Annotated in this window: 50 protein-coding genes and 1 tRNA gene (2 of these 51 only partly in view); 22 read left to right on the forward strand and 29 right to left on the reverse strand. The window is 45.7% G+C overall.

Going from position 1 to position 57,671, the window contains the following annotated elements; all coding sequences use genetic code 11:
• From infB to HCJ96_RS14240, 7 genes are all read right to left on the reverse strand, one after another.
• On the reverse strand, positions 1 to 900 hold the 5' portion of the coding sequence (infB, locus tag HCJ96_RS14210; protein WP_169211732.1) for a translation initiation factor IF-2. Its footprint begins 1,707 nt before the window's first position; 900 of the gene's 2,607 nt are visible here — the first part of the coding sequence; its start codon is at positions 898 to 900; its stop codon lies off the left edge, out of view.
• A 23-nt stretch (positions 901 to 923) separates the two neighbouring features.
• Positions 924 to 2,417 carry a transcription termination factor NusA gene (nusA, locus tag HCJ96_RS14215; RefSeq protein WP_169211733.1) on the reverse strand — a complete coding sequence of 498 codons (1,494 nt, stop codon included), beginning with the start codon at positions 2,415 to 2,417 and terminating at the stop codon, positions 924 to 926.
• Positions 2,418 to 2,461: 44 nt separating this feature from the next.
• A complete protein-coding gene (gene rimP / locus HCJ96_RS14220; protein ID WP_169211734.1) occupies positions 2,462 to 2,920 on the reverse strand; it encodes a ribosome maturation factor RimP in 459 nt (152 codons plus the stop codon).
• A 333-nt stretch (positions 2,921 to 3,253) separates the two neighbouring features.
• The gene (locus tag HCJ96_RS14225) at positions 3,254 to 4,255 is read right to left on the reverse strand and encodes a response regulator (protein WP_169211735.1); all 1,002 of its coding nucleotides are present in this window, start codon (positions 4,253 to 4,255) and stop codon (positions 3,254 to 3,256) included.
• A gap of 5 nt (positions 4,256 to 4,260) precedes the next feature.
• Complete coding sequence (locus HCJ96_RS14230; RefSeq protein WP_169211736.1) at positions 4,261 to 7,581, reverse strand: MHYT domain-containing protein; 3,321 nt, start codon at positions 7,579 to 7,581, stop codon at positions 4,261 to 4,263.
• 244 nt (positions 7,582 to 7,825) lie between these two features.
• Positions 7,826 to 7,902: transfer RNA gene (locus tag HCJ96_RS14235), tRNA-Met, on the reverse strand.
• A 171-nt stretch (positions 7,903 to 8,073) separates the two neighbouring features.
• Complete coding sequence (locus HCJ96_RS14240) at positions 8,074 to 8,376, reverse strand: 4a-hydroxytetrahydrobiopterin dehydratase (protein ID WP_169211737.1); 303 nt, start codon at positions 8,374 to 8,376, stop codon at positions 8,074 to 8,076.
• Between the two features lie 451 nt (positions 8,377 to 8,827).
• Between HCJ96_RS14240 and HCJ96_RS14245 the strand changes: the two genes are divergently transcribed.
• The 4 genes from HCJ96_RS14245 (at position 8,828) to HCJ96_RS14260 (ending at position 11,259) form a co-directional block, all read left to right on the forward strand.
• Entirely contained in the window at positions 8,828 to 9,223 is a 396-nt protein-coding gene (locus tag HCJ96_RS14245) for a DUF3718 domain-containing protein (RefSeq protein ID WP_169211738.1), read from the forward strand.
• A gap of 491 nt (positions 9,224 to 9,714) precedes the next feature.
• Complete coding sequence (locus HCJ96_RS14250) at positions 9,715 to 10,110, forward strand: DUF3718 domain-containing protein (protein ID WP_169211739.1); 396 nt, start codon at positions 9,715 to 9,717, stop codon at positions 10,108 to 10,110.
• 213 nt (positions 10,111 to 10,323) lie between these two features.
• Complete coding sequence (locus HCJ96_RS14255) at positions 10,324 to 10,725, forward strand: DUF3718 domain-containing protein (protein WP_169211740.1); 402 nt, start codon at positions 10,324 to 10,326, stop codon at positions 10,723 to 10,725.
• A gap of 252 nt (positions 10,726 to 10,977) precedes the next feature.
• Complete coding sequence (locus HCJ96_RS14260; RefSeq protein ID WP_169211741.1) at positions 10,978 to 11,259, forward strand: hypothetical protein; 282 nt, start codon at positions 10,978 to 10,980, stop codon at positions 11,257 to 11,259.
• Positions 11,260 to 11,470: 211 nt separating this feature from the next.
• On the opposite strand, the gene HCJ96_RS14265 is transcribed toward HCJ96_RS14260, so the two are convergent.
• Positions 11,471 to 12,454, reverse strand: a complete 984-nt coding sequence (locus tag HCJ96_RS14265; RefSeq protein WP_169211742.1) for an NADPH:quinone oxidoreductase family protein — start codon at positions 12,452 to 12,454, stop codon at positions 11,471 to 11,473.
• A gap of 202 nt (positions 12,455 to 12,656) precedes the next feature.
• Here HCJ96_RS14265 and HCJ96_RS14270 point away from each other — a divergent pair, with 202 nt between their 5' ends.
• Complete coding sequence (locus HCJ96_RS14270; protein ID WP_169211743.1) at positions 12,657 to 15,200, forward strand: TonB-dependent receptor; 2,544 nt, start codon at positions 12,657 to 12,659, stop codon at positions 15,198 to 15,200.
• Positions 15,201 to 15,286: 86 nt separating this feature from the next.
• On the opposite strand, the gene HCJ96_RS14275 is transcribed toward HCJ96_RS14270, so the two are convergent.
• The 11 genes from HCJ96_RS14275 to recC are packed head-to-tail and all read right to left on the reverse strand — an operon-like array spanning position 15,287 to position 30,518.
• On the reverse strand, positions 15,287 to 16,213 hold the full coding sequence (locus HCJ96_RS14275) for an ATP-binding cassette domain-containing protein (protein ID WP_169211744.1): 927 nt from the start codon (positions 16,211 to 16,213) through the stop codon (positions 15,287 to 15,289).
• Entirely contained in the window at positions 16,210 to 16,890 is a 681-nt protein-coding gene (gene modB, locus HCJ96_RS14280; RefSeq protein ID WP_246261425.1) for a molybdate ABC transporter permease subunit, read from the reverse strand. Before modB ends, HCJ96_RS14275 begins: the two co-directional genes overlap by 4 nt.
• Positions 16,883 to 17,656 carry a molybdate ABC transporter substrate-binding protein gene (gene modA / locus HCJ96_RS14285; RefSeq protein ID WP_169211746.1) on the reverse strand — a complete coding sequence of 258 codons (774 nt, stop codon included), beginning with the start codon at positions 17,654 to 17,656 and terminating at the stop codon, positions 16,883 to 16,885. The genes modB and modA overlap by 8 nt, the downstream gene beginning before the upstream one ends.
• Positions 17,631 to 18,083: a molybdenum cofactor biosynthesis protein MoaE gene (locus tag HCJ96_RS14290; protein WP_169211747.1), complete on the reverse strand. Its 453-nt coding sequence runs from the start codon at positions 18,081 to 18,083 to the stop codon at positions 17,631 to 17,633. The genes modA and HCJ96_RS14290 overlap by 26 nt, the downstream gene beginning before the upstream one ends.
• Position 18,084: 1 nt before the next feature.
• Entirely contained in the window at positions 18,085 to 18,330 is a 246-nt protein-coding gene (locus tag HCJ96_RS14295; RefSeq protein ID WP_169211748.1) for a MoaD/ThiS family protein, read from the reverse strand.
• Positions 18,327 to 18,818, reverse strand: a complete 492-nt coding sequence (moaC, locus tag HCJ96_RS14300; RefSeq protein ID WP_169211749.1) for a cyclic pyranopterin monophosphate synthase MoaC — start codon at positions 18,816 to 18,818, stop codon at positions 18,327 to 18,329. Before moaC ends, HCJ96_RS14295 begins: the two co-directional genes overlap by 4 nt.
• A complete protein-coding gene (gene moaB / locus HCJ96_RS14305) occupies positions 18,815 to 19,315 on the reverse strand; it encodes a molybdenum cofactor biosynthesis protein B (protein ID WP_169211750.1) in 501 nt (166 codons plus the stop codon). Before moaB ends, moaC begins: the two co-directional genes overlap by 4 nt.
• A gap of 10 nt (positions 19,316 to 19,325) precedes the next feature.
• On the reverse strand, positions 19,326 to 21,710 hold the full coding sequence (locus HCJ96_RS14310; RefSeq protein WP_169211751.1) for a zinc-dependent metalloprotease: 2,385 nt from the start codon (positions 21,708 to 21,710) through the stop codon (positions 19,326 to 19,328).
• Complete coding sequence (gene recD / locus HCJ96_RS14315) at positions 21,707 to 23,629, reverse strand: exodeoxyribonuclease V subunit alpha (RefSeq protein ID WP_169211752.1); 1,923 nt, start codon at positions 23,627 to 23,629, stop codon at positions 21,707 to 21,709. Before recD ends, HCJ96_RS14310 begins: the two co-directional genes overlap by 4 nt.
• On the reverse strand, positions 23,626 to 27,234 hold the full coding sequence (gene recB / locus HCJ96_RS14320; RefSeq protein WP_169211753.1) for an exodeoxyribonuclease V subunit beta: 3,609 nt from the start codon (positions 27,232 to 27,234) through the stop codon (positions 23,626 to 23,628). The genes recD and recB overlap by 4 nt, the downstream gene beginning before the upstream one ends.
• A complete protein-coding gene (gene recC, locus HCJ96_RS14325) occupies positions 27,231 to 30,518 on the reverse strand; it encodes an exodeoxyribonuclease V subunit gamma (RefSeq protein WP_169211754.1) in 3,288 nt (1,095 codons plus the stop codon). The genes recB and recC overlap by 4 nt, the downstream gene beginning before the upstream one ends.
• Before the next feature lie 406 nt (positions 30,519 to 30,924).
• Here recC and HCJ96_RS14330 point away from each other — a divergent pair, with 406 nt between their 5' ends.
• Positions 30,925 to 31,578: a dUTP diphosphatase gene (locus HCJ96_RS14330; RefSeq protein ID WP_169211755.1), complete on the forward strand. Its 654-nt coding sequence runs from the start codon at positions 30,925 to 30,927 to the stop codon at positions 31,576 to 31,578.
• Positions 31,579 to 31,629: 51 nt separating this feature from the next.
• On the opposite strand, the gene HCJ96_RS14335 is transcribed toward HCJ96_RS14330, so the two are convergent.
• The 8 genes from HCJ96_RS14335 to HCJ96_RS14370 form a co-directional block, all read right to left on the reverse strand.
• The gene (locus HCJ96_RS14335; RefSeq protein ID WP_211162833.1) at positions 31,630 to 32,763 is read right to left on the reverse strand and encodes a porin; all 1,134 of its coding nucleotides are present in this window, start codon (positions 32,761 to 32,763) and stop codon (positions 31,630 to 31,632) included.
• 14 nt (positions 32,764 to 32,777) lie between these two features.
• Entirely contained in the window at positions 32,778 to 33,203 is a 426-nt protein-coding gene (locus HCJ96_RS14340; protein ID WP_169211756.1) for a type 2 periplasmic-binding domain-containing protein, read from the reverse strand.
• Between the two features lie 298 nt (positions 33,204 to 33,501).
• Positions 33,502 to 35,169, reverse strand: a complete 1,668-nt coding sequence (locus HCJ96_RS14345) for an AMP-binding protein (RefSeq protein ID WP_169211757.1) — start codon at positions 35,167 to 35,169, stop codon at positions 33,502 to 33,504.
• 152 nt (positions 35,170 to 35,321) lie between these two features.
• Positions 35,322 to 39,488, reverse strand: a complete 4,167-nt coding sequence (locus HCJ96_RS14350) for an EAL domain-containing protein (RefSeq protein WP_169211758.1) — start codon at positions 39,486 to 39,488, stop codon at positions 35,322 to 35,324.
• A gap of 232 nt (positions 39,489 to 39,720) precedes the next feature.
• Positions 39,721 to 39,954: a DUF2789 domain-containing protein gene (locus tag HCJ96_RS14355; protein ID WP_169211759.1), complete on the reverse strand. Its 234-nt coding sequence runs from the start codon at positions 39,952 to 39,954 to the stop codon at positions 39,721 to 39,723.
• A 140-nt stretch (positions 39,955 to 40,094) separates the two neighbouring features.
• Complete coding sequence (locus tag HCJ96_RS14360) at positions 40,095 to 40,457, reverse strand: DUF2750 domain-containing protein (RefSeq protein ID WP_169211760.1); 363 nt, start codon at positions 40,455 to 40,457, stop codon at positions 40,095 to 40,097.
• A gap of 59 nt (positions 40,458 to 40,516) precedes the next feature.
• Positions 40,517 to 41,362 (reverse strand): LysR family transcriptional regulator, encoded by an 846-nt coding sequence (locus tag HCJ96_RS14365; protein ID WP_169211761.1) that lies wholly within the window; start codon positions 41,360 to 41,362, stop codon positions 40,517 to 40,519.
• Between the two features lie 147 nt (positions 41,363 to 41,509).
• Complete coding sequence (locus HCJ96_RS14370) at positions 41,510 to 41,671, reverse strand: hypothetical protein (protein ID WP_169211762.1); 162 nt, start codon at positions 41,669 to 41,671, stop codon at positions 41,510 to 41,512.
• Positions 41,672 to 41,977: 306 nt separating this feature from the next.
• On the opposite strand from HCJ96_RS14370, the gene HCJ96_RS14375 reads away from it, so the two are divergent.
• The 3 genes from HCJ96_RS14375 to HCJ96_RS14385 all read left to right on the forward strand — a co-directional run bounded on the left by HCJ96_RS14375 (position 41,978) and on the right by HCJ96_RS14385 (position 44,574).
• Positions 41,978 to 42,334, forward strand: coding sequence for a MaoP family protein (locus HCJ96_RS14375; RefSeq protein WP_169211763.1), 357 nt, complete (start codon positions 41,978 to 41,980; stop codon positions 42,332 to 42,334).
• A gap of 168 nt (positions 42,335 to 42,502) precedes the next feature.
• Positions 42,503 to 43,237 (forward strand): PRC-barrel domain containing protein, encoded by a 735-nt coding sequence (locus HCJ96_RS14380; RefSeq protein WP_169211764.1) that lies wholly within the window; start codon positions 42,503 to 42,505, stop codon positions 43,235 to 43,237.
• A 5-nt stretch (positions 43,238 to 43,242) separates the two neighbouring features.
• Positions 43,243 to 44,574, forward strand: a complete 1,332-nt coding sequence (locus tag HCJ96_RS14385) for a class II fumarate hydratase (RefSeq protein ID WP_169211765.1) — start codon at positions 43,243 to 43,245, stop codon at positions 44,572 to 44,574.
• Between the two features lie 41 nt (positions 44,575 to 44,615).
• On the opposite strand, the gene HCJ96_RS14390 is transcribed toward HCJ96_RS14385, so the two are convergent.
• On the reverse strand, positions 44,616 to 44,942 hold the full coding sequence (locus HCJ96_RS14390; RefSeq protein WP_169211766.1) for an ArsR/SmtB family transcription factor: 327 nt from the start codon (positions 44,940 to 44,942) through the stop codon (positions 44,616 to 44,618).
• A gap of 175 nt (positions 44,943 to 45,117) precedes the next feature.
• Here HCJ96_RS14390 and HCJ96_RS14395 point away from each other — a divergent pair, with 175 nt between their 5' ends.
• The 13 genes from HCJ96_RS14395 to HCJ96_RS14455 all read left to right on the forward strand — a co-directional run bounded on the left by HCJ96_RS14395 (position 45,118) and on the right by HCJ96_RS14455 (position 57,084).
• On the forward strand, positions 45,118 to 45,471 hold the full coding sequence (locus HCJ96_RS14395) for a rhodanese-like domain-containing protein (RefSeq protein WP_169211767.1): 354 nt from the start codon (positions 45,118 to 45,120) through the stop codon (positions 45,469 to 45,471).
• 103 nt (positions 45,472 to 45,574) lie between these two features.
• On the forward strand, positions 45,575 to 46,489 hold the full coding sequence (locus tag HCJ96_RS14400; protein WP_169211768.1) for a LysR family transcriptional regulator: 915 nt from the start codon (positions 45,575 to 45,577) through the stop codon (positions 46,487 to 46,489).
• A gap of 215 nt (positions 46,490 to 46,704) precedes the next feature.
• The gene (locus HCJ96_RS14405) at positions 46,705 to 48,597 is read left to right on the forward strand and encodes a putative bifunctional diguanylate cyclase/phosphodiesterase (protein WP_169211769.1); all 1,893 of its coding nucleotides are present in this window, start codon (positions 46,705 to 46,707) and stop codon (positions 48,595 to 48,597) included.
• 322 nt (positions 48,598 to 48,919) lie between these two features.
• The gene (locus HCJ96_RS14410) at positions 48,920 to 50,251 is read left to right on the forward strand and encodes a sigma 54-interacting transcriptional regulator (protein WP_169211770.1); all 1,332 of its coding nucleotides are present in this window, start codon (positions 48,920 to 48,922) and stop codon (positions 50,249 to 50,251) included.
• A gap of 14 nt (positions 50,252 to 50,265) precedes the next feature.
• The gene (locus HCJ96_RS14415) at positions 50,266 to 50,490 is read left to right on the forward strand and encodes a hypothetical protein (RefSeq protein ID WP_169211771.1); all 225 of its coding nucleotides are present in this window, start codon (positions 50,266 to 50,268) and stop codon (positions 50,488 to 50,490) included.
• A 5-nt stretch (positions 50,491 to 50,495) separates the two neighbouring features.
• A complete protein-coding gene (locus tag HCJ96_RS14420; protein WP_169211772.1) occupies positions 50,496 to 52,007 on the forward strand; it encodes a sensor histidine kinase in 1,512 nt (503 codons plus the stop codon).
• Positions 51,997 to 52,449, forward strand: coding sequence for a response regulator (locus HCJ96_RS14425; RefSeq protein WP_169211773.1), 453 nt, complete (start codon positions 51,997 to 51,999; stop codon positions 52,447 to 52,449). Before HCJ96_RS14420 ends, HCJ96_RS14425 begins: the two co-directional genes overlap by 11 nt.
• A gap of 31 nt (positions 52,450 to 52,480) precedes the next feature.
• Positions 52,481 to 54,472: a response regulator gene (locus tag HCJ96_RS16480; RefSeq protein ID WP_169211774.1), complete on the forward strand. Its 1,992-nt coding sequence runs from the start codon at positions 52,481 to 52,483 to the stop codon at positions 54,470 to 54,472.
• 175 nt (positions 54,473 to 54,647) lie between these two features.
• Positions 54,648 to 54,986 carry a DUF883 domain-containing protein gene (locus HCJ96_RS14435; protein ID WP_169211775.1) on the forward strand — a complete coding sequence of 113 codons (339 nt, stop codon included), beginning with the start codon at positions 54,648 to 54,650 and terminating at the stop codon, positions 54,984 to 54,986.
• A 3-nt stretch (positions 54,987 to 54,989) separates the two neighbouring features.
• The gene (locus HCJ96_RS14440) at positions 54,990 to 55,475 is read left to right on the forward strand and encodes a hypothetical protein (RefSeq protein WP_169211776.1); all 486 of its coding nucleotides are present in this window, start codon (positions 54,990 to 54,992) and stop codon (positions 55,473 to 55,475) included.
• 9 nt (positions 55,476 to 55,484) lie between these two features.
• On the forward strand, positions 55,485 to 55,742 hold the full coding sequence (locus HCJ96_RS14445) for a hypothetical protein (protein ID WP_169211777.1): 258 nt from the start codon (positions 55,485 to 55,487) through the stop codon (positions 55,740 to 55,742).
• A gap of 10 nt (positions 55,743 to 55,752) precedes the next feature.
• On the forward strand, positions 55,753 to 56,322 hold the full coding sequence (locus tag HCJ96_RS14450; RefSeq protein WP_169211778.1) for a CC0125/CC1285 family lipoprotein: 570 nt from the start codon (positions 55,753 to 55,755) through the stop codon (positions 56,320 to 56,322).
• Between the two features lie 300 nt (positions 56,323 to 56,622).
• A complete protein-coding gene (locus HCJ96_RS14455) occupies positions 56,623 to 57,084 on the forward strand; it encodes a PA2169 family four-helix-bundle protein (protein WP_343034729.1) in 462 nt (153 codons plus the stop codon).
• 143 nt (positions 57,085 to 57,227) lie between these two features.
• Here the strand turns inward: HCJ96_RS14455 and yfbR are convergent, their stop codons facing one another.
• Positions 57,228 to 57,671, reverse strand: the 3' portion of a protein-coding gene (gene yfbR / locus HCJ96_RS14460) for a 5'-deoxynucleotidase (protein WP_169211780.1). Its footprint extends 195 nt past the window's final position; 444 of the gene's 639 nt are visible here — the last part of the coding sequence; its start codon lies beyond the right edge, outside the window; it ends in the stop codon at positions 57,228 to 57,230.

Consider the following 57,671-nt stretch of genomic DNA (forward strand, 5'->3'; position numbering starts at 1 on the left):
CAACTCACCTACCGTGATGGTCTCACCCAGTTTAACGACACGTTCAACCGGTTGTGCTGGCTTGTTAAAGCCCTGCTTAAGATGCTCACCGGCATTCTTTTTAGATTTTTTACGACGACGAGAGGAGCGTTCTATTTGCATGTCCTCTTCATCTTCTGCTTCCTGAGCATAACGATTAGAATGCAAGTGGACCTCTTCTGCTTCCGCTTTCTTACGACGCTCTTCTTCTTCTTTCCAGCGACGCTCGTTTTCCTCAGCTAACTTACGTGCTTCATCAGCCGCTTTTTTCGCGTCTTCTTCCAACTTGCGCTTGGCTTCGTCTTCTTGCTGTTTGCGTAAACGCTCTTCTTCCTGACGCGCTTTTTCCTGCGCTTCACGTTCTTCACTTGTCAGTGATTCGTCTTGCTGTTTACGCGCTTCAGCTTCCTGCTTGGCTTTTTCGGCACGCTTAGCACGCTCAGCTTCAGCCGCCTTTTTGGCCTCTTCCGCTTTTTTCGCTTTTTCGTCTGCTAGACGCTTCGCTTCAGCCGCTGCCTTTTCCTCTGCTTCACGACGGGCTTCTTCTTCCTTGCGGCGAGCTTCTTCTTCAGCTTGGCGCTGTTCGTCCATTTCGCTGCGTTTAACGTAGGTACGCTTCTTGCGCACCTCGACTTTTACCGCTTTAGATTTGCCTACGCTCAAAGTACTGGTGGTTTTACGCTTAAGCGTCATACGCGTAGGCTCTTCAGAACCCGCGCCACCATGCTGTTTACTCAAATGATCAAGCAATTTACGCTTTTCATCTTCTGTTACCTGAGAGTCAACAGCTTTTTTGATCCCAGCATCTTCAAACTGGCTAACCAGCCGGTCAACGGTTGTACCAATGTCACTGGCGAGCTTTTCTATAGATACTTCTGCCATTACGTGTTTATCCCCCTGCTGACCTATTCTTCATTAAACCAGACGATATTACGCGCAGCCATAATTAAGGCCCCCGCTTTTTCTTCGCCAAGTTCTTCAATATCACTGATATCGTCTGTGCCTTGCTCAGCTAACTCTTCCAAGTCAGTGATTCCGCGACTAGCTAACACAAACGCAACATGACGACTCATACCTTCCAAATTCAGCATTGCTTCGGTAGGTTCAGAACCATCAAGCGATTCTTCATTTGCCAATGCGCGTGTGGTTAACGCGGCACGAGCACGATTGCGCAGTTCTTCAACGGTATTTTCATCCAGACCTTCAATGGCCATTAATTCATTTACCGGAACATAAGCAACTTCTTCCAATGTACTGAAGCCTTCATCAGCCAGTACACCAGCAAACTCTTCATCGATGTCTAATGCATCAACGAAAATCTGAATAACTTTTGAAGTTTCTTCTTCATGCTTGTTATTCAGGTCTTCAATGGTCATTACGTTAAGTTCCCAACCGGTAAGCTGGCTGGCTAAACGTACATTCTGACCACTGCGTCCAATTGCCTGAGCTAAATTGTCCGCTTCTACTGCGACATCCATAGTATGGCTGTCTTCATCAACAACAATTGACGCTACTTCTGCAGGTGCCATGGCGTTGATAACAAACTGGGCAGGATTTTCATCCCACAATACGATATCAACACGCTCACCGCCTAACTCGCCTGAAACCGCTTGTACCCGTGAGCCACGCATACCGACACACGCACCCACCGGGTCAAGACGTTTGTCGTTAGTTTTTACTGCAATTTTAGCGCGTGAACCCGGGTCCCGTGCCGCCGACTTGATTTCCAGCGTTTCTTCAGCAATTTCTGGCACTTCAAGACGGAACAATTCAACTAGCATGTCAGGGTGAGTACGGCTGACAAACAACTGCGCTCCACGCGCTTCAGGACGAATCACAAAAAGTAGTCCGCGCACGCGATCGCCTGGACGGAATGTCTCACGTGGTAACATGTCGTCACGGAAGATAACCCCTTCAGCGTTATTGCCCAGGTCGATGATGATGTTGTCACGGTTTACTTTCTTCACCGTTCCGGTCACTAACTCACCGACTTTATCCTGATATTCAGCAACCATCTGCGCACGCTCAGCTTCACGTACTTTTTGTACGATGACCTGCTTTGCCGTCTGCGTCGTGATTCGATCAAATGCAATTGACTCTATCTGCTCTTCTACATAATCACCGATCTGAATGTCAGGTTCGTCGATTTGTGCAGCAGACAATGTCAATTCTGCGTACGGATTTTCCTGCTCTTGATCATCTGCGATCACTTCCCAACGACGGAAAGTATCAAAATCACCTGTGGTACGATTAATACTTACCCGAACTTCAATGTCGCCTTCGTTTTTCTTTTTTGTCGCACTGGCAATTGCAAATTCCAATGCTTCAAAAATCTTTTCTCTAGGCACTTGTTTTTCATTTGAAACGGCTTCAGCCACTAACAAAATTTCTTTATTCATTTTCGCCTCACTCATGCTTCCTGTACGAAAGCGATGCTGTTCCATTAGTCAAATGTGGGAACAACGTTACCTTTTTCGATATTCGCCACAGCTAATTGAAACTGCTGGCCATCCACTTCAATACTGACATTGCCGTTTTCACACGCCAGTAGCTTACCTTTGAAATTACGTCTGTTATCAATTGGCATGCGGGTACGGATTTGCACCACTTCACCTACCGAAGCAATGTAATGCTTCTCTTTGAACAATGGGCGGTCCATTCCCGGTGACGAAACTTCAAGGTTGTATTCGGTGCTGATAGGATCTTCGACGTCAAGAATTGCGCTTGCCTGATGACTGACATCGGCACAGTCGTCAACTGTGATCCCGTTTTCATGATCAATAAACACACGCAAAATCGAATGCTTGCCGGCGCGCACAAACTCTACGCCCACCAGTTCAAAACCTAACGCTTCGACACCAGGTTCAAGCATTTCAGTTAACTTGTCTTCAAGTCTTGACAATCGTAACCTCCAAAAACAAAAAATGGGCATATAGCCCAACTGAAACTATGTAAGTTGGGTTCTGCATACGTACAGGCCAATTACACAGATTAAGATACAACAAAAAGCCCCGTACTAGCGGGGCTTTGTGAAAATAGGGACCCAAAGCTGCTCACTAGCAGCTGCAGACTAATGGGTAATTCGCCAACTGGCAAAGCCTGCACTAGCAATGCGTTTCTGTTTTACTACCTAACAGATTGCCCGCTATTGCTAAAAAGTGCGGGCATTATACTGATATTCGAATGGTTACGCAACATGCAGTTTCACACTTAAATCCGTAAGTTTACGTTTTAATTATTCGCTGTCGTCGTCTTTCCAGCGATGTTTTATTTTGAGAAATTCGTCAAGGTTAGCTTCCAGCAATTCTACCAGTCGGGATTCGAAATGCAGTTCTTTCTGAGCGTTAATATAACGCATGGTTTCTTCAACAGACCACGCATCCTTATATGGGCGCTTGCTGGTTAGGGCATCAAAAACGTCGGCTAACGCAACGATTCTGCCTTCGATTGGAATTTCTTCGCCCTTAAGTCCATTGGGGTAGCCCGTACCATCCCACTTTTCATGATGGGTCAGCGCGACTGATTTTGCTATAGCCAGTAACTCTGAATTGGCTTCTCCCAGTATTTCCGCCCCAATTAAAGGGTGAGTGCGCATAATGGCAAATTCTTCTTCGGTAAGTCTGGCGGGCTTCAACATGATGCTGTCCGGAATGCCTATTTTGCCGATATCGTGCATAGGTGCAGCGTGTAACAGCAAGTCTGCCTGTTCTTTTGAAAAGCCATAAGCTAACGCGAGCACCCGAGCATAGTGGCTCATGCGCATCACATGCATACCGGTTTCGTTATCTTTATATTCTGCCGCCCGGCCAAGACGCTGTACCACTTCAAGGCGCGTCCGTCTGAGCTCTTCTGCCTGAACCAGGGAAAGGTGTGTTTTTACCCGCGCCAACACAACACTTGGAGAAATCGGTTTAGTGATATAATCAACGCAGCCCACGTTAAAGCCTTCAGTTTCATCATGCTCCTGATTCAGAGCGGTAACAAAGATGATCGGAATGGCGTGCGTTTCCGCATTGGTCTTCAGCACTTTACAGGTTTCGAACCCTGTCATGCCGGGCATCATCACATCGAGTAAAATCAGTGAAGGCTGTTGTTCACTCGCCAGCCGGATCGCCTCTTCGCCACTTTTAGCGAAAATTAAATTATAGTGCGGCGACAACAGTTGACGCAGCACACGTAAATTAACTGGCTCATCATCTACCAGCAATATCGTTGGGGCTGACACTGTTTTAAGCATAATAATTATCTACCACCTTCAATTTCGTTCAGCAATTTTGTCAAACTTTCCTGTGCTCGCTCAAACTCAAAGTCTTCAATATCCGATAAAATTTCTTCAATCGCCTGTGCAAATTTTCCTTTTGGCAACTTAGCTAACAGCTCTATTTCGTCTTCATTGAGCTGATGGCGTGAAACACTTACCTGCAGAGTTTGCAGGTGTTCTGTTAATTTTGCGCTATCTACGTGCTCTCTGTCATCGACATTCAGTGCCGATGATATAATCGCAGCATCGATTTCAGCTTCAACATGCAGCAGCGCTTGCTCTACGTCGTTTAAAGCTTCCACCACGTTTTTCTGCTCTCTTGCACTGACTTCAAGCTGACCTAAACTGGCAGCGAACTCATTCAGCGCAAGATTTCCGGCACTCCCTCTTAGACCATGACTTTGGGACAACACAGCAGGCCAGTCTTGCTCTTTAACCGCATGTCGCAAAAGCGCTATTCTTTCGTGGTTTTCGATAATAAAACGGCTTAACTCCTCTTCATGTTTAGCACGAGAGCCCCACAGGCGCTCGCCCATCTTTTTGTCGACGACCTTGCCATTGTCGATCACCGCAGAGCTTTTTGAAGGCTTAATTTCCAGGTTTAAAACACGCGCAATTTCTTCACACAGCGAGGGGAAGTCTACTGGCTTGTTGGCAAAGCCTTCCATACCAGCTGCATCCGCTTCTTGTTTATCCTGCACCAATACACTGGCTGTCAGGGCAATAATTGGCGTAGCTGGGAGATTGTGCTGTTTTTCATATTGGCGTCTCTGCCTGGCCGCCGAAAGACCATCAAGTACTGGCATCTGCAAATCCATCAAAACCACATCAAACGATTTTTCACGCATGTATTCCAACGCTTCTTCACCGTTAGTCGCAGACACAATGGTGTGGCCTTCCCGACCCAGCATCGCATTCAGTAAGTCCACATTCTGTGCAATGTCATCAACCACTAAAATTGTCAGCGCTGGAAGTTGGGTTTGTTCAAAGTGCGAGATCTCCTCAGCTTTTGCTACCGGTTCGAGGGGTAGGCTAAAACTAAATGTAGAACCTTTGCCTAACTCACTTTTAACCGTTATCTGCCCCCCCATCAGTTCAACAAGCTGTTTGCTGATCGTTGTGCCAAGCCCAGTACCGCCATATTTACGGCTCATCGAAGCATCAGCCTGCGAGAACGCATCAAATACCTGCTCCAGTTGGGTTGGCGTCATTCCAATACCCGTATCAATAATATCAAAGCGCACATCATTTGCTTTAACCGGGTATACATGCAGAGCAACGTGTCCCTGACTGGTAAATTTAACGGCGTTGCCGATAATGTTATTCAGCACCTGCCGCAGACGCTCTGGCACGCCCCGGTAATGACTGGAAACATCGGATGAAATATCAACGTTAAGCTCCAGACCTTTGCGTTTTGCCTCAAGCCAAAATGTAGAAAACACCGTGTCGATTTCGTTGCTTAAATTGAAGATACGATACTCTAATTCCAATTTTCCCTTATCCAACTTTGCGCTGTCTAAAATGTCATTTAACAGATGAAGCAGAGAGCGTGCAGAACGATTAATGGTATTTAAATGCTTAAGTTGATTTGTCTCCATGGGCTCATCTAACAACAAATCGCTAAAACCTATAATGGAGTTCATGGGGGTGCGAATTTCATGACTCATGTTAGCCAAAAAGGCGGTTCGCACTGCGGCAGCCTGCTCAGCAGCTTGTTTCGCCTCGCGTAAGTCTTCTTCCATTTTACGCCGCGCTGAAACATCCATTATAAAACCATCCAGCCACTGGGTTTCACCGTCTTCATCTTTGACGAATTTACCGTGTTCACTTACCCAACGGACATTCCCTTGTCGATCATAGATGCGGTATTCAAGGTCAAACTGCCCCGTTTTTCCGTAGGATTCCTGGATTAGCGCAACGTCATCCGGGTGATACAAATCCTGAAAACTTATTGACGGATCCGGTAATTCAAATTCAGACGCAGGGTAGCCGGTTATCTCTTCTACCGCTTCACTGATGAACACCATAGGCCAGGAAGGCTCATCCAGACAGCGATACGCTATGCCTGGAATATTCTGAATGAAAGAACGAAATTTAGCCTCATTTTCTTTTAAAGCGCGTTCCATCTTAATTCGCTGCCGAATATCTTCGATGAAGGCTACAAAGAAATGTTCACCATGCAACTTGGTCAGTCCAACTCCCAGTCTTATTGGGATGAGTGAGCCATCCTTGTGGAGAGCTTGCACGTCACGACTTTCACCGACCAGGTGCCGTACCCCCTCACCTTTCGCTGCCCCGAAAAACTGTTCATCGTATATATGTCTTCGCTCGGGTGGTACTACGCTGAGTACTGAATTTCCCAACAGCTCCTGCTCTGACCAGCCGAGAATTTTAGTTACCGCGGGGTTAACACGTATGATGACGCCTTTAGAATTCACCGTTAAAATGCCGTCAATAGCCGTTTGCGTAATCGCATTTTGCAGGCGTTCACTTTCCAACGCGCGGGCGGTGGCGTCTTTATATTTGTAAAGAATTGAAATACCAGACACAAAGGCAATCAGCGTCAAGGTGGTTAGGCTGACAGCAATGGCAAGGTAATAAGAAATATTAGCGGTTTGCTGCGAGAGTTCCAGCCCTGGGGGTTTTACGAATCTGGCTGCGCTCATTCCCGTATAATGCATGCCGGAAATGGCCAGACCCATTACCACCCCCGCCAGCACCATCGTACTTGTCGACGCACGTTTGTCCTTGCGCATACGCGTCAGACCAAAACGAATATACAGCGCCAGCATGGCAAGAATAACGGCCACAACAATAGAAAGTAAAAATAATGGCAAGCTGTATCGAAGCAGCGGCGCCATTTCCATCGCAGCCATTCCCGTATAATGCATTGTCCCAATGCCTGCGCCAACCAGCACACCACCAATAATAATTTGCGGGGGAGTAATGGTGGATTCGACGAGTTGTCTTAATGCTACCCAGGCCGCAGCAACCCCAGGAAATGCGGACAATGCAGTTAAGCCCGCATTGTATTGAACAGGTGTGCACAGATTAAATGCTAACATCCCCAGAAAGTGCATTGCCCAAATTCCTCCACCAAGCGCCAGACTTCCTGTCGCTAAAAGTAAATTTCGGCGCCCGGCCGCTCTCGATTCGCGCGCTTGCTCTGCCACTTGAAATCCCATAAAGGAAGCAAGGATAGCAATCATTACTGATAGCAAAACCAACCATGGACTGTAATCGCCGTAAACTAACAGCGAAGAGTCGGGAATAGAAAACGCGGTAATTAATGAGTCAAGCATACGGCCTTACTACTAGTGTTGGAGAAGAAAGAAGTTTCCGTCTTAGATGAGCAGAGAGTACGGTTCTATATCCAGTTTGGGACAAAATGATAACCCGAAAGATTATAAAGGCCTTTTACGTTTGACACGTTATACCTGTTAAATCATAAGTATATGTTTAAAAGCTGGATTGTTTTGGCGAGTGGCGATAAGAATTACACCGTTAAAACAAAAAAAGCCCTGATTTTCATCAGGGCCTTAAATGTGGTTGCGGGAGCAGGATTTGAACCTACGACCTTCGGGTTATGAGCCCGACGAGCTACCAGACTGCTCCATCCCGCGTCTGAACTGGTTTTGAAGGCTAGCTGTTATTTGCTGTTGCCGTTCAAGTGGTGCGTATTATACATAGTGAATTATGCTTGGCAAGCGATGTTTCAAAGAAAATTCAACTTTTACGACTGTTTGCTCACTTAACACCCAACTTGCTTAACTATTCAACACCTAAACCGGAATTTACCTGAATTTCTCCATTTTTTCCGCCATAGTGAAGTCCAAATCACTAAGCCCACCCACATCGTGGGTTGTTAATGTTACCTCTACTTTATTATAGACGTTAAACCACTCTGGGTGGTGATTTAATTTTTCCGCCCAAATGGCAATTTGTGACATCCAGCCGAATGCGCGTATAAAGCTTTTAAATTTAAACGTCTTGGTAATCTTATCTTCTTCAAGCTGCCACTGCTCCTCTGCGCCGAGTGTTTCATTTAATTTATTCAGTGCCTGCTCAATTTGAGACGTATCCAATTTTTCTGCCATCACGTTGCTCCAAGATTGTTAATTCACATTGTGTTCATCACTAAATCATATAGTTACCCACTCACTGCTATTGTGGCAAACTTGCCGCAAGAAAAGGCGTATTCAGTGCGTGCTAATAGCTTTACACGTAATCATGCGAAAGAAGTTCATTTTTTTGTGCTTACCAGGTACAGCATAAAATATAAATAACGGTTTTATTTAGCTCAGTCGCCGACGACAGCTGCCTGTGAAAAATTAAACACACTTCAATGAACCACTGTATGAAATGCAAGCAACCGAGTATTTATCTTAGCTCGTCAATAGATCCCTGATTATCATAGGTGCCAAATTTTATACCCAGGTATCAGACTGGTTATTTTTTAATCGCGTAAAGTTTTCTTTAATGAACTCGAATAACCATTAAGGCGGAATCACGACAAGCTTCCAAAATTATACGTTCGAGGAATTAACCATGTTGAAAGTAGTTAAATCATCTTTAGTCATCGCGTTTGCTTCTTTAAGTGTTACAGGCATAGCCAACGCTGACATTAATGCCGACCTGGCAAATATTTGCACCATTGTTCAGGCCGATGATAAAGGAGAACTGCGTAAAAAAATGCGCAGCGTTCAATCGGACTATCGCTTGAAATTAAACGATTATTATTCTGGTATATCCTGCAGCGGGAATAGCTTGATCCGAACAGCGATTCTTTCAAATGCGGTTGAAGTTGGAACCTTGATGGTTAAAAAGATGCCGAAATCAGATCTGGCGGCACCTGAGAAAGATGGTAAAACCTTACAGGCCTGGATCACCGAACAGGGTCTTCAGGATAATCCTATCAATGCAGTGTTGTTAGATCGCATGTAATGAATCAGTACTAAACGCAAATACGTTCTCCCTTTTACGACGCCCTACAAGTAAGATTGTGGGGCTTTTTTTATCCGCTAGCCGAACCCCGATCGTGTGTCACATTATATAAACGTTAATAACGATCTCATTTGTCAGCACTACCATTCGATAATTCACCCCGGACCTTTTATATAGTACACAAAAATGAAAAGTAAAAAGTCCAGGTTGCAGGGAGCCAGTAAGAAAATCCCCCTAAGAGCTACGCTTTGCTATCGTTAATGTGACGCGATGAAATAAGTAAACCCACCTCACTCAAAACTTAGAACAACCATTTATTATTCATATACATATGAGGTTAAGCACAGTACGGTTCTATTATTTTTTCACAGACCTGATACGTATGACTTCGCATATCATGTTATCAGCGTCAGTATTTTCACACTCCGTTAAATCCCGTTTAATGCTTCCCGAACAAAACAAACACCGAAATTCTTTAAAGGAAATTAACCATGTTGAAAATTGTTAAAACTTCCCTTGCCGTTGCTATTACGTCATTAACTTTTGCCAATGTTGCACAAGCATCTATCGAAGACGACTTGGCTAACATCTGCACTATCGTTCAAGCTGATGATAAAGGCGAACTACGTAAAAAAATGCGTCGCGTTCAGTCAGACTATAACCTTAAATTACACGATTACTATACTGGTATCAGCTGTAATGGTAATAGTCTTATTCGTACCGCGTTAACAAATAATGCAGTTGAAGTTGGCACTTTGCTTGTGAAAAAAATGCCTAAATCAAATCTTGAAGCACCTGAAGAGGACGGAAAAACTTTGCAGGCATGGATTTCAGAAAAAGGCTTGGCAGGTAACCCTATTGCCGTTGAATTGCAAGGCCGTATCTAAACCGATTACATGAATGCCATGTGAATTTTTTCAACATGGTCGCGGACTTAACTCCGCTCCCAGTGGCTCCCCAAGGGAGCCACTTTCTTTTGTATCCCCCCTATGTATTAACTTTAATACTCAAGTATCAACCTTCTAGTAGCTGCAACTTTTAAATTAGTTTTTAATGCGCTCGATTTCGCCACACTTGCGTGGCTTTCTTGAGGAAAAACCATGTTGAAATTTGTTAAACACGCTTTGGTCACATCAATGTTTGCGTTGGGTCTGTCGGCTCAGGCATCAGCTATAGGTAACGTGAATGAAGCGTTAGCGAATATTTGTACTATCGTACAGGCTGACGACAAAGGTGAGCTGCGTAAAAAAATGAAAGCAGTTGAAGATGACTTCAGATTAAAGTTGCAGGACTACTATTCTGGTATCTCGTGTGACGGCAATAGCTTAATTCGCACTGCGATGCTGAATAACGCTGAAGAGGCAGGTACTTTACTGATAAAGAAAATGCCCAAGTCTGCGTTGAATGAACCAGAAAAAGATGGCAAAACGTTGCAGGCATGGGTGAGCGAAAAAGGTCTTAATACCAACCCATTAGCGCAAGTGCTGGCAGAACGTATCTAAGCAAACTATTCATACTCAAGCAAATGAGCTGACCTGCTGCGTCGGCTCTTTTTTTTGTGCTGTCGTTCCTGTTTTACTCTGCTCAATGGTGTTACTAGCCAATTGTGACCGACTGATTTAAAACACCGCACTTGCGTATCAGTATTAATACGCTTGTATTTTACTCCCTCTATCTTATATGGGCTTTTTAACCTTTAATTAGCGTGCAGACAAAATAATTCGGATAAGCGTCCGACAAGGAGCGGGTATCGTATGAAAGCCATAGTTAAAAGCGTATTGATGTTATCGTTACTTAGCATGAGCATTTCGTCGTTCTCGTTTGAACGACCAGATGCAGGCCACCAGCAGGTTACAGCTGATTTTAGTGAAAAAAAGCAGCGTCAGTCCTCTATGCTGCAATTAGTTTCTTTTATGCAGGATCAGAATTCTGAGTCGCATAACGACGTTAGCAATAATGAATTGATCCTACAATCTATCCAGCAAAATTCATTGAGCCACAAAAAGTTACCTGAACACTTGATTGCAGTACGTTGAGATAAATCCAACGATTCAAGTTCATTATTGTCAATTATTAAATGTTGTAACTATAACGATTCAACATGGCATGCAGAGAGATCTGCAACTTCAAACGGCTTCCTTCGGGAAGCCGTTTTCTTTGCTAAACGGTTAGCCATAATTATGGCATCAGGCACAACAATAACCGTACCTGTTGTTAATCATATAAGCTAACGCAATCAGCCCAGGCTTAACTGGCAATGGTGTCTAAAATTAACTTTCCCCTGGCCTCACGATTAATCAGTCGATTTAGCGCGGTCGCCGCTTCGCTTAATGGATAACGTTGCTCAATATGAACTGTGATGTCTCCCGCACTGGCCCATGAAAATAGTTCGTGCATATTTTGGCGAAAAACATCAGGCTCTCTTTGAATGAATTGGCCCCAGAACACCCCCACCAGTGAAAATCCTTTCACCAACGCCAGGTTAGCCGCCAGCTTGGGAATTTCGCCACTGGCAAAACCTACGGTTAAAAGCCTTCCTTTCCATGCCATAACGCGGGCGCAGGCAGCAAAGGCTTCACCACCTACACAGTCATAAACCACGTCTATCCCTTTTCCCTGAGTTAACTCTTTTAGTGTCTCTTTAAGATCCTGTTTCACGTAATTAATGGTGATATCTGCACCATACTTTTCAGCCAGCTTTAACTTTTCTGTCGTCGAGCAAACAGCAATTACCTTTGCTCCCATTCGTTTGCCTATCTGAACGGCTGCTAAGCCGGTGCCGCCAGCGGCCCCTGTCACCAAAAGTGTTTCTCCCGCCTGTAACGCTGCGCGCTGTTTTAACGCATGGTGGGCAGTGGCATGCGCTGTGATCAGTCCTGCCGCCGCCTGCTCTGTTACGCCTTCTGGTATCGGCATGACCTGGGTTGCTGGTAACGCAACTTTTTCAGCAAATCCACCTAACTGACTAATCCCTATCACCCGATCGCCCTGTTGAAACGATGTCACATTTTTACCGCACTTATGTACAGTCCCGGCAACCTCGCTTCCTGGAATAAATGGAAATTCAGGCTGCATTTGATACAACCCCTGCACCAGCAAAGCATCAGGAAAGTTAACACCCGCTGCGGCAACATCGATTAAAATGTCATTCTCACCGATATCAGGATCGTTCACTTCAGCAAAGGCCAAATTTTCAACGGGACCAAATTCATTACAAATGATGGCTTTCATTTTAATCCTTGTTTTGTGTTAAACAGCATGAGAAAGCATTGTCTTCTATGCAGTTTGAAGATGGAATTTAAGGTACCTGCAAATTTCCACTTTAGACCACTTTTAGACCAAGTCGCTAGGAAAATGAATAAAAGTAAGTTATAACCTAAACATAATAAAAAAATGTTTTCACTAACGGAATTCATATAAAGAAGCTCTATACATGGACAAATCACTTACACTTCACAAAACTATTCTCGCCACATCCATCGCTTCTCTTGTCTCAAGCGCCGTTTTTGCTCAGGAGCAGGAAGGCTCACTTGAACATATTGAGGTCACCAGCCAAAAACGGGTGCAAAACTTACAGGACGTGCCTGTGGCAGTTACCGCGTTGAGTGGTAATGATTTACTTGATTCAATTTCCTTTGATGTTTTTGATTTGCAATCCTACGTTCCGGCATTCGCGGCGTTTCAAAGTCAGAGCGCGACCAACAGTGGCTTTTCCATAAGATCAATTGGTACATCCACACAGAATTTTGGCTTTGAGCCCTCTGTAGGCCTCTATGTTGATGGGGTCTACCGCTCGCGCCAAAATTCGATAATTAATGATTTAGCTGATATTCAGCGAATCGAGATTTTGCGCGGTCCCCAAGGTACCTTGTTTGGGAAAAATACCCCTGCGGGTGCAGTTTCGATCTTTACCAAGCCCCCTACCTTTGTCAATGGCGATGGATATGTCAGTGCCACTGTCGGTAACGATAACCTGCTTAGTGTACAGGGCGCTTCTTCGTTTGTAGCCATAGAAGATGAGCTGGCTTTTCGCGCGTCAGGATTTACCACTCACCGTGATGGCTGGATTGATGAAGCTAATTCGGGTGAGTCGATGAATGACCGCAAGCGGTCAGGTGTGCGCCTGCAGGCACTTTATCAACCCCGCGACGACTTATCGGTGCGACTGATCGCCGATTATGCCGAAATAGACGAAGTTTGTTGTGGCGCGTTAACGTTTCAGGGCAACCAAAGCGCACTGGGGATTGAAGGTAAATTTGGAACTGATGCCATGTTAGCCATGCCTCCGTTTGACGCTACAATTTACGATAAAGACGATTTTTACAACTACACAACCGCCCTCTCCTTCCTGCCAGAATCTACAATGGAAGATCAGGGCGTTTCGGCCCATGTCAGCTATACCATTAACGAAAACTGGCAATTGCAAAGTATTTCTGCGGTGCGTAGTTTCAATAGTTACGATAAGGTGGATGCTGATTTTTCTGACGCCGAACTGTTATTAACCAAGAACGATGCAGACCTGAATTCTTTCTCTCAGGAGTTGAGGTTGCATTATACTACCAGCGATTTTAACGGCTTGTTAGGCGTCTATTATTATTCGCAAAATCTCAATCTGGACTATGATATAGCGACGCAAGATGATTTTCCCTTTTTATTCGCAGGATTTGCAGCTGAGGTATTACCGCTTATTGACGGATTAAACGCGATCAGTCTGATGACCGGCGGTATGATTCAGGCTGCGGCACCAGCGGCTCCAGGCAATACACATTTCACCCACAATGCCTATCAGGAACAAGACAGCTACGCGGTATTCGCGCAAAGCGACTGGCGTTTCACGCCACGATGGGAGCTGACTACCGGATTAAGATACACCCGCGAAGATAAAAGTCTTACCGGGATTTACGATGAGCAAGGCCCCGGTATCGACGGTTTGTCCACCGCACCTGGCGAAATTCCTAACCCGGTGGCAGCAGGTGCCGCGTTGCAGAATATTGGTGCAGCTTTGATGATGGGCGCAATGCCGTCGGCTAATGACCTGGCCACCATTGCGCCGTTTCAACAGGCCGGATGGGGATATTATTTGCTTAATACAGCCACCGTTTTACCTCGCCCACCTCTGGACGAATCCTTTAGCGATAGCCAGGTAACCGGAACGGTTAAATTAAGCTGGCAACCCACCGCTGAGCAACTACTGTATTCTTCACTATCTACCGGTTACAAGTCAGGTGGAATTAATACCGATCGAATTTCCGCATTGTTAGATCCTGTATTTAAGGCTGAAAAATCAAGAAGCGTGGAGGTAGGTCTCAAACAGGATTGGAATGATGCGAATTTGCGCTTAAATGTGGCTGCACACATCACTGAAATCGAAGACTTTCAGTCATCAACCTTTACCGGAACAGGATTTAATCTGTCCAACGCAGGAGACTTTGATAGTAAAGGGGTTGAAGTCGAATTAACCTGGAACCCGTTGGTCGACACCGCCCTGACGTTTAATTTCACCTATAACAAGGCCACCTTCGACTCGTTTGAACGCGGAACCTGCTGGTCGGCAACGCCGTGGCACTTTGGCATTGATGACCCGGGTAGAACTTCCCCGGACTTGCCTTACTGCTCACGCAGTGGAGACAGAGTTGGCTTTGAACCTGAAACGTCGTTTGCGCTGTTGGTGAATCAATATGCCCAGGTTTTTGGCATGAATACGTTATTTTCTATTGATTACGCCTATGTGGGCAGCTTGCTGATGGACCATTCAAACGATCCGTTAAAAAAGAATGATGCCTATAACCTGGTTAATCTTCGTTGGCAGCTTCCCGTTGCCTGGTGGGACAGTGAGGTCATTTTTTGGGCACGTAATGCGCTTAATGAAGAGTTTGTAGCGCGAAATGCCTTTGATGCACCGTTTCAGCAAGGAAAGATTATGGCGTACCCCGGCCAGCCGCGCAGTTACGGTGTAACGTGGACAACGCGTTTCTAGGGGTGGTCTGAACTACGACAGCCCCTGTCGCGCGGTGACAGACGACGCACTCATTTTTGCGCACCTTAGCGCCATGTGAAATGCGACTAAAACCGAGCAGCTATTTCTAGCTGCTCTTTTAATTGCAGCTTTGCACACGCAGCAGTGCTCACGATCGCGTGGATAATCTCATTTTCGTTTTTAACAGAAACCAGCAGGTTCTCACCTTGCAGCTTTTTGATAGATGAAATAGTACCGTGAAAACAATGCAGTAAACTTGATTGTGAGATGGGTGGGACCTCTAAAATTACATCTACGGCATTGACCGCTGCATACGTCTCACCAATTGACTCGCCCGTTTGCACGTCTGTTTGTCTGACTGTTGAATAAATACTGTCAACAGACGTATTTTCGTGAATAGGACGATTAGCAATTTTGCTGACCTCCCCACTCCACACAACCTGGCCGCTATCTAATTCTATTAACGCGTCGGCACATTGAAATAGATCAGGTAAATTATGCGACACTAATACTATTTTCATGCCGCTTCGCGATAACTGCTTGAGGTAGCTCAGCACCTTATGTTTAAGGGTGGACTGCAATGATGAAAGTGCCTCATCAATTAGTAATACATCCGGTGCATTCAGTATGGTGCGCGCTAATACAACACGCTGCTTTTCACCGGCTGAAAGCGTGGTCACCGACCGCGCGAGTAGCTCTTCGCAGTGCAGGGCTGATATCACCTCACTTACAGTAAAGCGGGAGTGTTTTTCATACATTTTCCCCAACGCAATATTTTCCACTACATCTAAGTGGGGGTAAAGGGTGGGTGTGTGGGGAACAAAACCAACACGTTGATTAATTTTCACTAAGTCAGCATTGCCTAGTGCAGACTCTTCCAATCCTGCAAGGCAACGCAGCAACGTTGTTTTACCGGCGCCTGAAGCACCAAAAACACCGATGAAGCTTGCGTCATCAGAAAGGTTCACGGTGATTGCCACGCGCGCTTTCTGATGGAGAAATTCAATATTCATATCGCACGCCTGAAACGTCCCACCCAGAACAGCATTGAGAGTAAAAGCAGCGAGACCATCAGCATGATAAAGGCGAGCCAATGAGCCTGAGTATATCTTAACCCTTCCACATGGTTAAAAAGCATTATTGACAATACCTGCGTTTCCCCTGGAATGCTGCCCCCCAGCATCAACACCACGCCAAACTCACCCATTGTATGAGCAAAACATAAACCAGCGGCCACGATAATAAAGGGTTTCAGCAGCGGTAAAATAATCTTCCATACGACCGTCACAGGCGGCATGCCTAACAATTTAGCGGTTTCAAGATATTCTGGAGCCAGTGCTTTAAAACCGGTATAGAGAGGTTGAACCGCAAAGGGAAGCGAAAAAATGACCGAACCGAACACCAGACCCGAAAACGTGAATGCCAGTGTTGACCCGAACAGCATTTGCCACAATTGCCCGGCGACTGAGTCGGGAGCAAACACGACTAACAGATAAAAACCCAGCACTGTAGGGGGTAAAACCAGTGGTAACATGATGATCGCTTGCACCAGATATTTTGCAGGATGCTGCCACCTTGCCAGCAACCACGCCAGTGGCATAGCCAGAATGAGTAATATCAGGGTAGTGACCAAGGACAGTTTTACTGTCAGCCAAATTGCCACCCAGTCTGCCGCCGAAAGACTAGTCAACCCGATCATATCCCTTTTGACTTAGCCGCGTCTGGATTGCATTACTAAGCAATAATTCAACAAACTGAGTTGCTTTCGGATGTTTACTGGTAGCTAAAATCGCCCATTTCTGGACAATAGGTTCATGGTAATGCTCAGGTATCAACCAGACATGTTGTTGATTGTCATACACCAGTGCATAAGCCACTATCGCATTATCCACGTGCCGGGTCTGATAGTAATTGTAAACCTGCATTACGTTTCTGCCATACACGATGGAGGGCAATACCTGCTGCCAAAGCGAAACCGTTGACAAAAACTGTTCAGCCGCCTTGCCATAGGGAGCTAAGTCCGGTTCAGCAATCGCTAATTTTTTATTCGCAGCCAACGCATAGGTTTTTAAACTGTCGAGCGTAGGAGCAGGATCCAACCGGTCTATATACGCCAGTCGCCCTTTAGCGTAGATGCCTGACTGGTCCCACACAACGCGTTTATTTTCAATTAACGCATCAACGTAAAAGGCATCAGCAGATAGAAAAATATCAAACGGTGCGCCCTGCATAGTTTGTGCGTACAAAGTGCCAGAAGCGCCTTCAGAAGTGATCACTTCAAACTCACTAAAAGCAGGTGTTGCCAGCAATTGTTGTAGACTACCGGAAAAATTTGACGATACGGCTATGTGTAACGGTTTAGCATTAACGCTAATCCCCCTCAACAGCAGACAAACAATTAACACCAATTTGCTAACCACGATCCAGAAGTTATTTCTGCCAGCGCGACGCGGCATCTTTATCCGTAGATTTGGCTTCGACCCATACACTGCTTTCTCCATAATGTTCTTTTTTCCATAAGGGAACATCCTGTTTTAGTATGTCCATAATATATGCCGCCCCCGCAAAGGCGGCTTGCCGATGTACGGCAGCGCATCCTACCCATACGATGGTTTCGGCATTATCAATTCGCCCTACCCTGTGTATGATACGGACCTGTTCAAGTTCAAAACGCTTCACCGCTTGTTGTGCCAGTCGCAACAAGGTTTTTTCAGTCATGCCAGGATAATGTTCAAGCGAAATCCCCTCTATCTTGCCAAGGTGGTTGAAGTCTCGTACCAACCCACAAAAGGTGACAATAGCACCGCTTAGTTTAAGCAGTCTGCGCAACTCGGCGGTTTCGTAGTCAGAATTGATAGGCGTTTCCTGAACACGAGCAACCATCTCAGCCTCCGGTTACCGGAGGAAAAAAGGCAACTTCATCACCTTCGTTCAGCACATGATTTTCGCTGACGATAATGTGATTGCATGCGATCAGCGGCGATAGCGAAAAAGCTTTTTGCCATTGTTCACCCTGTGCGCAAAGCTGTCTTTGCACATCAGCGATAGACATGTTCTGGTGGAAGGACAGCGACATTTCTTCTGTCTGACTGATCTCACGAACCTGAGCAAAACATTTAACGGTAATCATGATTGTTTTGCTCTGCTTTTCAAGTAGTGGCCTGATTTGCCGCCTTTCTTCTCCACCACATGGATTTGCGAAATCTGCATTGCAGGGTCCACCGCTTTGCACATATCGAACAATGTTAACAACGCCGTTGTTACACCGCTTAATGCTTCCATTTCGACCCCCGTCTGACCGCTCAGTTTGCATTCACAATATGCATGTATACGACTGGCCGCTTCATCAATCTCAAAATCAATCTGAACTTTGGTCAGGCTCAATGGATGGCACAACGGAATCATGTCACTACACCGCTTTGCGCCCTGAATGCCAGCAATGCGCGCCACTGCCAGTACATCACCTTTCGCCAATGCATTGTTTTTGATGCCGGTAATGACCTCAGCAGATACCATTAAAAATCCGGTGGCCCTCGCTTCTCTAACGGTAACTTCTTTGCTACTGATATCCACCATGTTGGCCTTACCAGAACCGTCTACATGAGAAAAATCACTCACTTTGCGTGCCCCTGTTTAATCATACCGGTAAAGTTGCATGGCCGGAATGATGCGTCCAATTGCTCGACGATAATTTTTTCCCATGCTGTACGACACGCTCCGGTCGAGCCTGGCATGCAAAAAATCAACGTGTTATTCGCCACCCCGGCCAGTGCTCGCGACTGAACGGTCGCAGAGCCGATTTCATCATAGCTGATCTGCCTGAATACTTCGCCAAATCCCACGATCGCCTTGTCGAACAAAATTTGAATCGCCTCTGGCGTCACATCACGCTCGGCAAAGCCGGTCCCTCCCGTTGTTAAGATGACATCAATTCCTGAGTCGGCTATCCATGTGGATACCGCAGCACGTAAAACATAGAGTTCATCGGCAACAATCTGGCGAGCGACGACCTGATGGCCTGCCTTATCGGCTGCGGTCTGTAGATAATCACCCGATTTATCATTGGCTCTGGTACGCGTATCGGAAACGGTCAGAATCGCGATATTAAGTTTCATAACGCTCCTACTAAATAGGTGAACCCGGTGGCAACGGCTTAACCTCAAATTTCACAGGCCAGTTGCCTGATTGCCAATACTGTTCAAAATAACCTGATAACACCCCTTTCGCAGGATGACGACTTTTTGATGACAGCCAATTTGCAAACTTTTTCAGGCTGGCGTTGATCGCCAGGCGAACTTCTGGAGCAAGCTTTTCAGCACTGGCTGCATCAATTACAGCGTTTAATGCAACTAGCTGCAACCGCTCGTTTAAGCCATAGTCTGCTTGATTTTGCTGATACCAGTGTAAATCGAAGATGCGATCAATCAGATTAGTAATATCTGGTAACTCTTTTCGTTGGTGACGCTGCCATGACAATCGATTCAATCGCTCAGGAGCCAAGAGTAAAGAGAAACTGTAAGCGGCCGCAGCTTCTGCCGCACTGACTGGATCAAACGTTCTGCCCATGCGCCCATTAAAGTGTTCACGGGTAATGTCATCGCCAAAAATGGTAGGTGTAATAAGTGTAACTAACTCATCGGGGATACGCAGATAACTGGCGGACGTCGCAGCCAACATTTGTTTAATCGCCTTTTTCTGCGTTTCGCCATCAATTACGCGCTGGCCACTGGCAGACTCGCCTGAGGCCTTAACCTCATACTCGTAATGCACCCCCCCAATTTGCTTGGCGACAGCCGCAAGCTGGTATCGATGTAACAGATAGATAGGCACTAACACATCTTCAATAGCTGACAACCCCTGCCCTTCGCGGATAGTATTAATCCCAAGTTGCTCCAATGCCAGTTCGCGAATTGCAGAGATATCTTCAAACGCACTCACTGGATCGTTGCCCACGTCCCACATATGGCCACTGCCTGAAGCTTCGAAACTGGCGCGAGTATCAGCATCGGTTTTGTAATCAAGCTGTTGCTGCTTTGCCCACTGGATCTGTTGCGCCAGCCCCGCTTTTTCCGAGGTATTGGAAAAATCCTGATAACCGTAGGCTACGGCATGTTTATCCCATTCGCCAATGCCCGAATCATACGCCTGCTCAAGTGATAGCTCGCCATTTTTAAGCTCTATGAGCGGATGAGGATAATCCATTACCGATGCGCGATTATTTTCAGACGCAGCAAAGTTATGTGCGATACCCAGTGTATGCCCCACTTCATGCGCCGATAACTGGCGGATCCTGGCTAACGCCATTTCCAGTTGACTGTCCGTCGCAGCATCGTTGCCAGTAAATGGACTGGTTAATCCCAGGGCGATGAGATAATCCTGCCGCACCCGTAACGAACCTAAGGTCACGTGGCCTTTAATAAGCTCTCCGGTTCTGGGGTCAACTACGGATGCACCATACGACCAACCGCGCGTCGCACGATGAACCCATTGGATTACGTTATATCGCACATCCATCGGGTCAGCATCTTCGGGTAACACTTTCACCTGAAATGCATCTTTGTAGCCAATTGCCGAAAATGCTTCGTTCCACCAGCTTGCGCCTTCTTTTAGTGCCGACAGAACGGGCTCAGGAATGCCGGGGTCTAAATAGTAAATAATGGGCTCCACAGCTACGCTTTGTTGGGCATTGGGATCTTTTTTCGCCAGCCGGTGGCGAATGATATATTTCTGCTCCATGGGCTCTGCAATGGCGGTGGCATAATCGAAATAAGAAAATTTCCAAAAGCCGGAATAGGGATGAAATGCTCTGGGTTGATAGCCTGCGTCAGGCAATTCGATAAACGAGTGATGCATGTGTACAGACAGGCTATTGGCATCGGGAGCCACTTGCTGCACGTATTCGCCGGGTTTATCTTTGGCGGCAAACGTGACCAGCGCTTCCAACTCTGAATTACTGACAAATGCTTTGCTGCGTTCCAGCACTACGCCGCTCCGGGCGGAATCCAGCGTAAATGCACCCTGTCTGGTTTCCTGCAAACGTTTGCTGACACCGTGCACATCACTTAATAAATAAGGGGTGTAGTCAATCAATACCGTGGCATCGTCAGCCGCAACAACGCTGAATCCAGCAATCACAGAATGGGCAAACGCTTCTTCAATACTTTGTTGCTCTGCGCGGTTTTCAGACACTGCGCGATAACGCGTATTCATTTGTCTGAGCAACACTTTGTTACCAAAACGAGAAAATTTAACCAAACGGGTATCGCCTAACTGGCCACGATCAAGGCCTATGTCGTTTGAACCCAGTCCGCGCGGCAGGCTGGTCTGAAACAACAGTTCCTTGTCCAGAGAGGTCAGCTTCAGGTACACCTTATCCGCTGAATTATCGTAGTAAAAGGGAATAAAGCCGTCCTGATGATGCATCGAACGGGTAAACTCTCCGATTGCTGGCAATGTCGCCATGGCTTGCCAGGCGATCACACCGAGTAAAACTATAAATAGCCTGATCATGTGTTTTCCTTGGTTATTTTTATTTGCTTATTAATATAGTCACCTAATCCGGAAAAACGTTGCTGACGCGTTTGTACCGCCTCAACGAACTCCGCAAGGTTACAGACAAACAGGCAACTTTGTTTTGCACGCGTCAGTCCGGTATAGATCAGTTCACGACAATTAAGACTGAACTGCTGCTCATCGCTCTTGTCCGGCAAAATCATCACAACAAGTGAAAACTCAGAGCCCTGCGATTTATGCACGGTCATCACATAAGCGGTTTGTACGGCGGGAAGGCGAGATAAGCTTACCGCTCGCAATGCATTGTCTTCGCCTTCAAACCAAGCTTTTAAACTGCCCTTATCATCCGGCCAAACCACGCCAACATCGCCGTTATAGAGTTTGTTCGCGTAGTTGTTTTCAAGCACCATTATGGGCTGGCCAGCAAAATAGCGTGAGAGCTGACCGTATTTAGGTAGATTCAATTGGGCGGTTCTGTGCCAAGCGATCTTCTCAATTTGCTGATTTAGTCGCTCTACACCTAATGGTCCTTTTTTCACCGGCGTTAACCATCGACAAATACCACTGGCGTGTAATGCTTCTTTTGCGCTAGTAGCGGAAAAAAGAGGAGCAAAACACTGGTTTACCATGGACGTCAGGTTACCGGTAAACAGCACTGGCGACATTCGCGCAACGGCATGCGATTGCATCGACGAAAGCGGCTGTTCGGCATCAAGCTCACTGAGCTGCTGCCAGGCCGCTTGCCCCTCTCCGGCCTGAACAAATTGTGCTGTCGTCGCTAGTGCGCCACCAAAACGCTGAGATTTTTGCAGAGTAAATGTAAAAGGCTGGTCAGCATGCAGACGATTTGCCAAATCAAGCTCACCGTTCAGCGCTTGAATATGAGTGAGCAAGGTAGCATTAACTAAATTCGTAACGCTTTGCGCTGTCACCAACGCTTCCAACACATTACCGGACTCAATAGCGGGTAATTGATCAGCATCGCCGACCAGAATCAATTTACACTCCGGTTTCAACGCCCTTACGGTTCTCACCATCAAGGCCAAATCTACCATGGACGCTTCGTCCACAATCAACACATCACAGCAAAGTGGATTATCCTGATTTTTTTTCGTTTTGACCTGATAGGGCGTAATGCCCAACAAGCGATGTAAGGTGACGGCGCTGGTTGGGATCGTTTTCGCAAGCTGAGTCAATACAGAATCGGTATCGCTGCCAACCAATTGTGTTATATTAGTGGTAATTGACTCGCCCAGTCGTTGCGCCGCTTTACCGGTTGGCGCAGCTAACTGAATATTGAGTTTGCCCTGAGCAGCGCATTGCAACGCCAGCAAAATACGGGCAACGGTATAGGTTTTTCCCGTGCCAGGCCCACCATTCACGATACAAAATGGCAGCACAAGACTTGCTGCCGTCGCTACCTGTTGCCAGTCTTCGGTGGCTGATTGATTAGGGAACAATCGTGACCAGACTGAGCCGAGTGTCTCATATTGGGATGGTGACAACGGCTGAATGGTTCGACGATGCCTAATGGCAGCAGCTAGCTCCTGTTCAAACGCCCAATAACGTTTTGTGTACAGGCGTGCACCATCCAGCACGACCAAAGGTGCCGACATTTTCGCGCAGATACCATCAACCAGCTGAATCAGGTGGTCAGTGTCGGGAAAGTGAACTTCAGCCTCTGGCTGGTAACAATCTCTGACTGTAGCACCAGCGATGGCATTCAAGTCCAGGCACGTATTTCCCTGCCGCTGGGCCACACTCAGCATGATCACAACATGACGCCACACCCTGCGGGAAACGTCATCAACATCCAGTGCATCTGAGAGTAGGTTAGCGGTGTACCAGTCAATTGGCGCAATGCCGTTTTTCAATGGCGTCGGGTTCACCGGCATAATCGAATCAATCAACTTCATTGCGCCTGCTCCAAATCTTGCCCTTCACTGAAAACGGCATCTAGTTCATGTAGAAACTTACTGTCAAGATGAGTGAAAAACACCCCCTCACATCGAGTGTTTTCAGGATGCATGCCACGCAAATAAAAGTAATACACACCGCCAAAATGCAGCTGTGGATCGTAATCCGGTAACATGTGTTTTAAATATCGGTGCAATGCGAGGGAGTAAATCAAATACTGCAGATCGTACAAATGATGCTGGTTATTTCTCGCCAATGCTGCATGCGTGTATTGTGCAAATGAATTACCCAAATGGGTTGATTTGTAGTCGGCAACAAAAAACCGGCCGTCCCATTCAAAAATAAGATCGATGAACCCGTGCATCATACCGCTGAGAGATTGCTCTGTTGGCATAACCAAGGGAACAGGATCGGATAGCACCGCACTGCGGTGTCGATTGACCAGTTGAATTAGCCTCGCGGTATTTAACGACGTCAACGGAAAGTAAAACTTGGCTTCACGAATCGTGTTTGCCTGTTCGATTGCCGACAGGGTTAAACCCGGTGTATTGCTGGATAAGGGCGTGACCAGGGTTTCATTTAACCAGTCAAACAGGGCGGAATAGTGGTCTTCTGGCACCACATTATGTCGTTTAAGCACTCCCTCCGCATTGTCGCACCAGGGTTCATGTGCCAGCGGTGCGTACGCGAAGTCTTTTTCCTCCAACAAATCGTGCAACACATTTCCCGCAGCGGCTCCTTTTTCAAACGAAAAACGAAATGGGAGTGATGAGGCTGGTGTCTCGTCAATTTCCACAACGGGGTCGACTATAACCACTTCGCGTTCACGTTGATCCTGGCGGGTAACGGTTTCAAGTCGCGCTATAGAGGAAAACGAGTAAAGTCGCCAGTCGTCGTCCACGTTACCCGTAAATTCATTGCATGTCAGTGTTTCAGGGGGCGTCAATCGAGCAGAACTTAGCAGCTGAGCTTGTGCTGACTCAATGGTGATGACCGTCGTATCACATTTTTCGGCGGCAATTGTGTGTAATCTTTGAAGCCAGTGATCGCCAGAAGTGACATTACACGCTTTTGCCAGCGCAGATGATTCGCTGCCAGAGAACGGCGCAACCCCAAGGTAACAGCGATGCGCGGCGCGGGTAACCGCCACATATAACAGGCGCATGGCTTCAGCGTTACCTTCGGCTCTGCACCGCTCTATTGCATCATAGGTTGCACCAAGTTGCAGGCATTGAGTTTGCTTTTCATCGTCATAGTAACGAAACTGTTGGTTAAGCTGATTGCCGGCTTTCACCGGATCACGATAATCGCTGGCGAATGGAACAAACACCACAGGATACTCCAGCCCCTTGGAACCATGCTGCGTAATAATCTGAATTAAATGTGCGTCACTTTCTAAACGCTGCACGTATTCACTGGCTAACGCCGGATCGTGTATATGGTTATCCAGCCAGAGCAGTAGACGCTCACCCTGACGGTTTGGAATGGCCGAATGCTGAATCACTTCAGCCAAATGAAGATAATTGGTTACTTGTCGTTCTGTGTCATCTGACTGGCAGTTAAAAGTGTCCTTAAGCAGATGAAGAATTACACTCATACACCCTTGTTGCTGCCACAGCAATTTTAGCTGCATCATGCGCGTAACCACCTCATCCCACTGCTGCTCCTCTTCCTGCTGTAACAGCTGAATCAGGGCTGCGGCTCGCATGCCGAGCAAGGGGCTGGTCAGGGCGGCGCGCAAAGCACTATTGTCGGTAAAGTGCCAGATCCCGGTCAGCAATTTAAGCAAGTCGGTTACTTCGGCACTGTTAAACAGGTTCTCCTTACTGCTAAGAAAAACCGCACTCAATCCCGCTTTTGCCAATATCTGCTTTACAATAAGGGCTTCTGGTGCATTTCTGACCAGAATCGCAATATCTTTCGGCGCGATAGCCGTGTCACCTAAAGTGGCCTGCTCAAATAAGCGCACAATTTCATTGCTTAACCAGCTTGCCAGCCCTCTTTGCATGGTCGCTTTATTGTCGCTGGCTTGCGCTTCGTCGCCGAGATAGGCATAAGTTAACGCACTGCGATCTGGGGCCGGATCATTAAGCGGATGGCAAGCTGCTTTGGCCTGCGCGGCAAAGTTTACCGGCTCATAAGCTATACCAAAACCGAATACATCCGCTGCCTCGCTAGTTAGCGGGTTACCATAAAACAATCGATTGTAGGCATTGACCATGCCCTTAACCGAACGCCAGTTGGTATCCATCACCCAGCGAAAATCAGCCTGGCTGGCCGCTTGTAAATAGGTAAAAATATCTCCGCCCCTGAATGCATAGATTGCCTGCTTCGGGTCGCCTATCATCATCAACAAGGATGCATTATCGGCTTTAGGATAAACATTATTTAAAATCTGGTATTGGAAACTGTCAGTGTCCTGAAACTCATCAATCAGCGCCGCCGGATACAGGTTTTTCAGTTGTTTCGCAACCTTTGCCTCTGGTTGACTGACTTGCGCCGCAAATATCCGGATCAAATCATCAAAATCGACCACGCCCAGTTGACGCTTTTGCTTTTTTACGTGGTTACGTATAAACAAAATTCCATCGCCCGCCAGCACAAATGCGGTGTGACTGTCCTGCCTCGACTGTGCGTCTTTATCTAATTTCGAAAGCCTCGATTTAACTTCTGTTATCAAATCTTTTAGCGGCTGAAAAAGCGCTTTTATTTCGTCATTACCCCGGTATCGATTACCGTTAATAAAGCGACCTATCTCAGCGGGAGGCAAACTCATCTGTTGCTGTGTTAACCAGGCTAACAGCGCCTGCCATTCTTCCTGCCGTGCGGAGGCATCTTTTTTCCCCTCCACCAGCGTTGTCAGAATCAGTGACTCGTGTGCTAGTAATTGGTCTTTGACCGAAACAAACGCCGAACCCAATGATGCCTGCAATGCAGCGCGATATCGGGCCTGGTCGTCTTGCTGTGTTGGTGGATCAGGCACAATGGGCGTTAGCTCAGCAAAAATGGCCTGCCTGAACTGGCTCAAAAATGCCTCAGGAACATGCCAACCTTGTTCTGTCAACAAAGCATATTGGTCAGCCTGTGCTGCAACAATTCGTATCCAGTCTTGTGCGGCTTGCAAATAGAGCGCGGCATTATCAGTCAGTAAGGTTTGTTTCATTGACACCTTACTTTCAAAAGCCAGCTGGCTGATCATTTTTTTACAAAAGCCATGGATGGTGAATACCGCTGCTTCATCCAGTTCTAACAGCGCAGCTTGTAACAGTGCAATTGCTTCGGTGACGGGTAAATGTTGCATCAACGACTGATAAACCGGGTCGCTGTCGCCGGGCAGCTGGCCGTTGTTAGCTGCGGCCTGCTGCCACACCTGCAATGCTTCTTGTAATGCGGCAGCAATACGTCCACGAATTTCTTCTGTTGCGGCATTGGTGAACGTCATCACCAGAATTTGTTGAACGGATAATTGTTTTTCTATCAGCAAACGCAAATAAAGGCGGGTGATATTAAAGGTTTTTCCTGTTCCTGCACTGGCCTCGATTAAATGCCGGCCGTATAAGGGTAAATGCGTAACATCAAGTGGCTGCGGGCGATTGTCCATCATGCTTTTCTACTCTTCACGTCCAACGTTAGCGAAGTAAATACCCTCTGCATTTCATCCAGCGGTAAAACTGATTCATTTAATCCTGAAGGGTAAAATAGTCGAACATAGGGGTCTTGATTTAGCCCGCTGAGCATCCCCTGCCCCTGCAACTGCTGGGTGAGGATCGCTTTTGCTTCGAACGAATCACACCATTCGGTAAGACGTTGCTGCGAAGGCAGCTTTTTAATGAGTTCGTGAGCTAATTCTGCAAACGCAGGAAATGGCATCTCACTAGCCTGTTTCATCAAAGCCACTGCCAACTTGAGGTGTTGCTCAGCAGATTCAGAGGGTTCAGGCGGGATCACCGCTTTGTAAACAGAGGCTTCTCCACCACTCCATTGTAGTGAATAAACTTCCAGAGGTTGCATTTTGTTCAGCACATTGCACATCCTTGCCGTGATCACGTGCTCGATCGTTCGCTGGACAGTTTGACTGCCGTAGTGATAAACAACCAGACGCTCCGCGTCTTCCCATACTTGCGCGCTGAGTTGAACCCCGTCCACAAGCACATCAATTATCTGTGGTTCTATCATCCCCAACGCTAGAGCATCCGTCAGCAACCCCGCTGCGCTTTTCCAGTTTTCCATCAGCACAGGAGCAAGCGGCGTTGCTGGCAAGTCGCCACTTAATTCAATGGTACGCTCAACAACGTCGATATTGCGTTGCTCGCGTACGGCTTCTCCCAATGCAAACATCGCCTGATAGCGCGTTAACGGATTGCTATTAAAAGGTTCGGCGTCATCCAACAACTTGCCATTTGATTCTAAATAAATGTGTAGCCGTTCATTTGCGAAAAACTTGAGTGGATGAGCCAGACTGCGGGCGAGTTGTGTCACCGTAAGCTGCTCAATTGGAGCTAACTGTAAAGGGAGATAAGCGGGTTGTTGATTATCTGCGCCGCGTTGGATCTGTTGTGCCAACCGCATCCAACCGCGGTCGAAGGTAGCTGCACCCGCAGCGAAATTGGCCACACTAAATGGGTGCAAAGATTGTTGTTTAACTGAGAAACTGTTTGTCGGCGCTCCGTAGCCTTTGCTGATCAGCGTAAGCAACTCGGCCAGGACCAGACTGGGCTGACGTTCACTGTTATCTCGTGCATGTCTACCCTGGAAACTGAGATACAGATGTTGGCGCGCAGAAAGTATGGCTTCTAAAAATAAGTAGCGGTCTTCCTGTCGTCGAGAACGGTCACCCAACCGTGCTGGTTCCGATGCCATTAAATCCACACTGATAGGCTGACTCTGTCGAGGAAAATCACCGTCATTCAACCCCAGGATGCATACTACTTTAAACGGTATACTGCGCATGGGGAGCATTGAGCAAAAAGTTACCTGTCCAGTGTGAAACTGACTGCCCGTATCTGGCCTGGAGAAGCGTTTTATCAGCAGTTCGCGCAACTGCGACAGCGTGATCGGCTGCGTATAATTCGCTTCGTTACAGTGCTCTTCGATGGCGGCTGCAGCGTGAGTAATTTGCTCCCATGCATACTCATGCGTCGGTAAAGGTGCAAAGCAGGTGTCGCGCAGTTCAATCAAAAAAGTATGCCATTGCGCAGGCGTTCTAGCCTGCTTTAACGCCAGTGCAAACGTTCTTAGCTGATTTAACACGTGAATCAGCTGTCCCAGCACCAGCGTACCTTGTCCCTCCACATCCGGCACGGTCAGGACATCATCCACAATCAACGCCGAATCTTCAGCCAACATACCCTTAAGCAGCCGTTTTAGCCCCCATTCCCAGGAATATGTGTCAGCCGTTTTTGGCTGACCCAGCACCGCCGACTGTTGGCTGGCATCCAATCCCCAATGAACATGAGCTTTGTGCAGCCAATGAGTTATCAGTTCAAGATTGTCGTTGCTGATATCAAATTTGGCCTGTACGCTTTCAAGTCGCAAATAAGCCATGATCTGATTGACTCCAAAGCGGCTGTCTGGAAGATGTAACAGCTCCAGATACGCAGCTATCAGGGGTTCTGCATCAAGTGGGGCCCGGTCTGCAATTGAACAGGGTAGTCTTACTGTGTCTGACTGGTCGGCAAAAGCAGTATTGGTTATTCTGAATACGGTACCTACCAGCGGCGCGTAGTGCTCTACTGCCGGGCACATCACTACTACATCTGAAGGGCGCAAAGTCGGATCTTGCATCATCAGCAGAAGCAACTGGTCGTGTAATACCTGCACTTCTCTGAGTGCACTGTGTGCTGATGAGACAATAATACTGTTGTCGGTTTTATTGAACGAACTGGGCTGTTGTGGTGCCCGTGCGTGCAGCACATCTTGCTGAATGGCGGATAACAGCGTCGTTTTTTGCGTTAATGTCTGCTCAGATGAGCCCACATCGAAAGCGCTCACTTCAAACGATTGCAGCGGCGTCAGTAGATTAAACAAGTCTCTGCCCTGCTTCCCTAAATTGTTAAGCAGCGGATTTGCCTGCTCACTATTGGTAAAGGCCTGCACTCCTTTTTCTCTGATCTTTTTTGCTAATTGCCTGTCGCTCTCGCCCTCTCCCCAATAGTTGACGCTCGGGTTGAGATGAAAAATGTGCACCGTAGTATGTTGTGCAAGCGCATCTAAAAAATGTACCAGTTGCGGCGCCATCGTGTTGATGGCAAATACAATTACATGTTGAGGCAGATCAGGGTGATTTTCTTCCCTCAATGCCTGCATGGTTAATTGATGCAGATTCGCTGGGTGCAGTGGCTCATCATCTGTCAGCATTTGCCAGATAATTGACTGCCATCTTTCATCCGCGTTGTCGTTCAGGCACAGCTGACGATCTTCCCACTTAGCCAACCAGTCCGGACGATACAGTAGATATTGTTCAAATACGTCGGCAATAGCAGTGGCAAACTGCAACCGCAGGGTCGCTTGGTCATCTTCTGAAGACTGACTTTGCCAATACTGACAGACCGGGTGCGCGTGGGGATGTTGACAGAAAGTTTCGCTTAACAGTATTTCGTCTATTCGCCAGACAAGAATCTCCCGCCGATACGCGGATTGCTTGGGGACTGTGTCAGCACCGAGTATATCTCTGGCGGTATTCCACATAAAACGCACCGGCAATGGGAATTGCAAATTCATTGCGATGCCGTGGGTTTGCGCCAGCTGCATACTCAACCAGTGCTGCATTCCCGGGCTCTCAACCAGAATGGGATGGGTTGCAAACACAGAACCAGGTTGCTCTTTCAATAATGCGCTGAGCAGAAAGCTAAGGTGTTCTAATTTATTAGAGGGATAAAGTGCAAGCAAGGCGATGTTTTTTACTATTCTCGTTTGCGTTACGTTACCAGTTTATCTGGCTATTGCGAACCTCTTTAACAAAGAAAAAACCCATACAGATTTCAGGACACGAAAATCTGTATGGGTAAGTGCATCAACAGCCTCAGGGTTCAGCCTATAACCCCGTACCTCACTATTGACGCTTGCAGCCATGAGCAAAATGGCGACAACATTAGTCCCTAAACAACTTCAATGCCAATTTACAAAAGTTATAAATATCAGTGCGTTAATAAACTCAGGCAAAATCTAAAAATATTTTGATGACCTCTGATGAGTCACTTGTGCACTATTCAAGGGCACGCGCATAGGCACTTCCTATACGCCCGGGGTTTAGTTACAATTTGAAGATTATTGTTTTTATAATTACAGGCGTACCATGTTATCTCATCAACAACTTGCCACGATGCTAAGTTTACAGAATAAAATGAACACCAAAGTAAATGAGAAGTGGCTTACGGCTGGCTACGGATATTTACGCGCTGCTATGGTTGAATCAGTAGAAGCCATTGAACACCACGGCTGGAAATGGTGGAAGGCACAGCATAAAGATCTGCCCCAGTTACAGATGGAATTAGTGGATATCTGGCATTTTGCCTTATCGGCCTGCATCATTGACTACGCTGGCGATGTGGAAGCCGCGGCTAATGCCATTGCAGCACAACTCGCCCAATCTCAGCCCCACGTGCAGTTTGATGGCAAAGATTACAAACCCGATTGTCAGTCTTTATTGGATAATCTGGAGTTAATGACGGGTCTTTGTGCTGCGAAACGATTTAGCGTGCCGCTGTTTATGCAAATAGTAGAGCAATGTGAGATGAGCGGTGAAGAACTGTATCGGCAATATGTGGGTAAGAATGTGCTCAACTTCTTCCGTCAGGATCACGGCTACAAAGAAGGTAGCTACGTTAAAGTATGGCAGGATCGTGAAGATAACGAGCATCTGGTCGAGGTGCTTGACCTGCTAGATATTGACTCTTCTCACTACAGTGATGATATTTATCAGGCGCTGGCACAACGCTATCCTGCCTGATCTTAAAAAAAAGCGATGCGTTTGCGCATCGCTTTTTTTCTTTATTATGCTTTAAAATATATAATTTACTGCAAAGCGAACCAGTGATGCGTCATTGGCTTCATTGATATCATCACTATATTTTGTTACATCAGCCTTGAGAGCAACGTTGGTATCCCAGTCGTAACGCACACCTAGCGAGTAAGCATTACTCTTCGCCACCAATTGTTGTTGTAACCCACCCACTATCTGACCTACCGTGGCGCGGACCTGTTCAGGGTATTGCCCTACCTGGTCGAGAAATTTCAGGTCGTCTTCGGCGTCATTCCACTCTGCCGTAACAAAGGGAGTAAACTTACCTACTCGAATTCCTGCGGTGACGTAGTAGTTGATGTCATCCTGATAATAGGAATCATCAATAGCCACTTCGGTATATTCACCGGAAATAAACCAGTTAAAGTTATCGTATTCCAGACCAACACCGACAAACGTGCCTGTATCATCATTGGCATCAAGCAGGTCAGCAAACGCCGGATCGATACCCGACAGCGCCTGAATGGTAGGTTTAACGGTCGGGATATCAAACGTCACGTTAGCGCGGCCGATGACCCCTCTAAGCTTCCAATTACCATAAGTTGTTTCGGCTGTCAGGTTGATAGCATTATTGCCTTCAACGTTACCTTGCTGTCCTCCCAGCACAAAGTCGGCATCCAGGGTACCGTAAGCAAGTTGAAAGTTATATTCTAAATCCCCGGCGTAATTGCTGTAGTCAACTCGAACACCGTCAATATTGTTAAACACAACACCATACACTGACTCAGGAGGGGCGACCCAATGATAGGAGTAACCCACATCTAATGACGCTGAATAGCGAAATAGAGGCAAACGCAGTCTGCCTGCGGTAACGCTCGTGTTATCGGTCACGGCGTAGGTCATATAGGCCCACTCGAAATCCACATCATAGTCGTCACTGCCACGCGCGACCAGCTGGCCAGTAGCAGTAAGCTTATCATTTACATCTCCGCTAAGCTGAAGGGCGAACAAGCTCTGCTCATCAAAGGAGATGTCATCGGTATAACCGTATAAGGTGTCGTCGCTACTTGCTTTGCCCGCAATCAAATTGGCAAAACCATTAATTCTGATTTCAGCCTGAGCACCAGCGCTCACTGCCAGTGCTACTGCACTGAATAAAAATAATTTACGCATAACTTTTTCCTGACTTAGTTAACTGGGATAACCTTTACGGCATCGGTGACAGAACCAGCGCTCACATAGCTGATTGCTGAAGGATCAGCCGCTACGGCTGCGATAGCCGCGGCGTCATCAGTCACTTCTTTTGGCGGGGTACCTTTGCCAGTGAATACCAGTTTTGACCAATAAGCTGAAATTTGACTCGAGTTACGTTCAAGAACCTGTTCGTCAAATTGATTACGTGAAGCGGCGTCGCCTTTCTGATTAATTGGCGTTGCGGATTCACCGCCAGGGAATTTCTTTTCTTTTCCAAGAAAAATTCGTTTCACAGAGTCGTTGTCAACCGCATTGCTATTAGCTGGATTGACGATCACAACAACATTTGCCAACGCATTAGAGGCAAGCGAGATCATCGTGCCTGCGAAGAGTGAGGTTAATATCGTTGCTTTTTTCATAGCGATTCTCTTTGTTCTATCAAGGATGAGCGCGGAATGTAGTCGCTGCGCCCAGGCAAGGCAACAGCTAAAGGCTAGGTTAAAATATAACCAATTATAATTATTAATACCTATTTAACAGAGTTCGTGTGCGGTTATTTTTTGTACAACCACTGAGAGTTCGGTGCTTTATACAAATATTCCTAATTTAATCAGATACTTAAAATTTCACGTAAATTTCAGTTTTGGGGTAAGTCGCTGATGGAAACCTGACGGGACGTTAACATTAAATATAGTTAACAATCCCATCTGGCGCAGGTTACGCTTCGATTCTGACAATGCGCGATGAGTATTTAGCCTGAATAATTGCGTCAAAGCGGGATTCAAGAACGTGTCTTTTCACTTTCAACGTCGGCGTGAGCAAGCCGTTTTCGATGCTCCACTCGTTCTGCATCACTAAAATGTGGTCAATCACCTGGTGGCTTTCCAGATTACGATTAACAGATTTCAGAGTAGCAGCCAGTGATTCATCCACCTCGGCGGGGGATGATTGTTTGGCCTCTTCGCTCAATACGATTAAAGCGACAGGCTGAGGTAAGTTGTTTCCGGTAACACACACCTGTTCAACATAGGCGTTTTCCATTAATTTTGCTTCGATGGGCGCCGGCGTGACGTATTTGCCTTTTGCGGTTTTAAAAATATCTTTGAGTCGTCCGGTTATTTTTATATACCCATCATTATCTATAATTCCTTTATCACCGGTGCGTAAGAAGCCATCTTCGGTAAATACTTGCTGTGTTTTTTCTTCATCCAGATAGTATTTTTTCATATTACACGGCGCTTTTACCTGTATTTCACCATCGTCAGAAACGCGGATGGTTACCCCATTGTAGGCTTTACCAATCGTACCAATCTTATCGTGACGAAAGGGAACACTTGCAGTGCCATAAGCGCTATTCTCCGTCATCCCCCACCCCTCGCATATCGGGATGTCAATTTTGGCAAACCACTCAATAGTTGCAGGTGCCAGGGGTGCTGAACCGCTGGCGAACAGGCGGGTCTGATCCAATCCCAATCCCTTTTTTATTTTCCTGATGATCAGTTTATTTACGATAGGAATGCGCAGTAAGGTATTCAGTTTTTTCTGCGGCAGTTTGGCTAAAACCCCCATTTGAAACTTGGTCCATAATCGCGGTACAGAAACAAACAGGGTCGGTCGGCATGCCTGCACGTCCCGTTGGAATGTATCAAGTGATTCCACAAAGGACACGTGCGAACCAGAGTATAAACTGGCAAGTTCTATTAATACGCGTTCGGTGATGTGGGCCAGCGGTAAGTAACTTAACAATCTATCTTGTTTAGTGGTGATCAGTGGCTCAAGACAGTGTTGAGCCGCCCAGCAAATTGAATGGTATGTGTGAACCACACCTTTGGGCACGCCGGTGCTACCCGATGTATATATTATCGTCATCGTCGATTGCATGTCAGGCAAAGGAGACTCGTCGATAGGGTCACAGTCAACAAATGATTCCCAGCTGATGCTCGATGGGGTGCCAGGGTAAGGGAAAGATACGGTGGGAAAGCGCTCATCAATTGCTGCCAATTGTGACTTGGGTTTTTCAAGTTTGCCGACAAAAACCAGCTTAACATCGGCATGTTCAAGCACATGTTTGATGGTGCTTTCGCCAGCCGTGGCGAAAATAGGAACAGAGACGTGCCCCGCCATCATTATGCCTAAGTCTGTGATAAACCACTCAGCGCAGTTTTTCGCAAAAATTGCGATACGGCTACCAGGCGCTAGATTTCTCTGCCTGATTTGGTTGGCTACACGGCGCGCCAGATTAGCTACTTGCTGCCAGGTGTAATGCCGGACCGTGCCTTTATCTGGTTGCGACAGATAAGCTTCACTCCCTCGCGTTTTTTCCCAGTGATAAAGTCGTTCAAGGGGTGATTGGATTCTTGCATTTTCGCTGACTAATGATGACATAATTACGATCCACTTCCTGATGCTTATTTATTGTATGTTGGTGCACTCACCTGTTTTCATACCACAAAAATTTGTTAAAACTCAATATCCTTAAGCGGCATGACGAACATTTAGCATACGTATAGTAGACCGAAAATGACGTCAGCGCCTGTTCACCAGCGTTTAAACAGCAATTCAGGTATATGCAGCGCATCGACCGGCTTCGAGTAAAAATAGCCTTGCTGACTCACGCAGCCATTGTCGGCAAGATACTGGGCCTGAAAAGACGTTTCTATTCCTTCAGCTACGCATTGCAAGTTCAGTTTTCGCGCGAGATTGATTGTTGCAGTGACTAATGCATGCTCATCATTATTTTCGCTGACATCATCAATAAAACTTTTGTCTATTTTCAAAACGTCTAGGGGGAACTTTTTGAGATAACTAAGTGATGAATAACCCGTACCAAAATCGTCCATGGCAAGAACAAACCCGGCATCATGAAAGCGATTTATCTGTCGTAGGGCATCGTCTGCATTTTCAATTAACACCCCTTCCGTGATCTCAAACCTAAGGGCAGACACAGGTAATTTAAATTCGTTTAATAACTGAATGACGCTGTCTAGATCAAATTCGGTCTTAAAATGCAGCGCAGATAAATTGATTGACAGGTAACCGGTAAATCCCTTGTCGTACCAAAGTTTCAGATCAGCCACCCCGCGCTCCATAGCCAGGCGCGTTGCATCGATGATATAGCGCAGTTGCTCTAGTACTGGGATAAAATCATTGGGTGCGATCCAGGCTGACTGCGTTTGGCAGCGCATCAATAATTCAACGCCTTCGGTTATTTTAGTGCTGGCATTCACTATCGGCTGATAGTGATTACAAAATCCCTGCTCCTGCCAGGCAAGCCTTACCCGGTTTTCTAACTGCAGACGATTTTTAGCCGCTTCGTTCATTTCGTGTGTATAGTAGTTGAATCCGCTGAGCGCATCTTTTTTGGCACAGTACATAGCGACATCTGCCTGCTTCAATAATTCATTCGAGTCAGATGCATCATCAGGGTAGAATGAGATCCCCACACTGCAGGACACCCTTAACACTTCCTTGCCGATAGAAATCGGCGTTTCAATTGCTTCTATCAATTCAGAAACAATTGGGGAGACCGTCTCCATACCCGCAACGCCCTCAAATATAATAACAAACTCGTCTCCGCCTAAGCGCGCCACGGTATTTTTATCAGTCGCAATGTTGCGCATTCTGTTCGCTACTACCATTAGCAATTTATCACCATAATCGTGACCCAGTGAGTCGTTGATCCCTTTGAATCTGTCTAAATCAACAAACAACACCGCTACTTTAGTTTGGTTACGCCTCGCACTGGCAATTCCTTGCTCCAGCCTGTCCAGCAACAGGTTTCTATTTATCAGTCCGGTTAGTCCATCGTAGTTCGCAATTTTGATTAGTTTTCGTTCTGCATCTTTTTGTATGGATATGTCGGAAAATACCATTAGGAAGTGGTCGATTTGCTGCGCTGAATTTTCCTCTGCTATTGCCGTGATATCAATAAGAACATCATATTTTTGGCCATCGATACCTGCGACCTGCCCCTCTTCCTTAAGGTAATCACCGGCAGACAATCCACTAAGCCGTTGTTTAAACTGATGTTCCAATTGTGGTGCTTGCTTGTAGAGGGCGTGAAATTGTTTGACCAGATCTTTTCCCGAACTTAAACCAAATACGTTTTCGAAGGCCGGGTTGATGGCTAGCGGTTGCTTGTTAGCATCAAAAATAACTACCCAGTCCCGGGTTTGTTTAAAAGCATCCCCAAACAATCGAACCTGTTTTTGAACTTGATTCAATCGCAGGATCTGACGATGACGATGCTGTAAATAAATAACCACAAACAGCAGTGCCAATACGACGAGACTACCAATAGCTAACGGCGAGCGAAAAGGAGCGTAGGGCATCGAAAAGCTAATTGCTGCTGGCAGTAATGTGTAATCAGCATGCTGTTTACTAGCTGAAACCTCAAACCTATACGCTCCTGGCGATAAGAATCCAAGCGTTATCTGGGGTTCGCGGGTGACCCCTTCACTGACCGTTTTTCCGTTACGGAATAAGCGATAGCGGAAATGTAGATCACCGCTAAGATTGGTGATATTGGAAGAAAAGTTAATCGTCATACCAAAGTCAGTATGTTTAAGTTTAAGATGGCTGCCTGACAAATTGCGCATGGCGGTTTTGTACTCGCGGGAATCTAAATCTACCGAGGTTATCACCAGCGTCGTGGAGAATCGATTAGCCTGAGCGTCTTCAATAATTTCCTGGGGGTAAAACATCAACATGCCGTTGGTGGAACCGAAGACCAGCTGGTTATCTCTCAGCATAAGTGCCGCGCCATCATTAAACTCTGAAACGGTCAACTCTTTTCCGTATCGGTAATTTTTAAGTAGATTTTGTGCAATTGAATAATGGTGCAATCCGGAGTGAGAACCAAACCACAAATTTCCATCGTTATCTGCCGTCAAACCATACACAATATTTGAGAGCAGCAGATTCTTTTCGTTGAGCTGACTTTTTACCTCAAACGTTTTCGCATCAAGGCTGTAGATACCGTAGCGTGGGAAGGCGACCCATAAATGGCCATCAGCCAGCGCGTACGAGCTGATCGCGGCATCGTTGTTCTTTTGTTGCTGTGAAAAGTGAAAAATCTTTCTGGTTGCGAATGATTGGGTATTGACCAACCATAGCCCGTCCAGTGTCGATAAGAAAATTTCACCCTGGTAAAACGGATGTTCATTAAGAAAACTGGCACCAAAACGCGGATCAATTTGGTCTTCAGGTATTGGCAGTACTTCAAGAAACTGCTCATGCGGATCGTAGCGATAAAACCGGTCAGAAATAAAATAGATTCGCCCCTGGGCATCACTGCCGGAACCATAGATAAAATGGTTAAAGACATCCGCTGACGCTTTATCCTGTGTGGGCGGCAACGTCAAAGTGTTGTTGTCTGGGTCAAACCGTCGTAATGAGTCGAATGTCTGCAAAATCAGCTCGCTGCCTGATGCCGGGAAAATACGGTCTACCTGTACTGATTCATAAGATCTTTGGCTGTTGCTGCTGAGGAAAAAATCTGTGGTATGTGTGACCAGATTCAAGCGCGTAAGTCCGTTTGCGGTGCCCACCCACAAAGTGTCATCGTCTTGTTGCCAAAAACTCCAGACAGCATTATCGGTAAGTACAGCTTGATTATTGACACCGTTTTGCAGGGTTTTGATCGAAAGTGTTTTTGGCGACCAGTACAGGGCGCCACCGTGAGCTGACCCCAGCCAGAAGTTACCACTGGCATCCACAGCAATTGTTTTTATTGAAGGGTGGGATAATTCAACTTTTTCATTGTCTGGCTCTAATATATGAGTCCATTGCCAGCGCCCATCCACTTGCTTAAGACTAACCAGTCCAATATTGGTGCCCAACCAAAAACTGTCTTCTGCATGGCTAACTTGTTCCCACACGTTCAAATCAGACGTGATGTGCTCGAAGAGGGGCGCAGTAGCATCATTATTACGTACATAATCCAGCAGTTGTGGCAGGGATGTGACAAACAGTCCGCCCACTGTGCCTACCCAAAAACGTAATTGATCATCCAGTAAAAAATGTTTTACGTTTTTATTATCAATAGTAGCGGCGACATCACCTAAATAATTCAGCGAAATTGCAGTATTCGATGTTTGTGTTAAATCCAGAGCGATCAACTCGTGTGTGGCACCAATCAATAATACGGACTGATAAAGGCTAACCACACGAATTGCATTTTCGGCCTCACGGGCTGGCTGGGTTAACTGATAAAGGACATCGACTTTTTCACTGTCTCTATTTAAACGAATAACTTCCTCAGGCAAAGCAACGATAAGTTCACCTTCTGCAGTTTCAAAAAAATGCGTTGCGGGCTGTACCCATTCCGGAGAATCGCGGTAGGGACGTCGCAACACATTATCAATGTGATTTGCAGCGAGATCGTATCGAAACACGCCGCTTCCCGCTGTACTTATCCATAAGTTGTTCTTGCTATCGACAAACAGGGTCGTGACACTGGCGTTCACAAAAACATTATCAGGTCCGGCGATAACTTGATTCCGATAGCCATCCCAGCGGTTCAATCCACCATCAGTGGCTAACCAGACAAACCCATCCTGATCGATTACAATTTTGTTCACATTATCCTGTGACAACCCATGCTTGGATGAAAGGTATTTAAACGAGGGCGTTGTAACGACTGGCTGCGCCTTAAGCGCACTAATAAAACAACTGAAAAAGAGTAAAATGAAACCATACTTCATTTTCAAAAATACCTGTATAAGACCAGAATCAAGATGCGTATATTTACAAATTATAAGAAGAATCACCTACTGAAGTATGAGTCTTATATAACGACAGATTTTTTCAATAAAGTGGGGATTGTATGAGTTTGAATAATAGACTACCAACAGGTTGAATTCAAAAAAGAATTCAACCTGTTTATTGTTCAAGATGGATAGACAGAGGAGACTTTTGTCGATAAATCGCTGGCATTTACTGATGCAATTGCACGTTTAGTTGGTCAATTACTTCAGCCCATTCAGCGTCCTCAATTAAGGCGCGCTTAAGAAAATCTGCTTGAGAGGCATTCCAAAAAGGTGCTTCCTCTATGTGACGGCTGTCGTTCATACCGCGATGTTGTTCAATAAATCGCTCAATTTCCTCGTCACCGGAGTCTAAGCCGAGTTGCACAAAGAGATCCTGCATGGTCGGTTGTTGCGTGTACATAACATTATCCTCAAATTGCGTTAAAACAGTTTCAGCAAGCACTTGTCGTTTCAACGAAGCGAGCAAACGTAGGGATCACGTGAAATCTTACGCAAACTCAGCGCAAGCCACCTAACAGGACGCAAAGCGGCTTGGTGTGATCACTTGCTCAACTGAGCAGAAAACTCTTCAGGGGATAGCACTTCCCCCTCCTCTCCAGGCACCGGGCATACCATCACAAGCAAATCGTCACCGGCCAGACCAGACTGCCATTTTTTCATCCAGTCACTCAATGAAATGCGTAACGGTTTACAATCCGCCCATTCATCCGTGGCCCACAACTCGGCCAGCTCGCTCGTTGGCCACACCGGCACGCCATCTTCTTCATCTTCGGTGTTGAGCATGACGCATCCATGTTCATCGTTGAGGATCCAGACTTCTTCATTTTGCACCATTAACTTAAGCGTTTCATTCAATCGCTGTTCGGGCGACATTGCCAATAAAGGGTGATCATGTTTTTTCATAATGCTCTCTAACTAATCAAGAAATAAACCAAAAGATAAAAAGTAAAGCGGGTTCGTTTTCATTTAAGGGTGTTCAAATGTGTCCAGCTTTTAATTGCACCGTACATGTCCGCCAACCCTTCGCGTTTGCTGGATTTCAGCATACTTAAATAAACGGTGACACTGATCCCTTCCATGCGTTGTACCAGCTTAGCTTGCGGTGAGTGTACTGAACGTTCTTTCGCATTCATTGGCAATATTGCTAAGCCCCCTTCTGATGCAAGCGTCGATACCGCCACATTTAGCGAATTTGTCTGCAGTCTGGCATCCCGTAGATCTGGGTGCTGATGCATTAACAATTCGTGTGCCTTACTTCCCCAGTCCACCGCGATAAAATCATCCGGTTGCAGCACTTTTTTCTCTTTTAGGCTAAACAGTCCCAGCGGAATGGTCACAATCGGATTGCAAACCACATCTTCGGATTTTAATGGTTCGGTCGATAACGCGAAATCAACCACACGTTCATGTAATTGGCGGGTCAGATTATCTAACGTCAATACTTCGGCTTTAACCGACCAGGCGCGAAAATTGGTATGTAAAAAACGAAGCAGGTCTACAAGGCGCAAGTCGCACGCCAGTTGAGTTGCACCCAATACGACATATTCAGCGGTTTGTTCACGAAGTTCCCGCTTCGCCTGTTTTAGGGTATCACAGAGCTGTTGAGCAAAAGGCAATAGTTTCTCACCCGCGGGTGTCAATTGAATGCTGTTCCGGTGACGTTCAAACAAGGACGTATGAAAATACTCTTCTAACAATTTAATGCGAGCACTGACTGCAGACTGAGTCAGGTATAAGTTTTCAGCTGCCTTACCAAAATGACGGGTATTAACCACTTCGAGGAAAGTAGTGAGGAAACGAATATCCATGGATGTCTAGCTATAGAAGTGAATCTGAGACATAAGCTGTCACAGATTCACTTACATGTAAACCTTGTAGGCAGATTTACCACTGACAAAGAGTGGGATAAGATGTCACGTTAATAGACATCTTCAGATTGTATAAGGAGTTGTTTATTATTCCTGATGAAGACGGCGTTGCTTTTCCTTTCGCTGAAGATCTCTCTTTTGTTTATCTTTAACCAAATGACGACGGTCACTGCCTTTTTTGGAAGGGCGATCATCTTCATCTTCTACCGAGTCCCATTCTTCTCGCTGGTAACGATAGTCTTTACTCATTGTAGCCTCATTGTGATAGTTTCATGCGCATTATCATGCGACTATTTAAAATAGGAAACGAATAATATTTGTTGTAACGATGAATAATTTTTAACCGAGCATTCACAACAATGCAAGTCGAATTCATCCTTATGCAACACTATTTACTGTTCAACCATAATTTTAGTGCACATTTTATATATGCCACAAAGGCCGAACCAATTAATGCAATTTTTTTTATGGATAAGGACATTTTTTTTTGTTTCCCTTTTTCATATTTCTCAATTAAAAGTCAGCCAGAGTTAAACCACAGGCGTGAGAGTAATTATGAAAGCTCCTGATATCCGTATTTCTGCCAAACCTTTTATAGACCGTCAACATTTTCCATATGGATTTAGAAAGTCGGGCGATTTCAGCATTGCCGAGTCTGATTTACTGACCCAATATGGCATCAACCTGCTTGCTTTTGAAAGCGGTGAATTACTACCTGAGTCAGACGACGAAAAGCATTTTGTTGAGTTTGTTCAGGGCAAATCAGCTGCCGTTAATTCGCTTGAAAAAGCATGGCAGAAATATGTTCACCTGGCCCGGGGGAAAAAGCATTTTTACACGTTGCACAGCTCGGCCAGCAACCAATCTGATTATGAAGAAGACTTTTCTGACGAAGAGTTTGACGTAGCCTGACGAACACAGGTCATGCACAATTCTATTTGCAAAAAGGCGAAGCAGATTAACTGCTTCGCCTTTTTTTGTAATTTCATTGAATGATCCTTCCTTAATTTTCCAACGAATGGAGTTAAAACCCGTTTTTCACTCTACACTTAGTAGACGTAGGAAGTTTAAGGAAGCGCCATGCTAATCTCATTTAATCAACTTACTCACTTTGCTATCCACGCCACAGATGGCGATATCGGTGGCTGTAAAGATATCCTGTTTGACGATCAGGATTTTGTAGTACGCTATTTTTATGCAGATACTAACACTTGGCTTCCGCTTAGCCGAAAAGTCGTCCTTCCCCCTATTGCGATCCTGAAGCTGGATACCAAGGAGGAAAAAATTCATGTCGATATGACCCGCAAAGGACTTAAAGACAGTCCGTCTATTGATGAGCATAAACCGGTTTCCAGAGAGTACGAGGAAACCTTGTTTAAGTATTTTGGTTATGGTTATTACTGGATTGGACCGGGTGCATGGGGTGATTTTGCTCACCCCACCGAGTTGGCTAATGTTGATTTAGACAAAGCCCAGCAAGACGGCCATCCCAACGTGACTAATCACCTGCGTGCCTGTAGCGAGGTGCATGGTTATGAAGTGCCCTTAGGTGAAGATGAAACGGGTCATGTCGAAGACTTTCTTATCGACCCGCAGAGCTGGCAAGTGCAACTGATTGTAATTGACACACATAACTGGATCCCCGGTGGTAAGAAGTTTGTTATCGCGCCTGAACACATCGAGAAAATAGACTGGTCTTCACACAAAGTTGACGTCAATTTGGACAGAGAGGCCCTGCTCGCGCAACCTGAAATCGATATGGACCGTTTACACGATGACTCTTACATAGCTGAACTAATGGTTCAGGTAAGGTAAATCTAATGAGTGAACAGAACTTATATCAAAAACAAACCAGCCTCGCGGTAGAAAATTTTGCCATCAGCAAAACGCCGATGCCGGTTGCATTCATTCAGACACTGGGTTTTATCAAAGCAGCATGCGCACAGGTTAATAAAGAACTTGGACTGTTAAACGATGATGTGGCCGAGGCAATCTGGCAGGCTGCAAGTGCCGTTGCTCAGGGTGAGCACTATGACCAGTTTCCGGTGGACGTCTATCAAACCGGCTCTGGCACAAGCACCAATATGAATGCCAATGAGGTTATTGCCACCCTGGCAGGTCGACTGGTATCTGATTCCGTCCATCCGAATGATGACGTCAATAAAGGCCAAAGTTCCAACGATATTATACCTACTGCGATCCACGTAAGTGCGCTGTGGCAGTCTACGTCAGTATTGTTACCGGCCATCGATAATCTGATCGCTGTCATTAATGACAGGAAAGCTGCATTTAAGGACGTGATAAAGACAGGGCGAACACATTTAATGGACGCCATGCCGATAAAGTTATCTCAGGAGCTTTCGGGTTGGCAGGCGCAGCTTTACCTGGCCAAAAGCCGCATTATCGACACCCAAGTCAGACTAAGTCAGCTGGCAATTGGCGGTACTGCCGTAGGAACGGGGATCAATACTCATAGTGAATTCGGAGCACGGGTCGCCTCTTCATTAACTCAACAGCTTGGTATCACGTTCACCGTTACCGACAATCATTTTGCGGCGTTATCGTCCCAAGATACCGCCGTTGAATTTTCCGGTCAATTAAATACATTAGCCGTAGCATTGATGAAAATCAGTAATGATTTACGTTGGATGAACAGTGGTCCATTGGCCGGATTGGGCGAAATAGCCTTAACCAAGTTACAGGCTGGCAGCAGCATCATGCCCGGAAAGGTCAATCCTGTTATCCCGGAAGCGGTAGCGATGGCATGTGCGCAGGTCATGGGGCTGCATACCGCCAACACAGTCGCCGGCCAGTCTGGTAACTTTCAGTTAAATGTGATGCTGCCCTTGATCGGCTCTAACCTGTTAACTGCCATTACCCTATTAGCAAACAGCTGTAATCACCTTGCTACCAAAGCCATTTCCGACATGCAGGTAAATCAGGCGCAACTTGAGAAAATACTTGCCAAAAACCCGATTCTGGTAACCGCTCTCAATCAGCATATCGGTTACGAAAAGGGTACTGAAATTGCCAAAGCCGCATATGACAGCGGTGAAGATATTCTGAGTGTCGCTTCTCGCATGACTGATTTTAGTGAAGATGAACTTAAGCGCATTTTAGATCCAGCCAAACTGGTTAGTCCGGCTGGATAGGCGTATTGCAAAGTATAGCAAAATTACGGATAGCGAAGAGGTTACGCTACCTCTTCCTGTTCACAGAAAAAAGAGTAGAGTAAATCAATAGTTTGTTCAATGCGACGGTCCATTAAACTATAGTAGATAACTTGGCCATCACGACGGGTAGAAACCATTTTCGCTTCGCGAAGTAAAGCAAGATGTTGTGATAAAACCGGCTGAGTGACCGGAATGCGCGTAAGAAGCTCTGAGACTGACAACTCATTCTCAAGCAGTGAACACATCACCATAAGACGGGTTTTGTTAGCAAATTGCTTAATAAACTGCTCAGCATTGGATGCGTATTCAAGCATTTCGCGGGTATCAATTGTATTGTCTAATTCCATGATAAAACTCTTAGAAACCTGCACATATTTGTGCCGCAGGAATTAAATCCTGCAGCGGAAAACAGTTAAACCTACTGTATGAAAATCAACCAGACATTTCGTTTGCCGTGTGTGGAAAATATAAGACGATTCTTATAGTAAAACTTCACGCAAACCTTTATGGAGAAACGCCTACATGATACTCAACATACAACAAAGATTGCAATCAATTTCACCTCTCGTTCGAAAAGTCACCGCCGTAGAAGCGGCCAAAGAATGTACAAAAAATCATGGGACTGTCATTGATGTCAGAGAACCCTCTGAATGTGAAGCGTCACCGACAAAAGGCAGCATTAATATTCCCCGTGGTGTGTTGGAAATGAAAATTATCGACCAGTTTAAAGACCCCGGACACCCTTTCTATCTTCATTGTGCCTCAGGTGTTCGCGCTCAATTAGCAGCGGAACAGTTACTAAACATGGGCTACACCAGTGTTAGTGCGATTACCTGTAACATCAAATCAATAGCCGAAGTTGATTTCAGTGAATGACCTGAGCGAGAGTTTCTTCTCCACCATTTCACGACGATTAGCTATCGAAGCATCGCTGAATATGATGTAATGTTTAAAAAACTTATATAACTTTCATAGTCGCATGCCAAAAGCAACGTTAGAACAATGGCGAATGTTTAAAGCGGTCGTTGATGCCGGGGGCTTCAATCAGGCTTCAACCCTGGTGCATAAAAGTCAGTCCAGTGTCCATCATGCAGTAAATAAGCTGGAAGAAGCGCTCGGTGTAGCATTATTCGATAATGATGGACGCAGAATAAAGCTTACTGAAGAAGGCAAATTGTTGTTATCGCGGGCGACCTGGTTGCTTGAAGAAGCAAAAAAACTTGAATCTGTTGCCCATGGTCTCCAGCATGGTGTAGAAAGTCAGCTTCGCATTGCCGTAGATTTAATTTTTCCCGCAAATATATTACACAAGGTACTGGATACCGTTTCCAGCAAATACCCTTACCTGCGAATTGAACTCATCGAATCCGTACTAAGTGGTGCTAACGCTTTGCTTAACTCGGGTCAGGTTGACCTGGCGATTTGTCCGTTTCCTCATCCAGATGGGTTTACCGAAGAGTTATGTGGCATTAATTTTGTCGCCGTAGCCAGCCCCGGGCATGTGTTAATTCAACAAGGTAAAGCGCTTACGACCAAAGATTTGAAAACCCATCGCCAGATTGTGATACGCGATTCGTCTGCCGAAAGAAAAACCGATTCAGGCTGGCTAGGGGCAGAACAGCGTTGGACAGTAAGTCATATCAGCACCTCTGTGGAGATGATAAAAAGTGGCTTTGGCTTTGCCTGGTTGCCCGAGAAGTTAATCGAAAAGCACTTAAGCGAAGGCTCCTTGGTTAAATTGCCACTTAAGCAAGGAAGCCACCGACATGCTTCGCTTTATCTGTGTTTTGAGGATGGTGAACAATTAGGTCCCGCAGCACGTGAATTCATCGGAACACTTCGTTACGAATTAATGCAACTGCAAGACACACAAAAGCAAACCCTTGATGCTTAGAATTTTATTAAATTATCCGCGTAAATATTGCACAATCGCAAAGAAACAGATATAACCAGAGGGTTGCCGTAAAACACTAATAATAAAGGCGCCAGACATGTTCCCATCGACTCAAGCAGAATTGCAGATCCCTATACCTTTCAGTTTTCGGCATACCCTCATTAAAAATGTTCAGTTATCGATTCGGCTTGTTTAAGCACACATTGAGAATTCGTATGCCTTCAAAGTTTCATCTTTTAAAAGAAAACAGTCAGATAAGAAAACGCATGGTGATTGGCTCGATAGGCCTGACCTTACTTGTCATTGCGATCTTTACCTATCTGGGCTCTGATATCTTACTCAATCTTGAATCCCGGCTTGCACAACGAACGTTTGATATTCAGTTAAGCGGGATTAACCGGGCACTGACTGAGCATCCGCAGCTGCACAAAGCCTTATCTTCAACTAACGCCGAACGCCCCACCCCAGCCTATTTACTACCTGTTCAAAAAGACCTTGTCACCTTACTGCTTGGCCAACAAATTATATATAGAAACCAGACGTTATCGATCCCCGTTGACCCGAATGCCGCTGTCATCAGGCAAAATACATTAGGATTTACTACGTGGGAGAATACCCCCGTATTTATCAATAAGGTTTGGTCCGACGTTCACAAACAGTATGTCACCGCAGTCTGGCTGGCCGACAGTCAGTTTGTCGCCACAGGTCAGATAATTAATCAGTTTACCCTGACAACGCTGGTGACGTTTTTTATCGCCGTTTGGGCCGCCATCATTATATCTGCGTTGGTGACACGGCGGTTTGAAAAGGCCAACCGCTTATTACAGAAGTTGGCCCTGATCGATCCGTTGACGAATTTGCCTAACCGAAATGCCCTGTTAAGCAATCTGCGTATTCCCCGTCACACGGGCGCGCTCTTTTTCATCGATTTAGACCGCTTCAAGGATGTTAACGATGCCATGGGCCATGAGGTAGGCGACAGCTTACTGGTTGCCTTTGCTCAGCGGCTCACGCAGATTGCCGGTAAAAACGTGCGCGTGTACCGAAATCGAAGCGATGAATTTGTTATATGGCATCCCAACCTGGGAATGGATGACGCCAACCAATGGGCATTTTCACTCTTGTATCAATGTCGTGATGCGTTGACAATGCCTGACTACACATTCGAGGTGGGTTGTACTATTGGCGTCGCCTGCAATCCCCAGCATGGTAAAACCATTGGTGGGTTGCTAAAAAATGCTGAAAACGCCATGCATCATGCCAAACAGCTTCGGTTGGGAATTGAAGTGTACAATGACGCTAACGATTATGGTTCCAACTTCCAGGTCACCTTGCGCAGCCAGCTTTATCAGGCGTTACAGCAGCGACAATTTCAACTTTATTATCAACCCAAAATCAATCTGGATTCACATGAAATGATGGGCGTTGAGGCCATCGTACGCTGGCATCACCCCGATGAAGGTGTGCTCTTGCCAGGCTCTTTTATCGATCTGGTAGAGCAAAGTGGCATTGTGCACGCATTTACGCGTTACACCGTTGAAGAAGCCATGAATCAGATCAAATCCTGGAGTGAGCAAGGGCTGCATATACCGGTATCAGTTAACCTCTCCGCTTACAACCTGCTCGATGAAGCGTTCGCGGGATTTATCGAAAGCCTGTTACGTAAAACAGGAATATGTCCCAGCTTGCTTGAGTTTGAATTAACTGAAAGCGCGACCATGGTGGACATTGCCGTTAGCAAACGGATGATTAAAACGTTTAAAACGATGGGTATTAAGACTTCTATTGATGATTTCGGGACCGGCATGAGTTCTTTTGCCTATCTCAGAGAACTGGACATTCACACAGTCAAGCTTGATCGCTCGTTTGTAAAAAATATCCATCAGCGAAAAAAAGACGAGCGCATCGTCGAGGGAATTGTTTCGCTATGCCGCAGTCTCTCTATTGATATCATTGCGGAAGGCGTTGAAACAGCCAGACAAGCCGAAATTTTGCGCAATTTAGATTGTCAGCTCGCCCAAGGCTTTCTTTTCGGTAAGCCAGTACCCTCGTCTTCATTGCAAAACCTGTTTTCAATCCATAAACCGCTCGCCGCACAGGCAGTGTGACTGCCATTGGCGATCTGCATAACCATTCGTATACTTACAGCGAACGTGGTAGAGTTTCGACAGTTTGCTTAATTTCAATGTGCCGCCAGCTGCTTACTTAAGGGTTGACTTAATTCAATTGCTAACCGTAAATTTGTGCGTGTCTTGCCAGTTGCGTTTCAGCATGGTAAAAGGTGGCGCAATCGCTTTTACATTCAGCTATACAGAAGAAAGTATGTGCTGTGCAAAATGAGCCCAAAGAGAAGTTTAAAGTGATCTTATCCATCGTTTTGAATGTACACTTGTCATTCGTAGTTAAAACCATAATTAAAAGGACGTATCTGTGCTAACTGTATTACTCGTTGATGATGATCCCGAATTCACCGACGTAGCCTGCACAATCATTGAATTCCTCGGTCATGAAGTCTTAACTGCTGGAAACCTAAAAGAAGCAAGAGACTGGCTGGAAAAAGAACAATTCGATCACATCCTGCTTGATTTTATGCTCCCGGACGGTAGTGGAGTTCACTTATTTGAAGAGTTGGATCAACTTGCAAAACGTCCTCGCGTTACGCTCATTACGGGTCACCCATCGGTTCGTGGCATAATCAAAGGGTTATGTGGGCCGAATATCGATTATCTTGTCAAACCCATTCAGCGTGAAGAAATTGAAGCTGTTCTCGAAGGCAAAAAAGCCTCTAAGAGCACAGGCGGCTCCAATATCAAAAAACATTTCGGGCACCTGATTGGTGAATCGGCCCAAATGAAAGATTTGTATAAGCTTATTGAACGTGTCAGCCGTACCAGTGCAAACGTCATGTTGCTGGGAGAAAGCGGAGTGGGAAAAGAAGTCGTCGCGGAATCTATTCATGAAGCGTCGGAAGTTGAAGGTCCCTATGTGGCGACCAACTGTGGCGCGTTTTCCAAAGAGCTGATTGGCAGTGAATTATTCGGTCACGAAAAAGGCGCCTTTACGGGTGCGGTAGGCCGCAAGTCTGGTGTATTTGAACAGGCCGAGGGCGGCACGCTCTTTCTGGACGAAATCACTGAAATGCCCATTGATATGCAACCAAATCTGCTAAGGGTTTTGGAAAATAAGGTTGTTATCCGTGTTGGCGGCACAAAAACAATTCCAGTAGCATGCAGAGTGGTCTCGGCTACCAACCGAACTATGGAAGAAATTGCCGAAAGCAAGGTATTACGAGAAGATATTTATTTTCGACTGGCAGTATTCCCTATTACCATCCCCCCTTTGCGCGAAAGAAAGGAAGATATTCCACTTCTTGCCACTTATTTTATTGACGAGCTCAATAAAGAGAATGATACCCGATTTGAGTGGGATGAAAGTCAGCTTGATATGCTAACAGCCTATGATTGGCCAGGTAATGTGCGTGAACTACGCCATTTTGTTCATCGCGCTGCGATCATGAGCGATCCAGACAAAACTGAACTAGACCTGCCAAAAACCATTGAGTCCCCGTTTGCTAAGAAGCAGTCCACCACACCCGCACTTCAAGCAGGCAGAACGATTGAAGATGTTGAAAAAGAGTTGATTTATGCAACGCTTGAAAAAGTTAATGGTAACAAAACGTTAGCAGCAGAGATGCTAGGAATAAGTACCAAGACGCTTTATAATCGACTACACGCTTACGGCGACCTGACCAAAGAAGAATAATAAGAGGGAAAAACGTGAACGAAAAAGAATTTTCCACCGTTACCGCCTATGTTCACGATGCAAGAAAGCCGTTAAACAGGATTTCGATGCAGGCCGAATTAGTTAAGATGGCCCTGCAGGGTGAAGTGCCCGCAGAGAGAGCTTTAAATGCGTTGGACAAGATAATAGCCAGTACAAAGGATTGCAGTGAACAATTGACTAACATGGTAGATGTTTTGGGCAATTCAATAACGGAATAAGTTGTATGAGAAACGGGCTGTTGCAGTCTTTTTATAGTTGGATTGCCATTGTTGCGATTATTATCATTGTACTCACAGGTAACTCCTTTTACGTCATCAGCACGTTAGATAATCTGGCCAAACTGGAAGCCAGGTTATTTAACATTTCAAAAATAACCGAGTCGGTTACCAAACTCCATGTTGCAATTCTTAGAACGCAGTCAGGTAAACGTGGCTATTTGCTTACCCGCGACGAGGAATATTTAACAGACTACACAGCAACGCTCAATAAGCTGAATGATTTACTGGATGAGGTTGAGTTCAAATCGCAAGAGCTGGAAGATTTCCAGAGAGAACAAATCGAAAAACTGTTATCACTGAGCAAAGTCAAACTCAATGATATGATCAGCACCGTAGAGCTGGCCAGAAACGGTCGCTTTGAACAAGCCATGGAAATTGTGAATACCCATCGCAGTCTGGTGTTGTATGAAGAGTTTGATAACACTTACAAAAAGGTAAGACGCAGCGTCAATAAGGTACAAAGCGTACACCTAAAAAACCTTAATCAACTTCGAAGTGAATCGATTACCACGTTGGTGGTTTCAGCGGTATCCACGGCATTGTTGATTATTTTAATATTTATCTTGCTGAAAATGAATGTCAGAGAAGCGTACCGCCACCAGAGAGAACTTGAGGCACATAACGAAGAGCTTGAACAGAAGATTGACTTACGCACTCAGGAATTACAGATCTATTCCGATGAGTTAGCGCGTAGTAACCGCGAACTTGAAGACTTTGCATTTGTGGCATCACATGATCTGCAGGAACCATTGCGTAAAATACGTGCATTCGGAAATCGACTGGAATCAGGCTATTCCGATGTCATTGATGAACGTGGTCGCGACTTCATGGGTCGCATGCTGAACGCAGCAGAACGTATGTCTATGTTAATAAGGGATCTATTAGCGTTTTCTCGTGTAGCCACCCGTGGTAAAGAATTTGAAGCCGTCAATCTGAATGATGTTATCACCAATGTTAAGAACGATTTGGAAATTGCTATTGACGAATCGGATGCGAGTCTGGAATGTGATAAGCTGCCAATGATTAATGGCGATCAGAGCCAACTTGAACAGTTATTTTTAAACTTGTTATCGAACGCATTAAAGTTCCGGCAACAGGATGTATCACCCAAAATAAGCATTCGATTAACGTCGCCCGAAGAAAATGATTTAGAGCACGTCTTTAAAGTAGATGAATACGATTGGATAAAAATTATCATAGAAGATAACGGCATTGGGTTTGAACAATCGTTTGCCGAAAAAATATTTGCTCCATTTCAACGTTTACATGGGCGTAGCGAATATCAGGGTACGGGCATTGGCTTAGCCGTGTGTCGCCGAATCGTAGAACGCCATAACGGTTATATCAGCGCGCAAAGCTCGCCGGGAGAAGGCGCTGTGTTTTCAATAGTAATTCCTGTTGACGGTGAACCCTTCGCCTCAACAATTGGTAAAGGAGTAACGCAAGATGTCGCGTAATAGTGCAACAGCTATTAATATTTTGATGGCAGATGATGATGAGGATGATCGTTTACTTACCATCGATGCTCTGAAAGAAAGTCGGGTACTTAATAATCTCTATTGTGTTGAAGACGGTGTTGAATTACTGGAATTTTTGCGCCGTGAAGGAAAGTACAGTGATCCGAAAGATTCTCCACGCCCAAGTCTGGTATTGCTCGACTTAAACATGCCTCGCAAAGACGGTCGCGAAGCATTGGAAGAGATGAAGAAAGATCCCGCATTACGCAGTATTCCGGTGGTGATTCTTACTACGTCAAAGGAAGAAGAAGACATGCTCAGGGGCTATGATTTGGGTTGTGCTTCCTACATTACAAAACCGGTAAACTTTGAAGGACTGGTTGAGCTGATGAGAGCGCTGGGCAAATACTGGATTGAATTTGTCGAATTGCCTCACGACTGATAAACACACTATTTTCAGGTATTAACTTGTTGTGACTGAGATCATCCGCGTTCTTCTCATCGAAGATGATGAAGACGATTATTTTTTAACTGCTGACTATCTTTCTCAGTGCGAAAACCCGCGTTTTCAGCTAAGTTGGGTAACGAATGGTGAAGATGCATTAGCAGCGTTAAGAAAGAAGCCGTTTGATATCTGTCTGCTTGATTACATTCTTGGTCCTGAAAACGCCATGGACGTGCTTGAAAACCTCAAAGCGAATGGCATTTCAGTTCCGGTTGTGATCCTGACAGGTCAGTCTGATGCCCAGGTTGATGAAATGGTGATGCGCGCAGGTGCCGCTGACTACCTGACTAAGACCGAGATTGAAACACCTCGCTTTATGCGAACCATGCGCTATGCAATGGTTCGTAGTGAAATTGAAAACGAACGTTTAGAGCGGCATAAAGTTGAGCAGCAAAACAAGGCGAAGGACAAGTTTCTTGCTCACTTAGGTCACGAATTACGCACCCCACTCACCTCTATTCTCGGTTACACCGAATTATTATTGGATGACGAAAAGAGCCAGAAAATTCAGCAGGAACTATCGATAATTCATACTAATGGCAAACACTTATTGAGTTTGTTAAACGATTTATTGGATATGTCTCGTATCATGGCCAACAAACTTGAGCTGTCGCCCCGCAATATCCACTTCAGTGCATTTATGACCGACGTGCATTCGCTGATGAATCTGGCAGCCAAGGATAAGGGGCTTTCGCTCACCATCCAGTCAAATACATTAGTCCCGGAACAAATATTCACTGACCCGACCCGACTCAGACAGGTGCTGATTAATTTGATCAGTAACGCGGTGAAATTTACCGATTCAGGACAAATCGTGGTGACAGTTTCCATGCACGAAGGCAAAGGATTGATGTCCCCGCCGAAGCTGCAATTTGACGTGGAAGACACTGGAATCGGTATGCTTCCAGACAAGTTGGAATCTATTTTTCAACCTTTTGAGCAAATCGAAGATGTGATGCGTGCAAACCATGGCGGTGCTGGTCTGGGCCTGGCCATAAGTCGCGAACTGGTGCACAAGATGGGCGGTGAACTGACAGTTTCATCTAGCTTCGGCGAAGGCAGTATTTTTACATTCTGTATCCACCCTGGCGCAATTAACGAAGATAAACTTGAACAGTTAAGTTTAACCTCTCCCCAGGCAGCCGTTGCTAACAATCCCAACTTGCATGTTTCCGGGCGTGTGTTAATTGTGGATGACTTGAGAGAAATTCGCCGCTTAACCGGCCACTTGGTAAGTCAATGTCACGCCACTGTAGGCTACGCGGAAAACGGCGTAAAAGCGCTTGAAGCGGTATTATTAGCAGAAAAAGAGAATCACCCTTATCACTTGGTGTTAATGGACATCCATATGCCGGTGATGAATGGAATTGACGCGCTTAATGCATTGAGGCGGCATAATAGTAATGTAGCTGTGGTAGCAATCACTGCCGCGAGTCGCAAAGGGTTGAAACAATCGTTGCTTGATCAGGGATTTGATGATGTCATCGGCAAGCCGATTGATAAAGCAGAGCTGCTAACGGTGCTGGATAAATATCTGATACGCACCTATGGACCCACTATCGAAACTAATGAAAGGGACAGCGTATTACATCGACATTTACCTAAAGATGATGCGAATCAACGAAAAAAGATCCTGGTTGTCGAGGACGATTATGACGCATCAGAATTGATGCAGTTGCTGCTAACCCATCAGGGTCATGATGTTTTGGTTGCCCACACCGGCAATGAAGCAGTGCAAAGTCTTAAAGAGTCCAGCTTCGATTACGTGTTACTAGATTTGACCTTGCCCGATACAGACGGTTATAGCCTGGCAGAAGAAATAAAAACTTTTCAGGGTGATATTTGTATTGTCATCGTAAGCGGATATGAACCTGATAAAGAGAGAATGTCTCAATTAGGTATTGAGGAAGCACTTATCAAACCTGTAAGCAAAGAAATGTTAGCCAATTTAATTGACTGAATTTATTTACGAAATTATTACAAGTTTGCTGAATAATTTACCTATTAAACCCTTATAATCCCTCAGCTCGCAAGATTATCCCTTATATTTCATACAATTAAAATTTTTCTCATGCTGGTATGTGCCTTGCAGCCCTTCTCCGTGCATTTGCAAAATACTTTTCAAGGAGATTTTTATGGCTACGCACGCAACGCATTCTTCTACACCTGGTAACGCCGCTGGAGATGTACGGGCAAACAGTGTTTCAGACTCTACTCATCCTGTTACAGACAAACTGCAAGAGTCTCTTCATAGCTCGGTGGATAAACTGGCTGGTTCAGCGCGCCGTGCTGAAGAAAATATCCGTCAATCTGCGCATGATTCAGCAGAAAATTGGGAAAAACGTAAAGCCGACGCTGAACAGAAGTGGCAGGGCTCAGCCGTTCGTAAATATGCTATTGAAAACCCTCTGGCGACAGCTGGTATTGCGTTCGCTGCGGGTATGTTGCTGACATCTATTTTCCGTAGCAAATAAGCAATGAGTAATTCCAATTCTCAGCGACAACAACCGCCCTACTCCGCTGACGAAAAGGATCCGCACTGCCCGGCCAGTGACACTGGCCGGGCAAGTGATTGCAATGAAGAGACGTCGATTTACGATGAAGCCTCAATTGCACGCACTATCGAAGTGGCGAAAAACGCTTTTGAATTGAAGAAGCAGGAGTTGCAAGCCGTTGGTGAAGTGGTTGCGGCTGAGACCGAATTGCTGAAAAAGTCTACGGTTATCACCGTTGCTTCGCTAGTCACCGCATTTGTCTTTTCCTGTTTTAGCTGGATTGCAATAAACGTCTTACTCGGTATGGGTCTGGTTGATTTAGGTTTACATTATCTTTTATCAGGCGCAATTGTGTTTGCCCTGAATGTCAGTGTAGTTATTTTTGCCCTTATCGTTGCTCACAATATGACAAAACGAATTTCGTTACGTCCCATTTTTGAAGCATTGTTAGGCAAAGCTGGAAACTAGGTTTGCATTATGAGCATGTTTATCAACAAAGAGTTATATGCGGTGAAGGCGTCACGACGACGCTTCGATATAGCCAAGCGGAAAAGTGACAAAGCAGACGAGCAATTAAAAATAAATAGCAAGTTACTCATTGCGTCGCCCGTTGGTGTATTAGCGTTTTTTAGTATAGGAGCATATAAAGGGGCCACCACTGACAGTCCGCCCTCCCGACGCAGGCAGGCGATAGTTACGTTCCTTCGCACGGTACTGATAAAATTTTTAGCTTAAGGAGAAGTATATGTTTGAGCGAAAAAACCTAACCCGCATTACCTATTTTATCAGCAGCGCAATTTTTTCGCTCACCCTGTTATTAGCATGTTCAACAGTACCCAATGCTGCACCTACTGAATATAAAGCGGCTAATTTACCTAATGGCTATGGTTATTCAAGTACCCAATTATCTGCAAATGAATATAGAGTCATGTTTAAAGCGACGGATAAGACTTCAGCCGATCTGGTACAGGAATACACCCTGCGGCGAGCAGCAGAACTGGCAGAAAAACAAAATTACACCTGGCTCACGATTGTAAAAACAGATATAGAAAAGAAGCGGGGTCAGGGCAAATCAGCAGTTAGAACTAAACCTACAAGAAGCGTAAACCCGCTGCAGGACCAGCAGTGTACCATGTCGGGCTGTGAGCAAGTCGCTCAGCCGTTTATTGAAAATGAAGATGACATTGAAGTACAAACACTGCCCATGTCAGATATTTATTACTCGATCGTGGTGAGAATGAGTCAAACAAAATCCAGCGATGGTGCTTTCAATGTCAGCGAGCTGCTGCAAAAAGTAAACCGCTCAGCCGAGTAAGTATTGCCGCGTCAATGCTGGCACTTCTTCCGGGGGGCTGTGCGGCGGTAAAAATTTCACGTCCTTATCTGAATAATTTATATACTTTTCTAGCTTAGTTGCGATTGGTTATAGACAACCACGCTACCCATCCTTGTTTAGCTCTCATAATTTATTGATATGTATGCAGAATTATTATTGAATTAAAGTTAAGCAATTGAATTAATTACGGTATGTACCATGCAAGAGCCTTTATGAAATTTTTGTTATTCGTGTTTATCATTTTGTTGGAGAAAATTCGTGGGTCATCAAGCTCCTGATGTGAAAAAAATTTCAGCGCTCATTAAAGTGCTCAATGGAGGCATTGAGTTCTACCAGGAGGGAGTCGAAAAAATTAAAGAGGCAAATCTTAAGGCCTTGTTTGGGCAAATGATTGAAGAGAAACAAGAAGCGGTGGCTTCATTGCAGGGCTTCGCCGTAGCTGAACAGGGACATACTGAAACCCAGAATGATTTTGGCGTTGAAATAAGAAGTATGTACACAAAGTTGCTAGGAAATTTTACCAGCGACATGGCGCATACTTATATTGAGCAATTAGAGGAAGTTGAAGATAAAGTCCTTCAATCCATTGATGATGCCCTTGAGGTTAAGCAACCAACCAGGTGTGCAACAGAGCTGCGGCGTATTCGTACTCGCATGCAACAATGTCATGACCAGATGAAGTGGTTTAAAACTGAATCAGAAAAACGACGTTTGTCTCCAGCACTGAGTCGAACAAGCTAAAGAGAATCAACGTGTTTTCTCCTTCCCTACTCTTTAATTATCAAGGAATTGGGTAAGGAGATAGTGCTGGAAAGGTTCAAGCGTTTTGCCATTATTGGACCACGTGCAATATCAATTGAGACCATCAGTTGATGCCTTTATAATCAAAGATGCACGTCATTCGATCGAGCGACCCAGTTCATGTCCTTCGTTTGTTCATCTAAGGTGCCTTTGGCATCTTCCAGGAAAATCTGACAAAAGTAATCAACGCACTGATATTGTTCACGATACGATTTTAATTGTACTTCCATTTCCTGCATTGCATTGGCAAACTCAGAGTTTGACTTAGATAGTTCGTAATCACATTTAAGGTAAGCACACAGCACATCCGCGGCCTTAGCCAACTTTACATGCATATCTTGTTTATTTTGCTCAATCAGTGGACTATAGCGTTGCTGAAGTACTGCTGGTAACGTCTTTATAAGCATACCTTCAAAACGTTTCTCTAACTTTTTAATTGCCGCAGTGGTTTCGGGATCATGATATTTAACCGGACTGGGAATATCACTCATTCCTGCTATTTCACTGCCCTCATGAAATATTGCCAT

It is taken from the genome of Alteromonas ponticola, assembly GCF_012911815.1.
Taxonomy (GTDB): domain Bacteria; phylum Pseudomonadota; class Gammaproteobacteria; order Enterobacterales; family Alteromonadaceae; genus Alteromonas; species Alteromonas ponticola.

What these genes read in the sequence shown, in the direction of transcription:
- nusA (WP_169211733.1), bottom strand. Translation starts at nt 2,417, where the DNA reads ATGAATAAAGAAATTTTGTTAGTGGCTGAAGCCGTTTCAAATGAAAAA.
- HCJ96_RS14225 (WP_169211735.1), bottom strand. Translation starts at nt 4,255, where the DNA reads ATGCTTAAAACAGTGTCAGCCCCAACGATATTGCTGGTAGATGATGAG.
- HCJ96_RS14230 (WP_169211736.1), bottom strand. Translation starts at nt 7,581, where the DNA reads ATGCTTGACTCATTAATTACCGCGTTTTCTATTCCCGACTCTTCGCTG.
- HCJ96_RS14240 (WP_169211737.1), bottom strand. Translation starts at nt 8,376, where the DNA reads ATGGCAGAAAAATTGGATACGTCTCAAATTGAGCAGGCACTGAATAAA.
- HCJ96_RS14245 (WP_169211738.1), top strand. Translation starts at nt 8,828, where the DNA reads ATGTTGAAAGTAGTTAAATCATCTTTAGTCATCGCGTTTGCTTCTTTA.
- HCJ96_RS14250 (WP_169211739.1), top strand. Translation starts at nt 9,715, where the DNA reads ATGTTGAAAATTGTTAAAACTTCCCTTGCCGTTGCTATTACGTCATTA.
- HCJ96_RS14255 (WP_169211740.1), top strand. Translation starts at nt 10,324, where the DNA reads ATGTTGAAATTTGTTAAACACGCTTTGGTCACATCAATGTTTGCGTTG.
- HCJ96_RS14260 (WP_169211741.1), top strand. Translation starts at nt 10,978, where the DNA reads ATGAAAGCCATAGTTAAAAGCGTATTGATGTTATCGTTACTTAGCATG.
- HCJ96_RS14265 (WP_169211742.1), bottom strand. Translation starts at nt 12,454, where the DNA reads ATGAAAGCCATCATTTGTAATGAATTTGGTCCCGTTGAAAATTTGGCC.
- HCJ96_RS14270 (WP_169211743.1), top strand. Translation starts at nt 12,657, where the DNA reads ATGGACAAATCACTTACACTTCACAAAACTATTCTCGCCACATCCATC.
- HCJ96_RS14275 (WP_169211744.1), bottom strand. Translation starts at nt 16,213, where the DNA reads ATGAATATTGAATTTCTCCATCAGAAAGCGCGCGTGGCAATCACCGTG.
- modA (WP_169211746.1), bottom strand. Translation starts at nt 17,656, where the DNA reads ATGCCGCGTCGCGCTGGCAGAAATAACTTCTGGATCGTGGTTAGCAAA.
- HCJ96_RS14290 (WP_169211747.1), bottom strand. Translation starts at nt 18,083, where the DNA reads ATGGTTGCTCGTGTTCAGGAAACGCCTATCAATTCTGACTACGAAACC.
- HCJ96_RS14295 (WP_169211748.1), bottom strand. Translation starts at nt 18,330, where the DNA reads ATGATTACCGTTAAATGTTTTGCTCAGGTTCGTGAGATCAGTCAGACA.
- moaB (WP_169211750.1), bottom strand. Translation starts at nt 19,315, where the DNA reads ATGAAACTTAATATCGCGATTCTGACCGTTTCCGATACGCGTACCAGA.
- HCJ96_RS14310 (WP_169211751.1), bottom strand. Translation starts at nt 21,710, where the DNA reads ATGATCAGGCTATTTATAGTTTTACTCGGTGTGATCGCCTGGCAAGCC.
- recD (WP_169211752.1), bottom strand. Translation starts at nt 23,629, where the DNA reads ATGAAGTTGATTGATTCGATTATGCCGGTGAACCCGACGCCATTGAAA.
- recB (WP_169211753.1), bottom strand. Translation starts at nt 27,234, where the DNA reads ATGATGGACAATCGCCCGCAGCCACTTGATGTTACGCATTTACCCTTA.
- HCJ96_RS14330 (WP_169211755.1), top strand. Translation starts at nt 30,925, where the DNA reads ATGTTATCTCATCAACAACTTGCCACGATGCTAAGTTTACAGAATAAA.
- HCJ96_RS14335 (WP_211162833.1), bottom strand. Translation starts at nt 32,763, where the DNA reads ATGCGTAAATTATTTTTATTCAGTGCAGTAGCACTGGCAGTGAGCGCT.
- HCJ96_RS14340 (WP_169211756.1), bottom strand. Translation starts at nt 33,203, where the DNA reads ATGAAAAAAGCAACGATATTAACCTCACTCTTCGCAGGCACGATGATC.
- HCJ96_RS14345 (WP_169211757.1), bottom strand. Translation starts at nt 35,169, where the DNA reads ATGTCATCATTAGTCAGCGAAAATGCAAGAATCCAATCACCCCTTGAA.
- HCJ96_RS14350 (WP_169211758.1), bottom strand. Translation starts at nt 39,488, where the DNA reads ATGAAGTATGGTTTCATTTTACTCTTTTTCAGTTGTTTTATTAGTGCG.
- HCJ96_RS14355 (WP_169211759.1), bottom strand. Translation starts at nt 39,954, where the DNA reads ATGTACACGCAACAACCGACCATGCAGGATCTCTTTGTGCAACTCGGC.
- HCJ96_RS14360 (WP_169211760.1), bottom strand. Translation starts at nt 40,457, where the DNA reads ATGAAAAAACATGATCACCCTTTATTGGCAATGTCGCCCGAACAGCGA.
- HCJ96_RS14365 (WP_169211761.1), bottom strand. Translation starts at nt 41,362, where the DNA reads ATGGATATTCGTTTCCTCACTACTTTCCTCGAAGTGGTTAATACCCGT.
- HCJ96_RS14370 (WP_169211762.1), bottom strand. Translation starts at nt 41,671, where the DNA reads ATGAGTAAAGACTATCGTTACCAGCGAGAAGAATGGGACTCGGTAGAA.
- HCJ96_RS14375 (WP_169211763.1), top strand. Translation starts at nt 41,978, where the DNA reads ATGAAAGCTCCTGATATCCGTATTTCTGCCAAACCTTTTATAGACCGT.
- HCJ96_RS14380 (WP_169211764.1), top strand. Translation starts at nt 42,503, where the DNA reads ATGCTAATCTCATTTAATCAACTTACTCACTTTGCTATCCACGCCACA.
- HCJ96_RS14385 (WP_169211765.1), top strand. Translation starts at nt 43,243, where the DNA reads ATGAGTGAACAGAACTTATATCAAAAACAAACCAGCCTCGCGGTAGAA.
- HCJ96_RS14390 (WP_169211766.1), bottom strand. Translation starts at nt 44,942, where the DNA reads ATGGAATTAGACAATACAATTGATACCCGCGAAATGCTTGAATACGCA.
- HCJ96_RS14395 (WP_169211767.1), top strand. Translation starts at nt 45,118, where the DNA reads ATGATACTCAACATACAACAAAGATTGCAATCAATTTCACCTCTCGTT.
- HCJ96_RS14400 (WP_169211768.1), top strand. Translation starts at nt 45,575, where the DNA reads ATGCCAAAAGCAACGTTAGAACAATGGCGAATGTTTAAAGCGGTCGTT.
- HCJ96_RS14405 (WP_169211769.1), top strand. Translation starts at nt 46,705, where the DNA reads ATGCCTTCAAAGTTTCATCTTTTAAAAGAAAACAGTCAGATAAGAAAA.
- HCJ96_RS14420 (WP_169211772.1), top strand. Translation starts at nt 50,496, where the DNA reads ATGAGAAACGGGCTGTTGCAGTCTTTTTATAGTTGGATTGCCATTGTT.
- HCJ96_RS14425 (WP_169211773.1), top strand. Translation starts at nt 51,997, where the DNA reads ATGTCGCGTAATAGTGCAACAGCTATTAATATTTTGATGGCAGATGAT.
- HCJ96_RS14435 (WP_169211775.1), top strand. Translation starts at nt 54,648, where the DNA reads ATGGCTACGCACGCAACGCATTCTTCTACACCTGGTAACGCCGCTGGA.
- HCJ96_RS14440 (WP_169211776.1), top strand. Translation starts at nt 54,990, where the DNA reads ATGAGTAATTCCAATTCTCAGCGACAACAACCGCCCTACTCCGCTGAC.
- HCJ96_RS14445 (WP_169211777.1), top strand. Translation starts at nt 55,485, where the DNA reads ATGAGCATGTTTATCAACAAAGAGTTATATGCGGTGAAGGCGTCACGA.
- HCJ96_RS14450 (WP_169211778.1), top strand. Translation starts at nt 55,753, where the DNA reads ATGTTTGAGCGAAAAAACCTAACCCGCATTACCTATTTTATCAGCAGC.